The following is a 57,671-nucleotide window of genomic DNA, read 5'->3' as shown; positions in this document are numbered from 1 at the left end:
CTTCTGGCTTTGACCCCGGCAGATTTTGACTTTGAGAAGCGCACTGTCACCATCAACAAATCCTATCAGCGGCTGAATGGGCAGGATTTGATTACCACTCCAAAGACGGAAAAGAGCAATCGTGTCATCACTATGCCGCAGTTTCTGGCAGAGGAAATTCAGGATTACCTCAAAATGCTCTACGGAATTGGAGCAGATGACCGAATGTTTACCGTCACCAAGAGTTATCTCCATCGGGAGATGGATCGGGGTTCCAAAGAAGCCGGAGTGCCGCGCATCAGAATCCATGATATTCGTCACAGCGCGGTTTCGCTTTTGATCGACATGGGGTTCTCTGCCACAGCCATCGCAGATCGGGTGGGTCATGAAAGCATCGACATCACTTACAATTATGCGCACCTGTTTCCGTCCAAGCAAACGGAAATGGCAGATAAATTAAATATGGAAAGGGGCAATTAAAAATGTCAGCAAAGAATTTGGACAAGCACAACCGTTGGAGAAACAAGACCGTGGCCTTCCGGGTCTCCCCGGAGGAGGACGCTCAGATCGAAACGGCGGTGAAGCTCACCGGCCTGACTAAGCAGGATTATATCATCCGTCGGCTGCTCTGTCGGGATGTGGTGGTTCAGGGCAATCCGAGAGTCTATAAGGCACTGCGAGATCAGCTGGCTGCTGTGTTGGACGAGCTGCGCCGGATCGAAGCCGGGCAAGGCGTAAATGAGGAACTGTTGGACACCATTCAGATGATCACAACCATTATGAAAGGAATGCAGGAGGATATTGCCTATGATCGATGAAAAAAAGAAAATGACCACCCAGGACTCATCTGTTGGCGCAGACGATGGGCAGTCAATCTCTAAAAACTCTGACATTAGTATAACCACTTCCAAGGAAGAAATCAACGATGAAGTTGTAAATCCTCAGGAAAGCCTGGAAGAAATGTACCGCAGGATACAGCGCATGAGCGACCCGGCTTACCTGCACACTGTAACCCTGGACGAGCTGATGGACAATGTGTTTGAGGTAAAGTCTGCGGTGATTGAAAACCTGCTCTATACTGGAGCATATATCCTTGCCGGAGCGCCCAAAATCGGCAAATCTTTTCTGGTGGCGCAGATTGCCCACCATGTCAGCACTGGGCAGGATTTGTGGGGCTACAAGGTTCATCAAGGAACAGTCCTCTATCTTGCTCTGGAAGATGACGAAAGCCGTTTACAGCGCAGGATGTTCCGTATGTTTGGTGTGGAGGGGACAAGCTCCCTCCACTTCGCCACAAGCGCCAAGATGATCGGCGGTGGCCTGGATGAACAGCTGGAAAAGTTTCTCCGGGAACACAGTGATACCAAGCTGATTATCGTGGATACCCTGCAAAAAGTTCGGGAAGCGGTGAGCGACAGCTACAGCTACTCCAGCGACTATGAGGTGATCGGCAAGCTGAAGCGATTTGCTGACCGATATGGTATCTGCGTCCTAATCGTTCACCACACCAGAAAGCAGCCTGCGGGAGACAAGCTTTGAAATGATTTCCGGCACCACGGGCTTGCTGGGTTGTGCGGACGGGGCGCTCCTGATGCAGAAGGAAAAGCGGACGGATAGTAAGGCAACCTTGGAGGTCGTAGGCAGAGACCAGCCAGATCAGCGGCTGTATCTGAGCAAGGACCAAGAGAGCCTGGTGTGGGACCTTGTCCATGCAGAGAATGAGCTTTGGAAGCAGCCTCCAGACCCGATACTGGAAGCCGTAGCAAAGATCGTGTCTGCTGACAACCGGGAATGGGAAGGTAGCCCCACCGAGCTGGCCCAGGCGATTCAAACGGATATGGCGGTAAACCGGCTCACCAAACATCTGAATGTGAATGCCAGCCACCTGCTGGAAGAACACCAGGTGAAGTACGAGAATAAAACCAAACACGCCGGGCGGCGTATCCGGCTGACTTACATGGTGGTGGAAGCACCTGCGTTTGAAGTAATCGAGTAAAGCGCGACGCTCGCAACGGTCGCGGGAAGGAAAAAATGGAGTGGCATTTTGCCGCCCCAGCTTCCAAGGGCCACTCTGTTTCACGGTCAGCCCAAAAACAATAGGGTGGAACGATTTGTTCCGCCCCTTAAAAGCGTTCGTAGAACGCGCAGCCACAGAATGAAATTCTGTGTTCAAAAGGGGGGGCTTGGGGGCGCTGCCCTCAACAAGCAGACGGCAGGAAATGTGAGCGTGTATGAACACTCGCATTGCTTGCCGGATTTGTGTGTGGCTATCCACACGCATTGCTTGCCGGATTTGTGTGTGGCTATCCACACGCATTGCTTGCCTGTCATATCTGAACAGAAATCAACAGGCACCGAAAATGGGGCTTGAAATCGCACTATTTAAGATATAAGTACGTGGTTGCATTATTCGCAAATGCGCTGTATAATAAAATTGTATATTTATATTCCCTGTAAGAAAAGGTGGTCGATATGGATTACATGAACGCAAAAGAAGCCGCTGATAAGTGGGGACTTTCAGTACGGCGAGTTCAAGTCCTCTGCGAACAAGGTAGAGTTGATGGTGTCGAGCGGTTGGGCAATGTTTGGCTAATTCCTAAAAGCGCAGAAAAGCCGCTGGACGGACGTACTCGTGAAGTGAAAAAGCAGAAACAGAAGCAGAAATAAAGTTGTTCAGGAGGAACGAAGATGACAAATCTCGAACGAGCAATAAAAGACGGTTATGCACATATCATTGGAGAAAAAGGCAAGCAGAAAATCACATATGTTTCTTCTGATAACCATGTAGAAAATTATAGCGATCCGGAAGAAAAGGTTCGTGCTGAATTCTGGGCTGAACTGATTTATAAATACGAATATCCAGTCAATCGAATTAAAATCGAAGTGACTGTGCCTGATCGTCTGCCGACAGATCGTGCTGATATTGTTGTTTTCCGTGATGACGAGTGTAAGCGCCCCTATGCTGTGGTTGAGTGCAAAAAAGACGGTGTTACGGATGCCGAATTTAACCAAGCGATAGAGCAGGGCGTTGGCAATGCAACTTGGGTGAAATTGCGTGCCGACTATGTTGTAATTATTGCTGGTGGCACTCGCCGTGTCTTGGATGTTACCGATAAATTTGGCGCATTGGAGCGTGAACAAAACATCCTGGCTGATTTGCCTCATGCATACGGAAAGCCCCAAGAATTTAGATTCTATAAGGGAAGCGAAAATGATATTAAGCCGGTAGATCGCGAAGATCTAATTGCTGCTATTAAAAAATGCCATCAAACGCTGTGGGGAGGTGGTCGCCTTTCCCCGCCAACCGCTTTTGGCGAATTGTGTAAATTGATTTTTGTAAAAATCAGTGATGAGCAAAAACCTCGAAAAAAAGGTGAGCCTTACCAGTTTCAGATAAAGACGCACGAACCTGCTTCTAAACTGGCTGAACGAATCAATGCTTTGTATGATGAGCAGAAAAAGAAAGACCCTGAGGTTTTTACTGATTCTATCAAAGTAGATGATCGGGTGTTGCGGACGGTGGTCTCCCATCTTGAAGCAATTAACCTGAACAAAACGGACCTTGATGTAAAAGGCGTTGCATTTGAACAGTTCATGGACGGATTTTTCAAAGGTGATTTTGGCCAGTATTTTACGCCTCGTCCGATCATTGAGTTTGCTGTAAAGATGATGGAGCCGAAACATGACTGGGATGTGCTGGATACTTCCTGTGGGTCGGGTGGGTTCTTGCTGTATGCACTGGATTATATTCGCCATCAGGCTACCGAGTATTACGAAAAAGGCAGTGCTGACCACTATCGTTATTGGCATGATTTTGCGGAGAAGCACCTCTACGGAATCGAAATCAATGACGAAATTGCACGCGTTGCAAAGATGAATATGATCGTGCATGATGACGGACACACTAATGTGATCAGCTATGATGCATTAGAAAGTATTGATAAGATTGCGGCACATAATCCTGGTTTTCAGAAAGATAAGTTTGATCTGATTTTGACCAATCCTCCTTTTGGTTCTACGGTGAACGGGGCTGAAAAACCGTATCTCAGCACCTTTGAGTTGGGTAACACCTATGACAAAAAAGGAAAAGCAAAGCCCAGAAAAAACCAGAGTTCGGAAGTCCTGTTTGTTGAACGCATTTGTGAGTTTCTCAAACCGGGTACAGGAAAAGCAGCTATCGTTTTGCCTGATGGGATTTTGACAAATAGTTCTTCCCAATATGTACGAGATTTCATTTTAGAGCGGTTCCAACTGCTGGCGGTTGTGAGCCTGCCTCAGTGCGCCTTTGCACATTTTGGCGCTGGTGTAAAGGCTTCCATTATTTTCGTTCGGAAACGTGATAACAATGAAGTTGTAAACAATGAAGAAGCCATTTTTATGGCGGCACCGGAACTGATCGGATATGATGCCACTGGACGAAAGACTGAGTCGCAGTTGGATGAAATTGTTGAGCAATATAAAAAGTTTCAGGAGGACCCTGCCCCTTTTTTCGTCTGACCCCCGGCGCAAATGAACTTTGTGTCTTTGCGGTTGAGCGGGGGGATATTAGCCAGAGAATTGATATTAACTATAATCTACCCAAATATCTTGAGCTGGATAAAAAATTACACACTATTTTTGGAACATCGTTAACGCCTCTAGGGGAACTCGCGGATGTAATTTGTGGACCTTTTGGCAGTGCTATTACTAATAAAGATTATCAAGAGTCCGGAATCCCGCTTATACGTATTACAAATATCTCGAGAGACGGATATATGGATTATAGCGATATAATCTATATTTCTGAAGAACTAGGTAACAGCCTGTCACGGACTCAAGTTTCAGCAGGGGATATTGTCATTTCTCAACGTGGTTCTTTGGGACAGTGTGCCATTGTTGATGATACTTTTCCTAAGCTTAATATTTCAGCGAATATTATTGCAATAAAGAACCCCAAAGGTGTTTCAGCTGAGTTCATCAGGAATTACATTTTATCTACTGTTGGACAAACATTATTGGAGCGAGCTTCAAGCGGCCAAGTTCAGCAAAAAATTACAACACAAGACATTGCTGATCTGCTTATTCCGACTAAATGTGATGAACAAATGTTGATCACTATTATTGATGCCGGGCATATTCAATACAAAAATAAAGTTCAGCAAGCCAATGATTTGCTTGAAGGAAAACGTGGCTATTTATTTGAACGATTAAATCTTACATTTGATAATTCTGAGAGTGTTTTGTGTTATGCACAAAAGCATTCTATGATAAGCTTGCGCATTGATGCGGATTTTTATTCTCCTCGCTTTACGCATTTTCGCAGACAAATAGAAGATTCGGTGTATCCAACTGTACAAATTGGAGAAATCTGCAAATCTATATCTTCTGGCTTTGCGGCAGGAAAGCAAGATCAAGCAGACGATTTGCCTGATAATGAAAGAGTGCCACAACTAAGACCTTTTAGCATTACTCCATATGGGCAAATCTCTTTTGCGACAAAGAAATACGTGCCTATTAGTAGATTACAAGAAAAGGATTACTGCAAAAAGGGCGAGGTTCTTTTCAATAATACGAACTCTGCAGAATGGGTTGGAAAATCAACGGTGTTTGATATTGACACTCCTTGTGCGACATCCAATCATATCACGCGAATTACGCTGAAAGAAGGGATAAATCCCTACTATATTGCAGCATTTTTCAACATGCTGAGAAGTATTGGTTACTGGAAATTGCTAAGTACCTATTTTAATAATCAAGCTGGTGTCAATACAGAAACATTAAAGGCCGTACGTATTCTACTCCCTAAAAAAACTATTCAGGACGAAATTGCCGAGGAGATTTTAAGACGTAAAAATACAGCTGAGGCATTGCGCATAGAAGCAGAGCAAGATTGGGAAGCAGCAAAGGCGGAGTTTGAAAGAAAACTTTTGGGTGAATGATATGGATGCAAATAGAGTTAGGACAGTTTATGGGTGGATAATCAATATTGCAAACAACCCAAATTGTATGACATTTCCCATTACACCATCTGATATTCAAAATATTAAGAATGGCCTAATCAAAATTTCTCATGACATTGAAAGGGAATCCCCATATTTCAGCCAAGAGCTGTTTGAGATGAAAGATCGTATGTTTGTTGGGTATGGGACGATTAATCCGGTTGTGTTCGGACAAGTCATAGAAATTTTGAAGTCACTTCAGCAAGCAGATAATACAAAGGGTATGGGAGTATGGGATCTCATACATCCAAAGATTGCTGCGGTGTCCCAAAAGCTATTTGAAGACGGTCATTATGCAAACGCCGCTGAGGATGCGTTTGTTGAGATAAATGACCGGGTAAAGAAACTTTTTATGAAACTAAATCCCACTGCGCCTAAAGTTCCAGATGGTCATACTGCGATGAACATGGTATTCTCTGATAACGCTCCTCTGTTGGAGTTTTGTGATCGCTCGACCGAGACAGGAAGCAACATACAAAAAGGCTATATGCAGATGCTGGCAGGAGCCATGTCTGCACTGAGAAATCCTAAAGCTCATGCCAATATCACCATTACTAAGGATGATGCAATGCGTCGTCTGATGTTTGCCAGTATGTTGATGTATAAAATTGATGAGGCAGTAAAGTATTCTGGAATTATGGAATAGTTCTGCAAAGAAAGAGAGAAATACAATGGTTAAGCTAAGCGGTATATTAGAATACTCGATGGGAGGCTTTCTCTGCTTACGAGGGTTTGCTTCGTTTAAGATGCTTAGCGCTATTTCTGAGCCCAATCCAGAAGTGCAAAGAGACCTTATAGCGCAGCATCAGGGCGAAATGGCAAAATTTTTGAACGGAGGAGAATATCGCTTTTTTCCTGAAGTCATCTTGTCTTTAAATTTGACCGATGGTAAAAGCGAATTCGACAAAATCGATTTGTTTCATTCGGAATTGCGCTCTGGACAAACCTGGAATAAATCTATTGGGGGATTCCAAATTAGTATTTCCCAGAATGTTACAAAGAATGTCTTAAGTGCATTTGATCCCTCACCAAGAATCGATAGAGTTAACATCGCTCATTTGAAATTTGATGAAAAAGAACACAGGATTACACGTATTGATGGAAACCATAGGCTCAGTGCGGCAGCAAGCGTTGGAGAGGATTTTGCCGTTCCGTTCTGCTTGCTTTTGTTCCAAAATCCAGAAGAAAATGGACAGTATTCGCGAGCTATATTTCATAACATCAATGCCAAACAGGTTCCATTAAATCTTGAAGAAAATTTAAAAGTTATATTGGAAAGTGACTGGGTATTTAGTGATGAAAAGCTAAAGACCGATCCCTCCTTCGGTTGGCCATACTATTTGGCGCGTAAGATTTCTCAACAAGAAAATTTTGAGGAATACCCATTTATTAGTTTATTGATTCGAGGAATCAAATATACATACTTACTTCAAGTGTGCCAGCTATTGATTGAAAATCAAACTTTACCAAAAACCGACGAAGCAGTGAATAGTTTTCGTGAGCAGTTGCCTCAAATTGAAGCTGCACTGCAAGAAGCACGGCTTCATGTGATACCGAACAATCTCGCCGTTATTGGGGCAATTTCGTTTTATAAGCTGACAAATGTGACAAAATATCAACACTTTCTGTCTTGGGCAAAAGAAAACAGCATCACAAGAGCACCTGGGCTCCACATGAATGATTTGATACAAATTTTTGACCAGATATATGAAAATATGCCAAAATCAATATTTGTGTCAATGCAGTTTAGTGTGGAAACGGAGGATACATACCAAACAATTAAAGATGTGAGGGACATTTTAAAGCGTGAAAATGGTCTTCAAATTAAATTGATAAAAGTAGATGAACATCATGATGGATATTCCAACGAGATATATCATCGGATAATTAATGGTATCAAAGAATCCTCTTTGGTGATTGCGGATCTTTCGTTCGGCAATAAAAATGTTCATCATGAAATAGGATACGCTCAGGGGCTTGCAAAGAAAGTGCTGCTACTCTATAAAACACGAGATGGAGTGCCTGCAAATTCTGAAATTGGGTCCAATATCTCGATGCACGATCAGGTGAGATTTCGAAATCAGGCTGAATTGCGCCCTATTCTTTTGAGAAAAATCCGAGAGTTCTTTGGAGTTGAGGTGGACGATTAATGCCGATGTGGTTATGTCGCGCCGGACGATACGGCGAGTTTGAGAATAAATTTCTTGAAGATGGTAAAGTTTACTGCACTTGGGACAATCTCTCTGAATCAATCATGCAGTTCCACACCAAGCAGGACTTGCAGCAATACTTTGTGGACAACAACCCAGATGTCAAGGTAAAAACAGCGATGAACTGGGCGAGCCAGGTATGGCCGTTTGCCCATGAGATGAAAAAGGGAGAGATTGTTGTCCTGCCCAGCAAGATCAAGCCTGTAATTCATTTTGGCAAGATCACAGGTAATTATGAATTCTTACCTAACAACGATAATCCTTATTATCATGCGCATCAGGTAGATTGGTTTGCCTGTGACATTCCCCGCACAGCTTTTGACCAGGACATCTTATATTCCTTTGGGGCTTTTATGACCATTTGCCGTATCAAGCAGGAAGATCGCATAAAAGCAGTCATCAATGCACATAAACAGGGAAAGAAAGCGCCCCAAATTACTCCGCAAGAGCCACAGGATGATGAAGAGGCACGAGATATTGAAAATGAAGCCTTGGGGGTTATCACAAATCTGATAATCCAGAAGACTAAGGGGCATGGTTTAGCAAAAATTGTAGATGCCATTCTTCGAGCAAAGGGATTCACTACATATGTCAGCCCGGCCGGACCGGATAAAGGTGTGGATATTCTGGCTTCTGCGGGCACACTTGGTTTTGGAAGTCCCAAAATTTGTGTTCAGGTTAAGTCCACGGACGCGCCAGTGGATCGGATTGTTTTGGATCAGTTGGGCGGGGTGATGAAAAACTTTGGTGCCGAATATGGCCTGTTAGTGTCATGGAGTGGGTTCAAATCTTCGGTCATCAATGAGACGGCTAAACAGTTCTTTGAAATCCGGCTTTGGACCCACAAAGAAATTATTGAGGAGTTTCTGCGATACTACGATCAGATGGACGATGAAATCAAAGAACTGATCCCTCTCAAAAAGATTTGGGTCGTGAGCAACGATGATCAATAATTAAAATGCTTTGATGAAGAATCCATCGTATGATATAATCAGTTTGTAAGGTGTAAATCATCCTCAATTTACTGGCAACACCATGGCAACAAAAAATCAGATAGCCACTACTATCTGAATAATGAAAATAATGCCAATACCCTGAGCTAAATTTCATAAGCAAATCTGTTTAGAAAACTTCTGACAGGAGCGAATGGGAATAATCTGAACAATTTCCGGAAACCCATTGAAACTTAAAAAGGCCTTGCTCATCTGCTTGGATGAGCAAAGTCTTTTTTTATGTCCTTATTTTTCTCCTGCCCTTTTCCAATACTCCAGCTGAGGCAGCAGCTGCCGCAGATAGGCGCGCACCTCCTCCTCTGTGTAGGTATCCTTCGGCATATTTTTCACGCACACCTCAATCAAATCCTCCATATCGCTGTACAGATACACCCCATCGGCGTAGCACCATTTGCAGTAATCCTCATTCAGAAAGCCGTCCTTTTCCCTGCTGATGCTGTCATCCGCAAGCGGCATGCCGCAGCATTGGCAAATCAGCTCTCTCGGCGAACCGAGCAATGTGTTGATGGACACATCGAACAGCTTGGATAATCGCTTTAATGTCTCGGTATTCGGAATCGTATCTCCCCTTTCCCAACGGGATACCGCCTGTCTGGTCACAAACATCCTTTCCGCCAGCTCATCCTGCGAAAGCCCTGCCTTTGTGCGCAGCTGCAATAAAATATCCTTTGTTTCCATACTTTTTGTTTCCATATCCTTCACCGCCTTTTCTCCAGTATACTCGAACCGCCGCCTTGGCGCAAGCAACGCGCAGTTGCCGCGGAGGGATTGCCCTACACCACGCCCTCCTCTCTCGTTCTGTAGTTCCGCCCTTCGCCCCATCCGATTTTCAGCTTATATTTGCCGCACCGCTGATAAATTCTGCTGCCCATGGCTTCGTCAAGCTCCATGATTTCATTCAGCCCTCTTTCCCCTGAAAAAATCGTCCGCAGGGCGCGATTATTATACCGTGCGTTGATGATTTCAAACGCAAGATTGATGTCCCCATCGGTCGGCAGTGCGCCGTTTCTGGTTTTCAGAAAATCGTCGATATACAGCACCTCTGCCGTTTTCCATTTGTTGATTTCGCGCGCATAGTTTTCATCATCCGTCTTGAGGGCTTTTAGCTTCGTGGCTTCTTCCGTCCAGATCATGTAGCGCACACCCTTGCCCTGAAGCATCAGCCGATTCGCAATGGCGGTGCAGATATGCGTTTTCCCTGCCCCGACCTGTCCGCCGATATAAAACCAACCCTCCCTTTCCTCGCAGAAGCACTCCGCCGCCGCAAGGATGGATTTCTGCCAGCTTGTTTTCGCCTTGTAGGTCTCGAAGCGATACCGCTCCGCCATGTCCTGCAAGCCGCTTCGTTTCAGCCGCCACTTGCCCCTGCGCTTCTCCATACACTCGCACTCCATGGTGTATTCATACCCATCCTTCATCAAAAACACAAACCCCTTATTGCGGCAAATCGGGCAGTCATACCCCGTCAGGTCGCCCCTTCTGCTGTTGTATAACGCCATCCGCTCCTCACAGGACAGTGCCGTCGTATTTTTCGCTGCCTGCATCAGCGCCTTCACATCTACCATACCCCTTCACTCCTTTTCCGCTCTCCTGACGGCAATATCCACTCACATTCTCCGTCTGCTTCGCTTCCTTTCTCTCCCAGTTTCGCACCACTGCCTTCCAGTCCTTCATCTCGGACTTACCAAGCCGCCAGCCGTTGGCGGTGTAATAATCCATAAACCGCTCCGGACTGATACGATAGCCCTTGCTTTCGCAGTACGCCCGTACCTCCTCCACAGAAGGGGGATGAAAGGGGTGTGGTTGTCCGTCCTGCGAAGCATTCTCATTCCCCTCTCCATTTCCCTTCTCATTCTCATTACCATTACCCTTCTCATTCTCATTACCATTACCATTACCATTCTCATTTACATTACCATTACCATTTACATTAGGTTTTGCATCCCGTAACCTATGGTTTTCCGTCTCAGAACCATCGGTTTTCCTATCGGATACCGCCTGCTCCTGTGCGGAGGGGCTTGCTTTTGGTCTGCCGCCCTTTGCGCCGTTTGCTCGTCGTTGGTTATTCGCATCTATCTGCGGCTTCGCCATCTTCAAAACCACCTCCGCCAGTGTGCCGCCTGTCTGCTCCGCTCCATTCAGCCCATATTCGCACAGAAAACGCATACATTCCGCAAATTCCGCATCCCCTAAGCCCTTGATGGAATCGTAAAAGCTGCGGTAGAAGATAAAGCTTTCTCTCTCCATTTTTCTCCCCCCTTTCGTTGCTTCTCTTTCTGTATACCATTTCTGTAGTCTCACATAGTCTCGATGTGAAGAAAAGAGCAAAAAAGGCAATAAAAAAATCCCCCTTCTTTGATAAAAGAAAGAGGATTTCTCTTGGTATTGATTGATTTCTGATTCAGTGAAAATTAAATGCCAACTGTTCTAATGCAATCTCAGGTGTATTTATTTTTTCATTCATGTAATCCAGTAAATGCCGTCCGACATATGCAGCCAATTCAACCGGCACAGCATTTCCTATCATTTGTTCTAAATCATTTTTTCCTCCCTCAAAGAAAAAATCTCTTGGAAATGTTTGTATTCTGGCTCTTTCTAAGGTTGTTAACGGACGAACCTTCGACAAATCTTCCGTAGCATCTCCGGCATGTATTTTATAAGTACCCGGAATCGGACGATTCACCCCTCTGATTGTAGGACTTGGTTCGTCAATACTGAATATTCCTCTTCTTGCATAAGAGCGAGGATGTCTGTAATAAAATTCTGTACCAAATTCATCCCCTAAATATTCTCTGATTGTCATACGATCAGACTTTTGATCATTTAATAACGCATCCTCTAAAAAACAATCCCTTCCAGCTGATTCCCCAATTAAGAAAAATCGTTTTCTTTTTTGAGGAACGCCGCACCTTGAAGCATCTAGCACCACCTGTGTTAATGCATATCCGGTATCTTTAAAGCTTTTTATTGCTTTTGGCAAGGTCTGCGATTTTAGAATTCTGTCAACGTTTTCCATGACAAACCATTTCGGTTTTACGCCGCATACCAATTCTGCATAGCGTAGCGTTAAATCCGCACGTCCTTTTGATTCATCCCTTTGCCCTGCGGATGAATAGTCCTGACATGGCGGTCCCCCGATTATAACATCTGGTTGAAATGCTGTTAAATATTCAACTGTTAAGTCATGTACATCCTTTAATTCCGCTTTATGATCAATAAAATTTTTATTATAGATATTTACAGCCTTATCCCAGTTATCAAAAGCCCGTACCAGTTGAAAGCCCGCCTTTTCAAATCCGAGCGATAAGCCTCCACATCCACAAAATAAATCTATTACTCTTGGCATCTTAATCCTCCTTAAATAAATCAGGTGAATTATAAATAATTGCATCAAATCTTCTCTCCGGACTTAATAAATATTGTCCTCCCCCAAGAATAACTTTTCTTATTTCACCCTTCGTAATTCTCGGCTTTGTTAATTCCGCACACGTCATAATCGGGTGCGTTCTTAATCCATTTGAAGCAAACGCTTTATCATTTTTTAAATTGTAGGATAATGTATCAATTATTTTTGCTCCGTTAAATCTACCTTTTTCTGCATATTCCTGAAGCATTTTGAACAGCCAAATCATTGTTCTGGTATGTCTTGTTATTGTACGGAATTCTTCATTTTCCTCCGGCATAAAAAGATTTAACATGCCAAAATTACTCCAGACAAATATATCCAGACAATGATCTGCCAATCGGGGTGATTTTCCTTCTGTTTTCCATACCGGCTCCATAATAATAGGACTCTGACATTCGTTCTTTTCAGAAACCATACGTCTGATAGCCCAATAAATTTCATCCATATACGGCAAAACTTCTCCTGCTTCCGTCCAATCCCGAACATTTCTGCCTGCATCTCCGATTACATTTCTCAGAGCTTCCGGGTTATCCTCATAGCTTTGGATAAACGAACACGCAAGATATATGATGGTATCCGGACGCACAACAATTTCTGAGCCGAACTTATCTTCACTCAAATTACATGTCGGATTATCCGGTAATGCAACCAATTTTATTTCTATACTGCTGACGCATTGCCCATCAGACAAAATAACCAAATCGTCTCTGGGAATCGCCCCAACAACATATTTTTGAAATGGTGTATATTGTGTTTCAAACGAAAAGAAAATATCGTCTCCGAGAGGGTCAATCCCATACAACTCATCAATCCCAATATATTGAAGATCCCTTTTCATATCTGGCTTCGCTTTGATATACACCGCTTTCATCCCTTTTGAATGTAAATAACATGCAAGCGAAGCCGGAAAAGATGAGTTAAATTGATTCTTTCCCCATGTATCAGCTACGGTATAATCACGATTGGAACGTTCAATTCCAAATAACCTTGGTTTATCATTCATGTTTTATCCCCTCTCTTTCACACAGATATCATATTTCCCTTTCCCGCGTCAGCAGGCAGACGTTTTCGATATGTATTGTCACTAACATAGGAACACACATCTTTTACCTCGTCTGCGATATGGGAACACATTTCTTTCGCTTTTTCTACTGCTTTTGATTTCTTCCCAAATCGTTCTTTTGCGTTTCCAATTTCATTTTTGAATCCTGTTTTATATATGAAAATGATTTTATAGGGATCTTTCTCTCCATTTTCATCGTAACCACCGACAATAACTTTTTCGATGATACTTTCAAATATTCCTCTGTCAAATCCTTCTAAAATCTGGTTTTTTGACAATGCTTTTCTAAAATCTACCAGCCTTCTTTGCAAGCTGCTTTCATTGTCATATTGTTGTTCGAGCATACCCAGCTGAGCATTTACTTCAGATAATTTCTTTTCATATCCCATATCTGTTTCTTCGTAAATGTCCTTAGCCACAACGCCCTCTAAATAACTCTCCAATAATTTCTTTCTTTTATATTGGATATTATAAGCATTTTTATTGAGTTTTTCAATTTTATCTTCTATTGAATCTTCAGATAAAGTTTTTTCAACTCTCTTAATAAATTCCTCTAGTACATCCTTATGATCTGTACATAGCATTCGATAGGATTCAATAAAAGCATCCTCAATAACCTGTTCTGGAATTCCTTTACTATCCGGGCAAAACCGTTTTCCATGTTTCGTAGATTTGACACACTGCCAAATAGTTTTTTTATACTTTGAACTACTATGCCATCTTCGTCTTGACAAGCTCGCACCGCAAAATCCACATTCAAGCATACAACTAAAAGCATATTGTCTACTGAATTTTTCTCGTTTTCCAGGTGCTACTCCCTTTTTGCGTCCTCCATTACGGCGTTCCCGTATCTCCTGAGCTCTTGCAAATTTTTCTTCTGATATAATCGGTTCATGATGATTTTTGATATAAAACCGATCTTCTTCTCCAAGATTTTCCAGCCTTCTTTTTGATATCGGATCTACTGTAAAGGTTTTTCCTAATAAAATATCACCTTTGTATTTTTCATTATTAATAATTCCCATTACACTGGAAGAAGTCCACAGATTCCCTTTAATAGTTGAAATCCCCTGTTCATTCAGTTCCCTTGCAATCATCGTACTTCCAGCACCTGCAACATATCTGTCAAATATGTATCTGACCGTTTCCGCACCCTCTTCGTTAATAGACAGCGACTTTGTTACTACATCGTAATCATATCCAAGGCAGCCCTGAAAACCAACAAGTTCTCCACGTTTCATCTTCATTTTCAAACCTTTTTTTACATATGCAGATGTATTTTCCACTTCCTGCTGTGCAACAGAACTTAAAATAGTCAGTAAAAATTCTCCATCTTTTAACGTATTAATTTTTTCGACTTCAAAATATACCGCTATATTCCTCTCTCTTAACATTCTTACATATTTTAATGTATCTAATGTATTTCGTGCGAATCTAGGAATGCTTTTTGCAATCACTAGATCAATATTGCCTGAAAGACATTCCTGAATCAGTAATTGGAATTCTTCTCTTTTATCTGTTTTCGTGCCTGTAATTGCTTTATCAGCAAAAACTCCTGCAAAAACCCATTGCTTATTACTCTTTATCAAATCTGTGTAATATCTGACCATTGAATTATAACTTTTAATCTGATCTTCATCATCAGTACTAACACGACAATATGCGGCAACTCTTAATCTATCAATCTTTCTTCCCGTAGAAGTATCCTCACCAGCACCCTTCGCCTTAATGATTTCAACTTCCATTTGACCGCTCCTTTCTTTTTGTGTTCCTACCGTAGTGTTGATATAATTTTACAACGCAACACTATAATAGTCAAGCGGTAATATTAGAAATAACACCATAATCTTTTTTTAACTTTTTCTCTACCAGCTGATACTCTGCTTCACTTATAAGTTTTAACGAGCGTAATTGTTTCAACATTGACAGCTGCATACTGTATCTCAACAATTTTGCACTATTCATTTTCCCTCTCTACTCTTTCTCATCTACTTTTATCCAAAAATCCTGCAGTAACTGTCGGGTAACAGCCTCATTGGTATTTCACCATCTTTTCAGACCGGGCAGCTTTCCCGGAAGTATCATTATCAAAAACAGTATCTTCGCCACAAAAATCCCACTTTCTGATCACAGTCAAATATTTATCGCTCATGCCTTTGCTTCCATATCATTTTGATACCATTTCCACTTTGCGTCACAATGTCGCAAAGCAATAATGCAGACAGTCCTGGCGTATCTACTGTATAGCTCCTCTGTTTCATTCGTCCTGCAGGATAAATATGAAATTTTCAAGGTACAAGCAACGCTAAATATTCTTATCAGCAGAAATGGATGCTCTTATACATTATTTAGCGAACCATTTTAAATCCCAGAATTGTTTTTATCAGTTTTGTTTCCAAGCGTCTGCGAAGCGTTTCATCCACACAATAATGAACACTTCCATATTCGTCATACATTTTTCTAATTGATAATTTTGCAATGTATCCCTCATAATGTTTCAATACTTTATTTATCGCCTGGATATCACCTTCCAATGCTCTTTCAATCACGCAAAGCGATATCAATTTTTTATTACTTGCACTTTTTTCTTCCGTTTTCATTTACATTTTCCTCCAGCATAGCCTTTAGTATTTCAAGTGATCGTGTCCGATGCTCATGTACCGTACTTCTGACAAGATTCAATTTTCTTGCTATATCAGCATCATTCATTTCCATAAAATACGACAAAAGAATAACATCCCTTTTTCTTTCCGTCAGTGCTTTCAATGCTTCTGCCAAAAGAGCATCTTTTACCACCACATCATAACCACCTGCACGAAAATAGCTTTTTTCCAATTCATACTCATTGATTATAGAAAAATTCTCTATTTCCCGTTCCGATAATTCTGAAAACAGAACTTCATGTTTTCTAAGATATGCCAAATGTCTTTCATAATCCACCACTTCACCTTTCAATGCTAATTTACATTTTCGATCAAATTGATGTCTGACTGTTTTCTCATCATAGGAAGAAGATTGCTCCATAGAGTTCACCTCCTTCCCGACCACAAGATATGAGCAAAGGTCTTTTCCCCTTTCACCCTTATCCCGATTGAGAACTTCCCATTGTTCGGGTTTAAAAGAAAAACTCTATAAAAAGTTTTCGTAATATATAAAAAACGTCCTTACGGATTGAAATCCATTGGACGTTTTTATATAAATAATCTAATATTCAAAAAGTAATCTTCTCCCTTCTTTCTATGTAATAAAAAAGCGGAAATAATAATTTTATCATCGCCGCTTATTCTTACTATTTTCAATTTTATATTTCAAAATACCAACATACTGAGAAATTAAAATTATAAAGGTAGTCAATGAAATCAAAGAAAGCATATCCTGTATTAAACCAACTGTACAACAAATTGCAAATGCAATAACTCCCATTAAAATTTTCATAGTTACCTTTTGACAATGTTCTTTTTCAGTATTGTCAAGTTCTCGATTAATACTCTCTACTGTTCACTCCGTTCACAGTAACGTAGCCAAAATTCATTCCAGATTGCCTGCGGCAATGGAATTTTGGCTTGTATGTCTCGGGATTTTGGCATATTCATGCCAAAACACCTCGCGGGACAGTGGTGTGTGAACAGTAACAATCATATTACATTCTCATAATCCAACCCGAAATGTACAATGATATAGGGTGATATGAGAATGAACCAAGATGAAAGAAGGTTTGACTTTCATGGGCTCGGGCTCGCTTTGAAACAGGCCAGATAGGAAAAGGGCTGGACGCAAGCCTATGTGGCGAAGCTGGTCGGCAAGACTGACCGCACCATTATGAACATCGAGAACAAAGGCCAGCACCCCAGCTTCAACCTGTTTTTCAAACTCGTCACTCTGTTCGACATTTCCGTAGATCAGTTTTTCTATACAGAAGGTCAGCGTGGAGAGAACAGTTGCAGAAAGCACATTGATGTGCTTTTAAGCTCGATGAATGAGAAAGAGCTTGTTGTCATGGAGGCCACAGCCGAAGGGCTCAAGAAAGCCAGAGAAACGGAGGTTCAAGAGGTATGGCTGTTTTGCGTCAGCAGTATGTACTGGTGGAAGCAATCCAAGCATGGATTGCTTCATTAAAAAAGAATCAACAATAAATCATTATTCGGAAAGACCAGCAACTTTGAGTGGCGCTGGTCTTTTATATATGAATTATAAACTTCAACTAACCTGCATATAGTAACATTCCACGGGCAAAGTATGAATTATACAATGTAACCGGGTGATGTTATATGGCGAAAGTTGAAGATTGTCCCGGTTTTGAAACCTTCGGTGCAGATGTCAAAGCCGCACGAGAGGCAAATCGTCTGACACGAAAAACATTGGCAGAATTGGTTGGGATTGAATGGCGGTATCTTGCCAACATCGAAAATGACAGCACGATTCCCAGCCTGCCTGTGATAATCTAGTTGATTAAAGTCTGCTGACTTTTCATCCCTTTCAACCCCTTACAAAAATCGGCATAATCAAGCCTATTGACCGGTATAATAACAGGTCTCCGCTGGCGCGGTTGTCATAACTCCGCAGCGTCGTTTTACTCGTGCGCCGCAGGGTTCCCCCCAAGTCTTTAGGAGGCCGTGAGGAAGTATCTTTAAGCCCCCGTGCAGTCCTCGCGCCGAATCTGCCACCATCCGCTTTGTGAAATCGTAGATCGCTCCGAAACAGCTTTGTTCATCACCTCCCTAGCTGCTCCATCTTCGCGGCGTTCCACACTCGCTCGTACACGGGTTATGTACCTGTTATGCTGTCTATGAAATTGTCAAAGTGCTGTTGAAGGTGGAAAACTTGTCCTTCTATTAACTCTGACAAAAAGAGCAAAAAACGAGCGCACCAAACGAAACTTTTTCAAAAATACTTTGCCAGCTGCTTCAGACCGCGCCGGATGCTGTCACGGACACGGCTTGGGTCTACACCCTCCGCTACTGCTATTTCGCTCACACGCATACCCAGGTAATACCGGGCATAGATTCGCTTAGCCTGCTTCTCCGGCAGAGCCATCACAGCGGCATAGAGCTGTTCCCGCAGCTGCTTTTCTTCCAGGAGCATTTCCGGCGTCTGGGGCTTCAGCAGGATCGCATTTTCAATGCCGTTGTCGCAGTCCAGGGAGTAGTGCGCCTTATAGCGATACATCCTCCGGTCATAGGCAGCCTCTACACGCTCAGCGGCTCGAATCGTCTCCAGCACATCTTCGGTTACTTCTACAAAGTGATCGTTTTTGTAAACATCGGGATATAAGTCCTTAAGATTGACTTTCTTCATTATGTACCTCCATTTCAATTCACGGGCGATTGACGAGTGAATAGAAAGGAGGCGGGGATCGGCAGCGACATACTTCGGGAGCCTTCCCGAAAAATCGACAATAAAAAGCGCCAGCTCCCTGCAATGGGAAACCGGCGCGACAAAAACACCTATTATTCTGCTTTAGTAGGAATGATAATGCCGATAGGTAGTCATACCTCCCCGGAGGAGGGGCAAGGCTTTTTTTAATTGGTGCAGCTCATGGGTACTATGAATAACGAAAATTGACATGGCGGTATCCTCCTAAATACCGCCCTCCTGATTGCATGAGCATCGATCCGAAAATCAAAAAGAAACGGCGGCTCTGATCTTTTCAAAGCCGCCGCTTCTTAGGCGCATGGAAATGTGTCTGCTGTGCGACGGCTTTTTTTCTTTTGCCGTCGCCCGGCAGAATGTTATTCAATATTCTGATACACTTTATTGCAGACTACTATAATCAATTTCTCATTATTTCAATGACGGACTGCTTCTTCCACGAGTGAATAAGTAATATAGTCATCAAAACTTCGAGTAGTAACATTACAGTAACAAATAGTAAAAAGGCTCTGGTTGGAAATACAAATCCTGTAGACATTCCTGCTTTTTCAAGAAAAGTACCGATCATATATCCTCCAGGTATTCCAATAATAATAGTCATGAAAAGTGAAATTCCAGTATTGAAAAGCCCTTCTATCATAAAAGACTGTTCTAACTGTTTGTTTGTCATACCAATAGATTTTAGGGTTCCCATTTCTTGTTTCTGCGATAATAGGTTTGTAACAGTGAGATTAATTTGATTGATTACTGCAAACACCCATAGAATAGCCGAAATGATATAGGCTAAGGTAAAACCAGCTTGGTTATCTTCTTGATGTTCTTTTGTAAAATCTTGAAGGGTCTGTAAGCTAACTTCATCGTTCCCAGCAATTAAAGAACGAATTTTATTCTCCGCTTCCTGTATGCTTTCAGGCTCAGTCTGTACTTCTATCGCATAAGTGCAATCGTAACCAACAAGTTCATGCATCATTTTTTCGGGCATCCTAAAAATATAGCCACCCATTCCATCATTACTGGAGGTGATTGCACCAATTTTGAATGTTTTTGTTATTGTTTTACCACTATTATTTTTGAAATTAAAGGTCACAGTATTCCCAATTTGAGGTTTCCAATGGTAAACATCATAGACACGATCAGGATCACTTACAATTAACTCCGTGTTTTCTGTTATATTCCCCGATACAATAGCTGTGGTTAAGGAATCCATATCTTTTTCATTGTATCCCATCAACAAGGTTTCATCAGCAACATCATTGCTTGTTGAAAATTCAGCTGGTAATATAGCGTAGGTAAACACATTACGAACACCATCCATAGTAGCAATGTTTCTATTTAGATCAGAAAAATATTCTTTGCGTAATACTGCATCTAAATTCTCACTATCATTTTCTAAATCTACACTGATTTTGAAATCCCCATGTCGTATATCCCAGTAACGAGCCATACTTTCTGCATTAAAAGAACTTTGATAACTCGCTGCAAAAAAGAAAATAATTCCGCATAGCCCCATTGAAAGTATCGTCAATACTGATTTTTTGCGATTCCTAAAAAAGCTGATTTTAGCTAAATATGCAGGTGTAATACGATGTCTTTTATGACTACGATAATTGATCGTTTCTACCTGATTTTTCAAGGCGGCTATCGGAGATACATTGGCAGCAATTCTTGCTGGCTTACGAACACTGATATATACAAGAAGTATTCCAAAAAGGCTTGCTCCACACAAAGAAACAGCAAAGGCAAATACAGACCATCCTTTTGATTGCAAGCAATAGCTGATAATCGTTCCCACTATGCTACCAATTAAAATGCCCGGAGAAGCAAGAATATAGCCTTGTTTAAGCACTATTTTATAAATCTGCTTTTTACTTGCTCCTATGGTTCGTAATTGTCCGAACTCAGCAACCTTTTGACCAACCGAAATGTAAAAAATACTGTAAATTACAAGTGCAGCAGCTAAAAAAAGAATTCCTGCAAGCACAATATATGCCGCATAATTACTAACCGAAAGCCCCGTGTTGACATAATCATAATAGCTGCTGACTGTCCAATCTTTTAACCCTGTGTTTTCCGAAATTTGGGATAATAGTTCCTCTGCTTCGTCTTTGGTAAAGGTATCGGCATTCTCAAGCCACACATATCCATTCAGTAAATCATTTCCCCTTAACTCCTGGCATTTTGCGAAAGAAACAAAAACAGGGTAAGCAGAAGCATCTTGGTCATGATATATGCCAACAATCGTATATTTTTTTACGGTCCCGTCTAAATTTAACTGGATTGTAGTATTGATTTTGGCAGGGACATTTTCACCTTCAAAAAAGGCATCTGTAACCGCAATTTCGTTTGATTGTTCTGGATATTTTCCCTCAAAATCTGGTATTAAATTGAACATCGTGTCATCATAGTAAATCAATGACAACTCTTTGGAATTTTGTTCAACTGTTTTAATGTTACACGAAAGACCTATACTTTGAACGCCTTCTTCAGACGACAAATTTTCTTTGTCTTTTTGCGTAATATCAAAGAAAATTCCCTGATGTAATCCTGAAACCTCATTTTGGTTCTGATGAATAATATTTTGAACTGTCAGCAAAGACATCATAATCATTGCAACGGCGACAACAATCGCAGAAATACAGAACAAATTTTTCTTCTTATCAAAAGCTATACTTTTTTGTGCCATATTTTTGATTACAGCACTGGTATCATTTTCAAAAGGCCAAATCATAGTTCCATACCTCCGGTTATTTTTCCATCCTCAATCCGTATGATGCGGTCTGCAAGACGGGCAATATCATCATTATGAGTAATCATAACGATTGTTTGATGAAATTCCGCACTGGTTCGTTTGAGTAAGCCAATAACATCACTGCTCGTCTTACTATCAAGGTTGCCGGTAGGCTCGTCGGCCAGTACAATAGCTGGTTTGGTAATCAGTGCGCGGGCGATTGCCACACGCTGCTGCTGGCCGCCGGAAAGATTGTTCGGCATATTATTCAGTTTATCTTCCAACCCCAGCATCATTACAACATTATCCATAAACTTCTGATCTACAATGTCTCCATCCAATTCCACAGGTAAAACGATATTTTCATAGACATTCAGCATTGGAACAAGATTATAATTTTGAAAAATAAAACCTATATTTCGACGGCGAAAGATGGTAAGCTGTTCGTCGTTCTTCTTTGCCAATTCTTCGCCCCTGACAATCACAGTTCCACTGGTAGGTGTGTCCAGTCCGCCCATCATGTGAAGAAGGGTGGACTTGCCGCTGCCAGAAGTTCCTACAATAGCCACAAACTCTCCATCCTCCACAGAAATATTAACTCCATCAAGGGCGCGAGTAATGTTCGGCTCTACACCGTAATACTTTTTCAGGTCAATCGTCTGTAAAACGCTCATATTCAAAACTCCTTTCAAGGCTTCCTTTTTATTGATAATGTCATTGTAAACCTCAAATGTCCGCGAAATGTTACAGCAGCTAAAAAATTTCATTGAAAATCGGGGTGAAATGTTACAACACTCGGACATTTCAAAAAAATCTACGGCGGGCAGCCGAAAATGGCTGTCCGCCGCGTTCTATTTTGTAGGCAGCATAATGGAAAATGCCGAACCCTTGCCCAGCTCCGAAACCACTTTGATATAGCCGCCCTGCCGCGTTACAATCTCGCGGGCCAGATACAGACCAATGCCCACGCCCTGCTGTTCGTGTACTTCTTCCTCACGATAAAAGCGTCGGAAGATGGCGGCTTGATTGCTTTCGGAAATGCCCTTGCCGGTGTCGGCTACTTTGATCTCCATATACATTTCCCACAGCACCACCGACACAGAAATTTTCCCGCCTGCCGGGGTGTACTTCACCGCATTGTCCAGCAGGTTAAAGAGGGCTTCGGATGTCCACTTGCTGTCATGGGAAACGGTCAAATCCTCCTGGCAGTCCACGGACACGGCGATTTCCTTTTTTTCTGCTGCATACACAATCCCACTCATGGCCTGCGCCACGGTATCAAAGAGGCGGCCCGGCTTCTTATCCAACTGGATCACGCCCGTTTCTAAACGGGAGGTTTTCACAAGGGCTTGAAAGAGAAAGTCCAGCTTATCCGTCTGGTTGCGGATTCCCCAGATAAAGTCGGTACGCTCCGCTTCGGGCATGGGCTTTTCCAGCAGAGTGTCCGTCGCCATTTTTAGATTGCTGACCGGCGTTTTTACCTGATGGGAAATATCCGATACAAGGGTCTGTAATTCCCGCCGTTCCTTGTCCACCCGACGACGGTTCTCCTGCATGATTTGATACAATCGGGACAACCGATGGCTAATGCGAGCAAATTGCGTTTCCTGTTCTTCTAATAGAATCGGTTCTTCATTTCCACTAATCATGCTGTCGATTGTTCTGCACAAATCAGAGGTAAAGGATACCAATCTTTTTGCAAGTATTTGTGTGTAAACCACAAACCATATAAGTGTACATAGCAACAACAATATTCCAGCCAGCAATACAGCTGTTTGTTTCGTAAAAATGAATATGGTCAGAGTAATGACTATTATAGAAACTGCCTGTCCCGCCATAATCCAACTAAATAGATGCTTTACCGAGAGGTTCTTAAACTTCATTTTTCCTCGCCTCCCGTCCATTGATAGCCCATGCCGTAAACGGTTTTGATGTATGGCACACCTCCGTCGGCTTCAATCTTGCTTCGAATCCGGCTGATGGAGGTTGTCAGGGTGTGTTCGTCTACAAACCTCTCGTCTATATCCCACAGCTTTTCCAAAAGCTGCCCACGGGTCAGCACTTGCCGGGGATTTTTACGGAACAGGTTCAGCATTTTGTACTCCATCGGGGATAAGGTCAGGGGCTTGCCGTTTAAGGAAGCCGCCTGCTCCGAGAAGTCCAGAAACAGCCGCCCGTCGTCATAAATGTCCTTAGCCGGTTTGTGGTGTTCCAGCATGGTGAACATGGCTTTGATTTTCCGCTGCAAGGCTCCGATTACAAAGGGCTTTGTAATGTAATCCACCGCACCCACCTCATAACCCCGTATCTGGTCGCTCTCCTGATCGTTGGCGGTCAGGAAAATTACGATGGTGTCCGGGTGCTGGGGCTTTATCAGTTTGCACAGCTCAAAACCGTTCCCGTCCGGCAGGTTGATGTCCAGCAGCACTAAATCAAATTCCAGCTGGCGGATGGCATCGGCTGCGCTTCTGGCATTTAAGGCAGAAGTCACGCCGTAGCCGTCTGCGGTCAGATTATAGGCTAACATTTTATTCAAAAAACTGTCGTCCTCGACAATTAAAATTTGCTTCATATATCCTCACTTCCTTTGCTTTAACAAATAGTATAACATGCAAATATCCGCGAAATGTTACAGCGGACAGATTTTTTCAAAAAATTATCCACCTATATTATAATTTGATTCAGTTAATGATACAAGGATGGCATTCAAGTCTTCTTAAAAAATCAGCATAATCAAGCCTATTGACCGGCATAATAAGGTTATTCCTTTGTGCAAATCGGCACGATAGAATATACTTGAGGTGAATGATTATGCCGATTGATGATTTGACCGCTTTGGGGCAAAAAATGCGGGAAGCCCGAAAGAATAAAGAACTGACACAACAGGAACTTTCTGATCTGAGCCATGTTTCTGTAAAGCAAATCGCCAATATCGAAAAAGGGAAAATGAATCCTTCCTATTTGATTTTGAGAGCATTGGCAAAGGTCCTGCACATCTCTTTAGATACACTTATAAATCCAGATGTTTCTCTGGAGGATGAGGGTGTCAATCAGATGAAAATGCTTTATTCCAGCTGTCCGCCAGAAATGCGTGAAACCCTGCTGCATCACACCCAGGAAACGGTGAAAGAACTGACAGAGTTGTCCGAGAAATTTGAAACGAATTGAGCCAGTGAGTGAAATTTAACGATTCTCTCACTGGTTCTTTTCATTTTCGGAGAAAAGAGGCAAGCAATGCCTGTGTTAATACACACAGGCCCGCAGAGAAGAAAATCCCTTTGTGATTTTCCTCTCCACTTGCTTGTTGAGGGCAGCGCCCCCAAGCCCCTTTGAACACAGAATTTCATTCTGTGGCTGCGCGTTCTGCGAACGCTTTTGACCAGGACCAGCTTACCGCTGGCCGTGGTCTTTTTCTTTTTCAACATCCTGTTCTACCTCCATTTTCAGCACTCGATCTACATTCGCTTTTGCAGTCAAAAGCTCCCTCATTTCTTCACGGGAGCGCCGATACTCGGAATAAGTCTTTTTCTTTTCTTCCAGCAATTTTGCGTACTCTGTCTGTAACTCTTTGACCTTTGGCAGCTTCTTGACGCCCATCTCATCAAAGGCATTCTTAGCAGCCTGGTGGAGCAGAATTTCTTCCTCATGTTCCTCCCGGAATTTCTTAGAGTAACTCGCCTTGCGGTATGCCACATAGACCTCACGGGTCTTGGCATAATTTACGATGTGAGTACGCAGAACAGCAATCTCTACCATGCGCTTTTCAGCCGCTTTGATCTGCGCCGAAAGTTCATTGTGATGTGCCGTGGCAGCCGCAGCCTTTTTTTCCAAAACCGCATACTCCAGCAGATTGTTCTCTGACAGGTAATTCATGGTCTGCGCCATTTGTTTCAGATTAAAAACTTTAGCCCATCGAGCATAGCCAGCACCTTTTCCAGCCTGCAATTTTGCCTGAATGTCCACCAGCAGATTGACCTTCGGCGGCTCTGCCTGTGTGACTGTTTTCTTTCGCGGGGTATGTGCTTTCTTCCCTAAGAGAACTGCCCGCAAATCTTCCAATCCATATCCTTCGCCCAGACTGTCCATGCGGGCGGCTTTCTCCCAACCAGAGAGCTTCAGTCGATACGATTTTCCGCGCTTTGAGACTTCGCAACCATACTCTTGCAACAGCTTCAGCAGTTCTTCAAAGTCAGCAGGACTTTGTGATAGTGCGTTGTCAATCGCCACACGAAGCAGCTCTCGGTGAGAGGGCTTTGCCTGATCGCCCAGCCATTTATTATAGCTCTTTCCGTGAAGTTTCGGATTCTCTGCAATGGACAGTCCATTCTCAATACAGATGGTGTCACTTAGCCGACGAACCGCCTTGGTGCTGCCCCAAAAATTGCGGAACTTCCGGTCATATTCTAAGTTGACCGATGACCAGATAATGTGATTATGAACGTGGGCTTTGTCTATATGAGTGCAGACCACAAAAGCATGATTCTCTTTTGTGAATCTCCTGGCAAATTCCACTCCCAGCCGGTTGGCTTCTTCCGGGGTAATCTCACCGGGGCGGAAGGACTGACGCACATGATAGGCAATCACATCATCTGTGCCACGCACTCGTCCGGTAGCGGCAATGTACTGCCGCTTTGCCAGAAGGAACTGCGCATCCGCAGTCCGGCTGTCACACGCATAGCCGGTAATGAGCCTGCCGTTATCTGTTTTCTTTGGATTGGCCACATAGTCGATGATGTCACTGATCGCCCGACTCTCTGTGCGGCCTTTGCCGACATGAAGCGGCATGATTCTTGTAGTTGCCATAAAAAGCCCTCCTCTCAAAATATTTTCTCTGAACTCTTTGTGCCTATCGTTGAAATAAACTCTCCTTATGGGTATAATATAAAGAAACTACCAATACCTCAAAGGAGGGATTTTATGATAGAACAGCTAATTGCTGAAGCAACCGAATGTGATTTCAAAGTTGCACTTGAAATAAAAAAACCCAAAAGCTGGTTAAAAAGTGTCAGTTCCTTTTCTAATGGAATCGGCGGAACTCTGTTTTTCGGAATCTCTGATGACCGGAAACCTATTGGCTTGTCCGATGTTCAAAAGGATGCTGAGGCAATCAGCCGCTTAATCAAAGAACGAATCACACCATTACCTCAGTTTATCTTAAAACCATTACAGGAAGATGGTAAAAATCTATTAGCTCTGGAGGTTTCTCCCGGCCGCAGCACCCCATATTATTACAAGGCAGACGGAGTGATGGAAGCATATATCCGTGTTGGAAATGAAAGCGTAATTGCCCCGGATTACATTGTAAATGAATTGATCTTAAAGGGAACCAATCAGTCCTTTGATACCCTAACAACAGACGCGGTAAAAAAGGATTACAGCTTTACACTTCTGGAAGCAACCTATCTGGAACGGACCGGTCTCCGCTTTGAGCCATCCGATTATGTTTCCTTTGGTTTGACTGATAAAAATGGACTCCTGACCAATGCCGGAAAACTCATGACCGATCAGCACACGGTTTATAACTCCCGTATGTTCTGTACCCGGTGGAATGGCTTTGAAAAAGGCTCTATCTTTGATGATGCATTGGACGATAAAGAATACGAAGGGAATCTGATTTATCTACTGAACAGCGGCAGTGAATTTATTCGCAATAATTCCAAAGTCCGTTTTGTCAAAAAGGCACAGTATCGTGTAGACAAGCCGGATTATGCTGAACGAGCTGTGACAGAGGCTCTTGTTAATGCGCTTATCCATCGTGATTATATTGTGCTTGGCAGCGAAATCCATATTGATATGTTTGATGATCGGGTGGAAATCACATCTCCGGGCGGTATGTTTGGCGGCGGCTCAATTCAGGAATACGATATTTACAGTATTCGTTCGATGCGACGAAACCCTGTGATTGCTGACCTGTTCCACCGCATGAAGTACATGGAACGCCGTGGAAGTGGTCTGCGCAAAATCGTCAGTGAAACTGAAAAGCTGCCTGGATACACAGAGGCATATAAGCCCGAATTTTCCTCAACAGCGACAGATTTCAGAGTTATTTTGAAAAATGTGAATTACATCATGTGCGGTGCTTCCGCACATGATACAGCACATGATGCCGCACATGATACATCTGTGATCAGCAAGCAAAACTTGCTATTGGAATTTTGTGCAGACCCTAAAAGTCGAGATGAAATGCAAGCATATATTGATGTTTCCAGCCGTTCTCACTTCAGCAAATATTACCTCAAGCCTTTATTATCTTCTGGTAAACTTGAAATGATGTTTCCAGACAAACCCAAAAGCAAAAACCAGAAATACACTACCGTTCATTCCAAATAACCAAGAAGCAGGGCACTGGGTCTCATCTCCCATTGTCCTGCTTCTTTTCATTCCAGATTTATTCACATCATTTACCCATACATCCAATCCTGGATCGCAAATTTCAAATCCTGCACCTTACCCAACAGCCAGATCGCCGCAAGCGGCAATCCCATCGGGCTAATCAAAAAAGCTATAACCAACAAAATCACACCATTCTGCGGGAAATAGGTAATAATCACAGCCGCGCCAAGCAGAGCAATTACCGTGCTTAGTAGACCAAGCACCAGACTGGATATGTAGATCAGCCCCGTGCAGAGCCAAACAAAAAGCGTCAACACCAAAATGACTGGTGCAGTTATGATCATCAGCAGACATTTCAAAAGGTATACTAATCAGCCCTAAAATACCAATAGTTAAAAATACAATACTATAATTTCTATCTTTTTTGAAAGAAGTTTTATTGTTATCAATTTTTTCAACAACGTCTCCTGACTTTAACATTTCATCAACTGGAATATCAAATTTCTCACTTATTAGAATAAGTGTATTAATATTTGGAACAGAGACTCCCATTTCCCATCTAGACACCGCCTGTCTTGTTACTCCTACCATTTCAGCAAATTGTTCCTGAGAAAGCTTGTTATCTTGCCTTATCTTAAGAACTGCCTTTGCAATGTTTTGATTACTATCTTTTACTTTCCTCCTCCTTTTGTTTGATTGTATTATACAGTTGATATACCATTTGGGCAAGCAATACAACTTTACATTTTCGCAATTAACTATTGCTTTTTGTTTTTTCATTTATATAAACTTCTTATTTCCATTTTTTCTGTAAATCGGCTTATATATGAAGCAGTCATTTTTAGAGCAAGTTTCGCAATGTCAGACAAAAACCCCTCCGGGATTTTTTCTGCCTTGCAACTTGATGGGGATTTCGTTTCCCCATACCCTCGACCGCAATCAAAGATATGCGTATTGGTTCCCATTGCCATGGTCACAGCGTGATGATTCTTCATCACTTGCTTTCACAGCAAGCTGTAATTTTTTTCTTTCCTGTGTGGAACCTATATGCAGAAAGGAGTATCTAATGACACGACCACAAAAAGAATCTGATATGAAACGGGAACACCGGGTAACAATCCGACTGACTGATACAGAATTTTCTATTATAGAAAATACGGCAGAACAGGCAGACATGACTATTTCCGAATATATGCGAAAACAAATTATGGAGGGACAGGTCAATACTAAATTTGAGATTGTTGCAGATGTCAAAGAAATAAAAAAGCTGATTGGTGAATTGGGTAAGATAGGAAGCAACCTCAATCAGATTGCCCGATATTTTAATCAAGGTGGAATTATCTCCTCAGAAATGAGAACAGAAATAAAAAAATCTCTCCGGGATATTTATGAAATGAAATATGAAGTGATGAGAATGGCAGGTGATTTCCGTGGCAGTGATTAAACATATCGCAAGCAAAAATGCTGACTATGGAGAATCTGAACGGTATCTCATCTTCCAGCATAATGAATACACCCAAAAGCCAATCCTCGATGATGAGGGACACATGATATTACGAGATGAATATTACCTGAATGGTCTAAACTGTGATCCGTTTACCTTTGCATCTGAATGTCAGGAACTAAACAGCTATTACCATAAAAATAAAAAGTTCAATGAGATCAAGTCTCATCATTACATTATCAGCTTTGACCCGAAAGACAAAGAGGAATGTGGACTGACCGGTGAACGGGCACAGCAGCTGGGACTGACTTTTGCAAAGAAGAACTTTTCTGGTCATCAGGCTTTAGTCTGCACACATACAGATGGTCACAACGAAAGTGGCAATATCCATGTACATATTGTGATCAACAGCCTTCGGAAATATGACGTACCCCAAGAACCCTATATGGAATTTGACTGTGAATCAAAAGCCGGATATAAACACCACCTAAGCACAGCCTACCTTGCTCACTTAAAACAAGATGTTATGGACATGTGCCAGAAAGAAGGTCTGCATCAAGTTGATCTGCTCTCTCCTGCTGAAAGGAAAATCACGGAAAAAGAATACTGGGCACAGCGTCGTGGACAGGAAAAACTTGATAAGCTCAACCAGAAAATGCTTGAAGACGGCATCACTCCAAAAGAGACTCGCTATCAGACAGAGAAACAGTTTCTCCAGGATGCTATTGATGATGCTGCAAGCACCGCCAAGTCACCAGAAGAGTTTGCACAAATCCTCGATAAAAAATATCATATCATCTTCAAGATCAGCAGAAACCGGTACAGCTATCTTCATCCAGGCAGAAAAAAATATATCACTGGACGTAATCTCGGAACACGATATGAAGAGGATTTTCTATTACAGACATTTAAGGAAAATGCAAAATCACTCTCTGATAGGAAAATGAAAATTGAAGAACCGCAAGTTACAGCTACTACAAAAGATTTACAGACAGCACTTTCCCCTGATGCTTCCGATATTCCTGTACCGTTCATTTTCATAAAATCAAATCTCCGACTTGTGATAGATTTACAGACCTGTATCAAAGCACAGCAGAGTGAAGCCTATGCTCAAAAAGTCAAACTCTCCAATTTAAAACAGATGGCTCAGACGGTTGCCTATATTCAGGAACATGGATATGACTCTCTTGAAGATTTCCATACTGCACTTGACCAGGCATCTGATCAGACCAATGCCGCCAGAAAATCTTTAAAGAATACAGAACAGCAGCTTAAAGATGTGAATGAGCAAATACATTTTACCGGACAGTACCTTACATACAAAAACGTATATGCCGACTACCGCAAGAGCCGCAATAAGGATAAATTTTACGAAGAACACCGGGCAGAGCTTTCTCTTTATGATACAGCTCTCCGAACACTGAAAGAAAAATCTGCCAGAAATAAGATTCCTTCTATGAAAGCCCTCTATGCTGAAAAAGACCGGCTTATTGAATTGCGAGATACACAACGGGAAAATTTTTCTAACCACCGGGATTATGAACGGGAGCTTCATACCGTTTCCGCTAATATTGATATAATCCTTGGGAAGAGTCACGAGCAGGAACAGTTCCAAAAGAAAGAACCTAATTTGTGATTTTTTTTATATAAGCTTCATTAGTTATGGGTAGCATTTTTTATGCTTCTCTCTACCCATAACTAATTCGCAAGCACTCTTCTCAAATCAATTTAGGGTAATGCTCCGAAATATATTCTTGCATAAATATTGGATCAACCGATATATTCATTTCTTTTCCTCTTTGATTCGCTTGATCATGTTCTTTTTCAAATAAAATTGTATCATTCGGAAGTATATTTAACAATTTTTCATATACCTCTATATCTTTTTTATCTTTTGTCCTAACACTAAAGGGATTAATACAAAATATGCCACAATAATTTTCTAATTTCCATGGATCAAATCCTTCTATTTTTCGTATATGTCCTTCAACTATATTCGTTAAGTAAATAACATCAACTGTATCAAAGTCATTGTGTTTTACATCCTTTCCACTTTTATCATAAAAACTATTTTTAAAATCTTCTGTAAAAATTCCTGTAAATGGATTATATATATATCCCCAATAATCTTGCATTTGCTGCGAAGAAACAGATATAACCAATACATTTATAGAATTTGCTTCATAATTAAATTTTGTTTGACAAGATCTTAAATATTCTATCACTTTATTATCATTTATTTTGGATATATTATAACCTGTATACATTCCGTCTGGCTTATTGATTATTTGAGGAAAAACTTCTTTTTCTAACTTATCAATATATGTTTTTTGTGTATCTTTATTTTTAAAACTGCGAAAAGGTATGTTAACTCCCAATACTTTATCATCATCTTCTTTTACTTGTTTCGGTGTTTTTATTTCAATGTTAAATTTATATCCATATTTTAAAAGCTGTATATCAACATCTGTATTTTCTTGATTTTTTAATTTCTTATCCATTTCGTAAGTATAACTATTTTTAATAGCATAAAGCCAAAAGACCATCTCGGATAACCCCTGTAAGCATTGATCCCTGTCATAGCCAGTTCTAATTCGTAATTTATCGCAAAATCTCTTTACCGCTTTATTATTTTGAAGAACTCCCGCTTTATATAATACAGATATATTTTCCCAAAAAAGACTAACTGACTCATTTGTCATATTTTCCATTATAATATGCTCATTTTGATTTTTTAAATATCCGTATATCTTATTTATTACTTCATTTTCTGTCATAATATTTATATCTCCTATTTAAAGCTTGTATATTTAAACTTCTCAAAATTCATACACCTATTATACAATCTCTCATTTCTTTTTTTCAACAAAAATGGCCCTGCCACATAAGTAGCAAGACCACTTCCGTTGAAAATTACTTCTTCTTCCTTTCCATCTCTTCTTCCACTCCCCTTTGTTGCTGTGGTTGTCCTTTTCCCTGACTGGCTATCTTTTGCTGATGCTTGCGAAGTCGTTTCAATACTGATCTCCGGGGAGCATTTTTATCTTTTTTCTTCGGAGTATTGTTCATCAGTCCATCAATCATGTTGTAGTTGGCTTCTTCTGCCATCTCTGCACTACGAAGATATTCTCCGTTGTCCATGACCTTCTGCCAGTTTGCCAGCTCTGGTTTCTTTTTCTGCTGTCCTTGTGGCTGTTGTGTCTGATTCGGCTGCATTTGTGATTGCACCTGCTGTTGTCTTTGTTGTTCCTGTTCTTTTGCTGCCTGTTGCTGCATAAAGGTCTGAATGTTCCGTCTTGCTTCTTCGTCAAAGCCATTGTAACAGTCATTCATAACTACTGCTCCATCTTCACTGAGAATCACATAGGCGGCTCTTGTCCCATACTCTTCATGTTCCATCAGAAACCATTTCTTCTCGTTCATCAAAATATAATCCTGGGCAAGCCATGTTCCTTTCTTTCCTTCGATTTCATATCCGGTTGTATCAATGGAAAGTCTGGTATCAGAGGAACTTTTGATTGTGAGAAATTCTGGAACGATAATGAATCCATCTTTATTAATATAGTAGGCTGTGGTTTTTCCCTCATCCGTGATTACCAGAACATCGCTACATCCGATGGAATGACCTTTGAAGTTCTTCGGTCGCTGTTTCTGCAGGCGTATTTTTATATCCGCCGGAGTTTCCCCCGGCTGGATTCTTCCAATGTACACCTGCTGATAGTTCTCAATGCTGACGCTCTTTCCTTCGCTTCTCAGCTTTTCATAAGAACGGAAACGAACATCACGATACTCTGGTGTTTCTTTTACCTGATATACTGCACACTGACTTGTTCTCATTCCTCGTCCTCGTCCTCCTCTTCCAATTCCGCTTTATAATCTTCCAAATCCATAAGAAAAATCTCATAGCCTTCATCACTCATGCAGAACAGCTTTCTTATAGTATTGCAGACCAGCCCGATCATATCCGCATCCCCTTTCAGAAATGGAATGATATTGTCGATGGCTTCCATCGTATCATTTCTGTTGCCTTTATCAAACATTGCGGTCACTAAACATTCGTCTGTATCAAAGTTCATTGCCAGATCCATCATAATTCTACCTCCCCCTTCTTACGTGCTTTGGATTTTTCAGTTGCCGTTTCTTTCTGCTCCTGTGCTTTTGCTCTTGCCTGAAACTCTTTCAATGACTGCAGCACGGATTTTTTCAGTTCTCCTTTTCCGCCCTTTGCAGGCTCTTTGTTTTGTTCCCAGTTTGGTTCTACTGATACAGATTCTTTCTTGACTGGTGCTTCTGGAACTTCCTGTTTCACTTCCACAGTCTGTCCTGCTTCCTGCACTTTTCCATGTTTCTCATTCAGATACTTTTCCATATCGTTGATTGCTTTCTGTACCAATGGACTTTCCTTATAATGAGGAATCATATCTATCAGTTCCCTGTCTACTCTGTCCCAACACATCAGTTCGTACTCTCCAGAATAATCTTTATCCCCGTCCTGCAGATCAAAACCAATCCCTTTGCCTCCATGCATTCGTTCTGCCGGAATACTTTCATAAATCTTAATCGCTTCTTCCAGAGTAAGATTATTATGGTATTCTCCCATGACCGGAAACTCCATGCACTCTGCGACATAAAAACTGATCGTAGCTTCTGGCTGTTCCTGTTCTGGCTGTTTGTCAAAGATAGAAAGTCGCTCTGTATCTTCCAAACGGGAAAGTAAAGAACGGGCAGTTATCACATCGCTGTCTATATCGGATTCCTCGGATACCTCAAGCAGCCAGTCCTTGATAGCTTCTGTTTTCTTATTCAAAATATCCTCCGTGAGTTTTTCCACCTGTTCTTCTCTATTTTCAATCGTATCGTTATACTCATAGGTATCAACGTCATAACTAAAATTATCCAGGTCCGAAGCGAGTTTTTTAATCTCCTGCTGATCAAGGTAAGCATCTGCTTCCTTCATATATTCTGCCAGAGTGATTCTTTCTTCTGCGATAGGATTGATGTCCACCTTAATACCTGCCATTGCTATACCATGAACATTTAATTCGTTGAAGAAACTGTCTTCACGGATATTGCCACGGTAAGAAAGCACTACATCAAGGTCAGAATCTTCCCGGTAAAGGTCTTGTCTGCTTCTGGAACCATACACTCTTGCAGCAAGCAGCTCTACCTCCTGTTCCATTCCCATATCTTCTAATACTGCCTGTGCATGATACAGGACACCTCTTTCAACTTCTGTCCTGCTCAGGCTATTTAATGCCAGTTCATTTCTTCCAATCTCAGAAGTCGCACGAAGTTCCCCCTCCTGCAATAAATCCTTAGAGTGCTGGATCGTCATTTCTTCAAATTCTTTATAATCCACTTTGACACACTCCAGGTCATCCATTCTTTCACTTTTAAGGATTTCATAAGCAGCTTCTTGAATGGATGCGTCTGGATTATCATAATCACCACCCTGGATTTCATGCAGATCAGAGTCATAAAAAATAAAAGAATATCCTTCTTCTGTTGCCTGTATGGTCAGATACCCTTTACTCCTGGTAAACTGCATTGCGATTCCTTCATAGGTTTGCATTGCTTCTTCCCTGCGAAATCCTTCAAAAATACTTGCCGGGCAGTTTTTTTCTAATTGTATCCGCTGCATCTGTTCTTCCTGAACTTCTTCCACATCTGCCATCAATTCTTCATAATCCACTACTTTTGCGTCTTCCAATGAGTACCCTTTATCTTCCAAAATATCACTGGCAGCTTCATCTACATAAATTGTCGGATTGTCATAGATTCCTCCATCATCCTCCTGATAATCTTCATTGTAAAATGTATAATCATAGCCATCTTCTGCAGTCTGGATTGTAAAGTATTGTTTTCCAATCTGATATGCAATCTGTACCTCATTCCAGTCCAGCATATTTTCCATTTTATTTACCGCTTCATATATTTCCGGATTCAGCCACCCTCCAATCTGTTCATATGCATGGGTCAGCTGATCTATTCCGTTTTCACATCGGATAAAATCCATGCTTTCCTGCATTGTTTCCGTATTCTGGATACCAAGCACTTTTTCCTGATGATTTGGCAGGCGTAAATATTCCTGCATCGCTTCATCCAGTGATTCATACCGGTTTACTTTTACTACACCCTCTGCATTTACATCTTCCATCACATAAAAATTATCAACGTAATGAATCTCTGGCATTTTCAACTTTATGCCTTCTGGCAGCTGCACCTCACTGACTGCATGGAAATTAAACCGGACATCCGTTCCAGATTCATTTTTTCCTGCCATCGTTTCTTCCCAGGTATCTTTCTGTACTGCCTGTATTTCTTCGATTGTAAGTGTCTGTCCACTCCGCAGGGTTACAACAGAATCTTTCGGGAATTCCATCAAGTCATAAAGTGTTGTTCCATTTTCCTGCAAATATTCTGATACAGCTTCTAACGCTCCTGCATCAAACCCATTCCATAAATCCTCCGCTACAAGCTGTCCATTTTCTGCTACGATAATCCCTGCCACATCGGAGCCAAATTCATCATGTTCCATTAAGAAGAACTTCTCCCCCGCATATTCCTTTTCATCAACCGTATGCCATGTCCCGTTATGTCCTTCTGCTTCATATCCTCTTGTCTCTGCCGTGATTGTCACTTCGTTTTCTCCTATCGCCTGTTCTATCCTCTGCATCCGGATCTCAGCTCTTGCCATGTCGATAAAACCATCTAAAACTGCCGGGTGGCTTTCGATCACATAATCCAGGTTCAGATTTCTACCCCGGCTGACATTTTCCGGGACTTCGATATGCTCCGCCCAGTCTTTGTTCTGTCTGGAAAATCTTCTATCATGGGAAAGTTCACGGATGGTATTTGCCATAACAAAATTCATACGTTCTTCCCCGAAGCGTTCCACGACTTCTTTTGCCGCATCCTGCTTTAAGTGCAGCCCGTCAAAATTCTCCCGGATGGCTTCTTCGATTGCTTTCTTACAGTCCAGGTTTAACTTTCTGGAATTCAGATAAGCATCCACATCCCGTTCTCCCATTGCCTGTTCCAATGTTCCTTTATAAACTGGCGGATATGCCCTGACGGAATTATGTTCCAGCATATTCATTCTCTGCTGGACAAATTCTGGAAGTTCTTGAAATCCAAAAGAATCTACATAATAGGCTGTAATCTCTGCACCCCTGTTTATCACGATCACATCACTTACCGATAAGGAATGACCACGGAAATCTTCCGGTCGGTCAATATTAAAGCGTTCAAATATATTGTCTAACGTGATCGTTGGCATCCACGGTGCTGCATAAACCATCCGGTAATCCTTTCCGTCAATGGTATAGCCCAGACTCTTTGCGGATTCTATTCCCATAAACTGATAAGTATGCTCATCTCCACTATCCATCTGATAAATGGCAAACCTTCTGCTTTCTCCATGCAGAAGAAGTGTCTCATCAATCTTTTCCGCACTGTCCTGTTCCAGTTTTTCCTGTCTGGCGGCAGCTGCTTCTCTTTCTTTATGTACTTCCCATTCTGCTTCCGTAATACCAAAAATACCGTCATGTCCCAGGATTGCATTTTCTGTTTCTGCAAGAATCTGTCCTGCCTGCTCTGGATTGTCTGGATTTCCATGTAAGAGAAAAACTTCCGCACCCTCACGATACAATTCTACTGCCCTGTTTTTTTCAAGAGGATACATGTGTTCCAGTCGGATTCCTGCTTCGTGCATTTCTGTAAAACCGATCATGCCATCTGGGAAATTGTCAATCTGTGCCTGTGTTTCATTCATAAGGCTTCTCGTATTTCACTTCCCGGTCTGCGGATTGCAGTCATCATACGGTTCACCAGTCCAAGCACTTCGTCTTTGTCATCCATCTTATATGCAAAATTCACAATAAGATTTCTCTGGGAATCTGTGAAGTTTCCCGTATTGGCAGCTTCTGCCGTTTCAATCAGACGGTGGGCATACTGCATTGTTGTTTCTTCTTCAATTTCTGGTTCCTTCACTGGAAAGTTCGCCCTTGCTGCCTGGATCACTTCATACACCAGTTTTGAACCGGCTTCATCATAAGATTCTCTCATGTCCCATACCAGGTCATTCAGTCTGTCCACCTGTCCGGGAAAGGTTTCTGCATATTCACTTACAAATGCCTTTTCTTCTTCTGAAAAAATATGTCTCGGAAACTCTGCTTTTTGCACGATCATCTCTGCCTGCTCTTTCGGAGAAAGGTCAGAAAAAGAAGTAACTCCTGTGTCAGCATCATACTCCACATCATAAAAATCAATCGGATAGTTCTCTCCGTGCCCACTGCTGTCATACAGTGGTGTGACGGCAGCACCTTTTTCTTCCAGAAAACTTTCCAGAGGTTTCTCATTCTCCTCTATCTCACCACTTTCCAGAAGGCTGACATATTCTCCCACATTCTGTTCTAACTGTTCCCTGCTCATATTTTCGATCAGATCATAAGTAAACTCGGAACCCATGCTGCCCGAAAGATGCAGGATCAAATCTTCCTTATGGAAGGTATCCCGGATTGGTCTTTCCATTTCCAACTCGTGCATCTGTGCCTCGATATTCTCAATGACTTCTGAAGATGTTTTTCGGATGGTATCCATAGACGCTTTCAACGCCTTCATATCCCTGCTCTCGCACCAGCTGGCGATATAGGTAAACGAATATTCTGAAGTATCCAGACCAAAATGGTTGCAGACTATGTAAGCGATACTTTCTGCTTCCACTTCCTTTGTTGTCCGGTCTTTTAAAATCCCTTCCGCATCCATTACCTCCCGGTCATGCAGCAATGCGTGGCTCACCTCATGGACTCCTGTTTTCATGGTCTGGACATTACTCATATCTTCCTTTATCGCAATATATTTTTCTGTCTGGTGATAATAGCCTTTTGCTTCCCCTTCCACATTCATCATGCGGATCGGTACAGGAGAAATATTCTGCAATGCCTGCATGAACGTATCATAAAACTGTACACTTCCGGTAAGCTCCGGCACCTCCAGTTCTGCGATCGGTTCCCCCTCTGTCTGGCTGACATCAAACACTGTCGTTATGCGGAATCTCGGTATCACCATCTCCACAATCTCTGTTTCCGGCTGTCCATCATCCCCGATCACAGGCTCTTTTGTTACCGGGTCGATCTTTTCAATCTCCTGTTTCTCCCGGATCGGTGCTGGTGCAATGATCTGGATTCCTTTCTCTCCACGTTTTACATGGCGGTTAAACTTCTTCTGCCATGCCTGATACCCTGCCACCAGTGTTGCTTCCGGTTTCTGCATGGTGATCAACAGCGTGTTATTAAAGCTGTAATTATGGAACTTTGACATGGTATTCAGATATTCGGTATATCGCTCCGATGTAAAGATTTCCTTTACTCCCTGCTCCAGCCGTTCCGATATTTCTTTTAACTGTTTTTCTATATTATTTGCCATAAACAAACCCTCCATTTTATGTCCCCGCCAGAGAAAACTCTGACGGGAAATCTTTTATAACTCCTGTTCGTGTTTTTTCTTTGCAGCTTTCTGTACAGGTGGCTGTTCCGCTGTATTCTGCTGTGCCTTCTCCTGCTTTAAACGTTCCAGAATAGATGGCTTATGGATTCTGTCTGCGGTTTCCGGAAGTTCTTTTTCTTCTACGGCATCCCTGCTGTCTGTGCTACTTCCTTCTCTGCCAATATCCTCATCTGCCATAATCGTCTCATTGCCCTTTTCATCCATGTTCAGCAACGCATTTAACTCGGATAACCGTTCCATCTTTTCATTCAGCTCTGCTTCTTTCGGGAATGGTTTCTTTACCTCTTCCTGTGCAGTCGCAAGCTGCTGTTGTACGGTTTCCAATTTCTGCTCACTTTCCGTCAGCCTCCTGTCAATGGAAGAAAGGGTGTTATGGATACGCTGCATATTTCCTACCGGGTCTTTTCCGATCTCCAGCTTATAAGAACATTTCCCTTTGACCGTCAGTTCAAATGCATTGGAGAACATATTGTAGGAAGCAGATAACGTAAACCCATGATATTCCCCGACCTTTCCGCCGGTGCTAACGGTTTTTAGTCCTGCACAGGCAGCGATCAACGCTTCGCCTGCTTCTTTCTTATCTTCATAAAGGACATTCCCTACCGTCATGGCAAATGTGTCATTATCCTGTAAATCCACGCTTTTTACTACCTGCGAATCCACCTGCATCCCGGCAATCCGTTCTTTCAATGCACTGATCTGTACCGGGAAATTCTTTGCAATATCGGATTCCAGACGGTAAATCTGACTGGTATGGTTTGCCTTTAAGAGTTTCAGCTTACTCACCCGCACATCCAGATCCATTTTTTCCTTAATATACGGATTTCCTGTAGCAAGTGCCTTGATCTCTGCATAGGACAGTGCCGTATCATCCACATCTTCACAAGCTCTGACCGGGGATTTACTGGTCATGATCTGACTGATGAACTTCTGCTTATTCTCCAAAATCTGCCACATATACGCATCAAAAGTGTTCTCCGTCACATATCGGAATATCTTTACTTTGTCATTCTGGTTTCCCTGTCTTAAAATACGTCCTTCCTGCTGTTCCAGATCAGACGGCTTCCACGGACAGTCAAGGTGATGGAGGGCAATGAGCCTGTCCTGTACGTTGGTACCAGCACCGAGTTTTGGAGTGGAACCCATAAGGATTCTCACCTGCCCGGCCCGTACCTTTGCAAACAGTTCCGCTTTCTTTGCCTCCGTGTTGTATTCATGGATAAACGCAATCTCTTCTTTCGGGATTCCTCTGGCAGCCAGTTTGTTCCGGACATCATCATATACATTGAAAGTCCCATCCCCTTTTGGAGTAGACAAGTCACAGAAGATCAGCTGAGTTGTCCGGTCTGCTTTTCCCTCGTCCCATACCTGAAAAGCATTTTCCACACAAGTATTCACCTTGCTTTTTTCGGCATCCGGGAGAAGTTCATTTAATAGCCTCTGATCCAATGCACATTTTCTTCCGTCGTTGGTGATCTTGAGCATATTGTCCTCTGTAGGATTCACCATTCCTGCCCTTACTGATTCTGCACGTTCTGAAAATGCTGCTACCATATCCTGCTGTTCTTCACTTGGTTTTAATACTTCATTGATAAACTCTGCTTCCGGTACGGGAAGGTTCAGCATATCCGAAGTCTGAATATCTGCAGCTTCCTTAAAAATGGAGATCAGCTCTGGAAGATTGAAAAAACGGGCAAACCGTGTTTTTGCACGATAGCCCGTTCCTTCCGGTGATAATTCGATTGCGGTTACTGTCTCCCCGAACGTTGCCGCCCAGGAATCAAAGTGTCCCATACCCATACGCATGAGTGTGTCATACTGGAGATAACGCATGATAGTGTAAAGCTCCGTCATACTATTTGACACGGGGGTACCTGTCGCAAAGGTGATTCCCCTGCCGCCGGTCAGTTCATCCATGTACCGGCATTTCATAAACATATCCGAACTTTTCTGTGCATCCGTCTGTGAGATTCCCGCCACATTCCGCATTTTTGTATACAAAAAAAGGTTCTTAAAACTATGGCTTTCATCCACAAACAGCCGGTCTACGCCTAACTGCTCAAAAGTTACTACATCATCCTTTCTGGTCTGGTCATTAAGTTTCTTCATCCTCGTCTGCAGACTCTTTTTTGTTTTTTCCAACTGCTTGATGGTATAATTCTGCCCTGCCTGATGTGCTGCTTCTTCAATGGAAAACGTAATATCTGCAATCTGATCTTCCAGCATGGCAATCTGCCGTTCTTTTGAAAGAGGGATTTTTTCAAACTGCGTATGTCCGATGATCACGGCATCATAATCCCCTGTCGCAATACGGGAACAGAAACGTTTTCGGTTCGCCGGCTCAAAGTCTTTCTTCGTTGCCACCAAGATATTTGCCCCAGGATAAAGTCGTAAGAAATCACTGCCCCACTGCTCGGTCAGATGGTTTGGCACAACATAAAGATTCTTCTGTGAGAGTCCCAGCCGTTTTGATTCCATACCGGCTGCGATCATCTGGAACGTCTTTCCAGCTCCTACGCAATGAGCCAGTAACGTATTATTTCCATACAGCACATGAGCCACTGCGTTTTTCTGATGCGGCATCAGGGTGATCTCCGGATTCATGCCAACAAACTGAATATGGCTTCCATCATATTCCCGTGGACGGATGCTGTTAAATCGTTCATTATAGATCTTACAGAGATCTTCCCGTCGGTGCAGGTCTTTAAATATCCACTCCTTAAATTCCTCTTTGATCAGTTCCTGCTTCTGCTGTGCCAGCATCGTTTCCTTCCGGTTTAATTCCCGGTGTTCTCCATCGGCATCCTGTACCGTGTCATAAATCTTGGTATCCCGGAGGTTTAAGGCATCTTCCAAAAGGCGGTAGGCATTGGCTCTCTGTGTTCCGTATGTGGAAGTAACAAGAGCATTTCCGTAGCTGTCCACATTCTTTCCCATAACATTCCACTGTCCGGTCACTTCGGCATACTGGACTTTGACCTTGCTCCCTATATAATATCTTGGTGTATGGAATGTCTCTGCCATAAACCGTGTAATGTAATCCTCGGAAATCCAGGTTGCCCCAAGTCTTGCCTCAATCTCTGACGCATCCAGATCTTTTGGCTGTACCTGCTCCAAATACTGCACATTCACCTGATATTCCGGGTGATCTTCTGCAAACTGTTTGGCGGTCTGAAGTTTTTCCCTCACATTTCCAGAAAGATATTCGTCTGATGGCTCCCATTTTTCACCGATCGGGTTCTTAAAGATTACCCCTGCCAGTTCTTCGGTAAGCTCCTCTTCTGTTTTCCCGGAAAGCTGTGACATATAGGAAAGGTCAACACCTGCCCTCTCACCAATGGAAACAGCAAGAGCTTCACTGGCAGTATCCACAGAAGTCACCGTTTCTGCCCGGCGGATCGTCCGCTTGCTGAAAATATCCGCTTTCCGTTTCAGTTCTCCCTTATCATCCAGAAATTCCAGAGAAGTCAAAAGACAATAGCTGCTGTCCTGACTAAATGCCCGCTTATTGGCATTGCTGCTGAGAAGACCATATTTTGCTGTAAAGGTATCGTATTCTTCATTGAGTTTTCCCTGCAGCTTTGTGATCTGTTCATCGCTTCCCTCTTCCATCTGGCACTGGATCAGTTCATTCGTAATATCACGAATCTTCACCATCCCTTTGACACGTTCCGCTGTCATTGCCGGAAGCTCCATGCGGTTCATCACAGAGTTTTCCCGGTAATAAACTTCATCATCTACCACAGTAAAACTAAAATTCTTTACCTCCGGGTCTGCCGGGATAAAGACAACATCCTCCTCCAGCTCTGTATCCGAAAGTTCCAGTTCCTTGATCGTGCCATGGATATTCCTAATCGCTTCTTTTAACTGTTCTTCTAAGGTAATGCCTTCTTTTGGTTTTACGGTCACTTCCTGCTTTCCGTACTGGGTACTTTCTGTAGTAAAATCACCAAGCACCATTTCCGGATGCTCTGCAAAATAAGCATTAACCGAATAGCCTTCCGGTATTTCCTTTAGATTTAACCATTCCGGTTCCTCAATGGATGCCCTGTCCCTTTTCTGGAAAAACAAAATATCAGAAACAACACTGGTATTGGCATTTCTCTGAAACGCATTATTCGGTAATCGGATAGCTCCAAGCAGTTCTGCCCGGTTTGCGATATACTGTCTCACTGCCGGATTCTGCTTATCCAGCGTTCCACTGGAAGTTACCACAGCAACTACGCCGCCCGGACGGATCAGATCAAGGGATTTTGCAATAAAATAATCATGGATCATAAAATGATGCCGGTCATATCTTCGGTCACTGACCTGATACGCTCCAAACGGAACATTGCCTATCACACAGTCGAAAAAGCTGTCCGGATAACTGGTTTCCTCAAATCCCTGCACGACAATCTTATTTTTCTGGTAAAGCTGTTTTGCAATCCTTCCCGAAACCGGGTCGAGTTCTACACCGTACATATTGGCTTTGCTCATACTCTCAGGGATTAGTCCCATAAAGTTACCGACACCACAGGACGGTTCCAAAATATTTCCCTGTTTCAGTCCCATATTTTCCAGTGCTTCATACATACTTCGGATCACGGTTGGGGACGTATAAAAAGCATTTAAGGTCGATGCCCTTGCTGCACTGTATTCTTCTGGTGATAAGGTATTCTTTAACTCCAGATACTCATTCGCCCAGCTGCTGTTATTTTCCTCAAATGCCTGTGGGATACCACCCCAGCCAACATAACGGGATAAGATTTCCTGTTCTTCGGGTGTTGCCAGACGTTCTTCTTTCTCCAAAGTCTGTAACAAATGGATGGCTTCCATATTTGCCTTATACTTTGCCTTCGGACCGCCTGCCCCAAGGTCATTATCCTGAATCCGAAAATTATGCGGTTCTGTTACAATCTTTTCTACTTCCGGTTTTAAATATGGCTGGAATTCTCCCTCATATCCAAACAGTTCATTTTCTCCGGGAATATAATTGCGTCCGGTTTCCAGACACCGGAACACATCGGCAGTCGGTGCATTGCTGACTGCATAAAAATCATCATACGAATACTTTGGGAAATCTTCTGTATGGTAGGTTGATAAATGCAGTTCTGTATTGGAACGGGTCTGTGCAACCAGATCTTTTCCTTCTATTCCTTCCGGCAATACCCCTACTGCTTCAAAATGATACCCCTGATACTCAAAAACACCTTCATCCCAGGACTCCACCAATTCTTCTGCTGTTTTAGCTGTTACCTCTTCTTCTGGTTCTTTCTGTTCCTGTCCCTCAGAAGTTTCTATTATTTCCTGCTCCTGACTCTCTGAAATAGATTCTTCAGCAGTAACCTCTTCCTCTTCTATTTCCTCTACATCTGACATATCTACTACGGTCGGTTCTGTCACTGCCTTCGTATCTAAGAAATCAAACATGGTCATCTGGCGCCCGGATGGTTCCACAAAAGACGGTTCTACTTCCGGTGTCGGGAAAATCGTATAGGTTCCTTCTGCATACTGGTGAAGTTCTGAAAGAAGTTCTGTTTTCTGCTGGTAGTTTGTCCCATATGCCTCAAAATCTAATGGCAGAACTGCCAATGCTGCATCCATCTTCTGTAACAGTTCTTCTGTCTGCTCTGGATTCTCTAAAACTGCCACCATTTCTTTCCCTGGTTTTTCCCAGAAGAAATCATCCGTAAATGGTCTGTCCATCTCTTCCGGAAGACGGTCATAAAAGCGGAGTACCTTGTTCGCCATCTGTTCCCGTTCATATTCCGGCATACGAGCATAATCTTCTGCCTGCAGGAACTGGTCATTCTTGATCAGATAAGCTACTCTGTTTGCAACTTTATTCCAGGATAATAAAATTGACGTATATGGATTCCCATAAGCACCTCTTGCAAGAAACAATCCTTTTCCATCATAGTTTGCATGTGAATCATCGGCACCAGACAGTGCATGACTGCTTCCACCAATCCCATACTGTTCCTTGATAAAACCTGTCCTCGCTCTTTCATCCTCATGCAGCAGATAAAAGGAATACGTCCTGAGCCTGCCCTGTGAATACGCTCCACCTCCTGCAAGATAAGCATCAATCTCATCCTGTGTAATGAACATCGGATGTTCTTTCCAGGCAAACCCATCCCTTGCCTGATAAGGGATGATCTCATCCGCAAACTTCTGAAACTGCTTTGAGATATTTACAGGATTATAATGATGGAAACGCATAATGGAATGATTTTCCTCATAGGCTTCTGCCAGTGCATCCAGTCTTTCATTTAGTTCCGAAAGCCACTGGGAATCTTCCAATTTTTCTTCCAGATAATCCGTGATTTCCGGATAGATACTGTGAAGATGTGGCAGATCTGCTTCATCAAAGACAATCTCTGCCACCCCTTCTGCCATATCCCCTTTCATATAAGCAAGTGCCTGTGCGTGTTCCTTCAATGCGTTGTCCCTTGCCGCATCCAATACCGACTGCGGGGCATATTCTCCCTGATTTAAAAGCTGATGGATACGTCCGCTGACATCTTCCCATGATAAAAATGCCTTATCTAAAATCTGGTCTGTGACCGTATGCCCCACTGCGATCTGCATCCCGGTTTCATCAAACCAGACTGAATATTCCTTTCCATCAATCTGAAAGCCTTTTCCACCTTTACGGTATTCACGCTTTACAAACTCCGTATATTCCTCCGGTGTCTGTTCGCTCATGAAATTATAGATGATCCGGAGCTGGCTTGCTTTCCGGTTTCCTCCTGTCCGTAAGATCTCATCAACAACTTCCTCTGGAATCGGGATTTCTCCTGCATAAAGGGCAGCTGCCCTTTCCTCGATGTTCCGCCTTTGTTCATCTGCAGTTGGATATTCAGGCAAAGATAAAGCAGAGGCGATCTCTTCCTCTGCTTTACTAAATCCATCTTCTCTTGTATCTTCGACTAACTGTATACCAATTCCGTCAAGATGCTCTCTTCCGCTGTTGCCATCAGTGCGTTCATGTGTGCTGTCCATGCCATCGGATCTGCTTCCTTGTCCGGTGCCGGATTCTTCTCCAGTAATTTCTCCATCTGGCTGTCCATTCTCTCCTGTGCTGCTTTCTCGATCTGTTCCAGATGGCTGTTCAGCTTCCCGGTCAGGAACAGGCTCTGATAAAGGCTGTTCCTGTGTTCCTTCAGAAATGTCCTCCGCAGCATCCCGTATTTCCCGATCGTCACTTCTTCCTCTTCGACGGTCAGATTCGGAAACAGGTAATCTCCCTTGCGATGATATGTCAGTTCCATAATCGGTTCCTCCTTCATTTTCAATATTTTCTTGTTTTTTCGTTTCTGCATCCCGGTTTTTAGTTTCGTGCATTAACGTGGTAAAGTTATTATAATTCCTTTCATTGGAATTTTCAACCTCTTTTCTCGCTTCTTCCAGAGAAATTTTATGTACGGTCTTTCCAATATCAATCAGAATACTCTCACTGAGCTGGCTTGCCGTATTTCCAAGAAAGGTGAGAACTGACAGACGGTTATAATCTGTGATATGCATGAAGTCCTCTTCTTCCAGAAGTTCCATCGGATCAAGCCCGCATCGCCTGGAAAGCAGATAGTAAACACTGTCTGTTGCCAGCTGACGGAAATCACTGCGAATCGTCACCTCGTCCAGATCTTCCAGATAAGTACCTTCTACAGCATATTCCAATCCGTCCAGGTATTCCTCCAGATTATCACTGACCATTTCCCTTGCGACTGCCATCAATGCATCCTGCAAAGTTGCTGTATCCTTTTCTTCCAGAGCATAGACCTCTGCCAGATGGGTGAGGATCTCTTCTCTCTGGTGTTCCTGCATCTGCCAAAGATACGGGCTTCTGCCCCCGGCTACCATGTGGGTATCCGAAATATCAAACACATAACGGAGTCTGGTATGCTGTCCTGTTTCATCAAGCAGGGCGATTCCCCTTGCACCACGGTTCACCCATCGGAACATCTTTTCATTCCATAATTCCAGTGATGCACAGGCCGTTGCTTCCGGATGCTGTGCATGGATCAGAAGCTGGTCTGAAAAAGAATAACGATATAACCTTGATGCTGTGTCCATATAATCCATCCAGTCTCTGGGGGAACCGCTCACTGATACAGCATGTTCCTGTGCCAGATCCCGGATGTCCTGTAATTTAGACATATCGCTTTACCTCCTTGTCTTATTTCTTTTTCTTCTTTGGGAATTCCAGATGGAATCTCGGCTTGCCATCCTCCAGTGTGAGTAACAGATCTGCATCAAATTTCATATCTTTCTTTTTAGAATACAGACCATTTACATGGGTACAAGCCTTATCAAGAAGTTCTCTTGCCATCTTTTTATCCAGATTTTTCGCCATGCTTCCTAAGAAACGGTTTTCTTTCCAAAGAACAAAATCACACTGACGGCTTGAACAGTAAAAATTCTGTTTCCCCTCAAAAACATCACAACCACAGACCGGACATTTGCCGATCACTTCCCTCGCAGTCTGGAATCTTCTGCGTTCCTCTTCCGGTATCTCCCTGCATACCTCTAAAATCTTACGGACAAGAGAAGTAATCTCTCCCATGAACTGAGTATCTGTAATCTGTCCCTTTTCCATCATCAACAGCCGGTTCTCCCATTCCGCAGTCATTACTGCTGATTTCAGATACTCTGGCATGACCTTTACCAATTCCTTTCCCTCGGTACTTGGTAATATCTGCTTACCCTTTCTCTGTGCATAACCGGAAGAAACCAATTTTTCAATGATACTTGCCCTTGTTGCCGGAGTCCCCAGCCCTTTCTTTTCTGTTTCAGAATCAAACTCCTTATTACCGGCTGTTTCCATTGCAGCGAGGAGCGTATCTTCATTGAATGGTTTCGGCGGAGAGGTATAATGTGTGGTTTTATCCGCTTTTACTGGAAAAAGCCTCATTCCTTCTTCATACCCAGCAGGAATCGAAGTCTCTTTTTCCTTTCCCTCCACTGGTTCCGCTTTGACATACAGATGTTTAAATGCCTTTTCTACTTCCTTAAATCCCATCTGTACTGGAATCTTCCCTCTGGCTTTAAAATCATGTTCCTGGCACTTTACCGTAATATCTGTCTGCTCATACAGATATTCTTCTCCGGTTGCCTGTACCAGCTGCTGACAGATCAGCATCATCAGATTCTTTTTATCTGCTGGTAAATCAGCAATTCCTTTCTCCACGGCTTCTTTCGTCGGAAGAATCGCATGGTGATCAGATACCTTTGCATTGTTGATTACCCTTTTTATGCCATGCCCCAACTGTCCATAATCTACAAATGGAAGTAATACTGGCATTTTTCCTACCAGTTCCTCTACCGAATCTTTCATATCCTCCGTTACAAACTGGCTGTCTGTTCTTGGATAAGTAACCAGCTTTTCTTCATATAATTCCTGTAACATATCCAGTGTGCGTTTCGCTGTATATCCAAAGTAACGGTTGGCTTCTCTCTGCAGACTTGTCAGATCATAAAGTCTTGGCGGAAATGCTTTTTTATCTTCCTTCTTCATCTGTGTGACCACAGCGGTCGAACCATTACATAACGCTGCCAGCAGATCCGCAGCTTCTTCATTTGCAATGTTCTCGGAAACTACTGTAAGTTTTCCATCTGTCAGTGCTACCTTATAAAACGCTTCTTTTTGGAAATGCTCGATCCTCTCCTGCCGTTCTGCAAGCATGGCAAGGGTTGGGGTCTGTACCCTGCCCACAACCAATCGTTTAAAATATCTCGTGGTGTATGCTCTGGTTCCATTCATTCCGATCAGCCAGTCAGCCTGTGCCCTGCACACCGCAGCCATACAGAGATTCTTGTATTCTTCCTCACTTTTCATTGTCTGGAAGCCTTTCTGAATGGCGGCATCTTCCATCGAGCTGATCCACAGACGTTTCACTGGTTTCCTGCATCCGGCAAGGTCATATACTCTCTGAAAAATCAGTTCTCCTTCTCTTCCTGCATCACAGCCATTTACCAGATATTCCACATCGCTTCGGTTCATCAGACCTTTTAAGACATCAAACTGCTTCTTTTTATCCTTGGAAACTTTCAGCTTCCATACCTCTGGAAGGATTGGCAGATCATCAAACTGCCATTTTTCATATTTCGGGTCATATTTCTCTGGCTGTGCATACTCTGCCAGATGTCCTAAACACCAGCTGACGATACCGCTTTCTCCCTCCAGATAACCGTCTTCTCGCCTATAAGCGGACAGATTTTTCGCATAACTTTGTGCTACACTTGGCTTCTCTGCGATCACTAAAAATTTAGACATAATCCTTTCCTTTCTACCAAAAAAGGCAGCCAAGATTTCTGGCTGCCCCTGTCCTTATTACTGTTTCCATCTCTTAAAAACGCTTATTCTTCTTTTTCATCGTCCTCTTCATTTACATAAGGACCGTCTGAAAATTCAAGCTGTTCACTTACATAATCTTCGTCCTTACTGCGTCCATGTTTCTTATAGACTGCGATTCCTGCAAAGCCTAAGATTGCTACAACTACGATAGCTGCAAGACCTTTCACATTCATTCCGCTTTTCTCTTCTTTCTTCACTTCGGTTTCCTCCTCTGCTGCTGGTGTAGTCTCCGGTGTGGTTTCCGGGATCACTACGGTTGATTCTTCAGTTTCCTTGTCTTTTTCTGTTTCATCCAGAAATTCTGCCAGATCGTTCTCATCGACCAGAGACATCATATACACGTTCTCTGTATTACTGGAACGGTCAATGACCATGTAAAAAGTATTCCCCTTTTTCGTCTGGATAGTAAGGAACTGTTTTGTATCATCATTTTCCTTATCATCTACAAGCTGGGCATTTCCCGGTGTAGAAAAAGCAGAATTATTACTTTCTCCGGTAACTCTTCCCGTATCCTCTGCTTTCTCCGTATCTTTACTCTTTTCTGTTGTTGTCTCTTCCACCACCGCTGTCGTTGTCTCTTCTGCCGGTGGATTTGCATTTGCATAAACAGTAGCAAGGGATGTTCCCGAAATCATTGTTACCGCCATAGCAATCATCAGAAGTTTCTTTACCACTTTATTCCTCATCGTCTAAAACCTCTCTTTCTGCCACCTGCCCCACAGGTGGTCTGTTATCGCTTTCTTTTTGGGGTGTCTCCTTGGTATCTTCCACTGTGATACCGCCGTCCTCATTCATCTGAATCATAACGGTTCCTTTCTGAATCCCGTCAAGCAGTACCAGCAGCTCCCGGCTGTCCAGTTTCATAGAACGAAATGATTTGATAATCTCCATATCTTCCATCTGTTGTTTTAAAGTATTCTGCCGTTTCAAATGTTCCTGAAGCTCTGCAATCTTATCCTCTGTTTTCTGAATATCATCCAGAATCTTTTTCAATTTCATGTTCATCTGCCTGTCACCTCCTCTAATGCAGACGACCAAATGCCATAAAGTGTTCCTGCCAGTAGGCACTTGCGATACTTGTATATTGCACCGGCTTACCACAATGAATCATCATGTTATTGCCGACATAGATTCCAACATGACTCGCTCCACTTGTGTTATAGGTTCCCTGGAAGAAGATCAAGTCTCCCGGTTTTGCTTCCGATGGAGATACCTGCGAACAGTGAGAACGAAGTCCATCGGCAGTACATCTTCCAATATTCCATCCATTTCCACAATTATTGATAACCCAGCTTACAAATCCGGAACAATCAAATCCACTTGGGGAATAACCACCCCAGACATAAGGAACTCCCAGATATTTCTCTGCTTCCCGGATCATCTTTGCAAACTGTGGATCAGATAAAGCATCTGTCGGTATGGTATAACCAAATCCACCACTTCCGGTGGGTATGCTGTTTAAGTCAAACAGGTAATCACGATTTCCATAATATTTGTTATACGCATCGTATCTTTCCTGTTCTTCTTCCGTCATGCGGCTTCTCAATACGGTATCCAGATTGCGATTTGTCATCGTCACATCCAGACGGTTTACTTCCTTCGTTGTCGTAACCTGCACTTCCTGGCTTCCATTGCTGTCTGCTATGTATGCCTCCCATGTCTGGTGCCCGTGTGCGGAAGCTGCTGCATGGTTATCATAATAAACATCAAACTGAACACCATATCTTGCAAAAGCTCCGGTATCTTCTACTACATATTCCACACCATTCATAATGACATGGGTTCCCATCGGTACAAAAGGATTTGATGCATCTACTGCGATCGTATGATTGGCTGTCGGCATCGCACCGCTGGCTGTCGGTCCTCCACTCCACTGCCCACAGCAGATGGAGCAGTTACAATACCCACTGGTGACAACCTGTCCCAGTGATTCTCCTACCCGGACTGTCTTTGTTTCGGTAACTGTCTCCCTGGTAGAATCTGTCGTAATACCATACTGCTGACGGAAAATGGACTCTATCTCCTCTGCCACTTCATCATAAGTAAAACCACCGTATTTTACTGTCAGATAAGAGATCAGCTGATATGGATTATGGCCAATCTCATCAATCTGGTACCGGTATTCATCGTAATCCGGATGCGTGGATTCCATCTGATTGATCTGCGTATTTAAGGCTTCTTCTAATGCCCGGTATGCATTTTCAGCGGCATAAATGTCCTCATCTGTACTGGAATAACTGGTGGAAATAATGGCAGACGAAGCTCCCTGCAGGGATGCACTGCAGCTGGTAAAACTTGCTGCAATCAAGACAAAGATCAATCCAAAGATAGCAACTGTAGCAAAAATCCCACGGTTTTGTGCCGCAATCATTTTGACCGCATCTTTCGCCTTTTCTGTAAATTTCTGTGCTGAAGTAATCATGGCATCCTTTGCCTTTTTACTCTGCTTTGCTGCCTGATACTGTTTCTGATAGCGTTTCTTCTGGAACAGTTTTTGCAATGCAGATTTTCTTTTCTGCTCCGCTTCCTTCTTCACCATATTTTTTGCTTCATTTCCATAAACAGATTCAAACATCAGCCTGCTTTTTTCTGCTTCATCAAGAACGCTTTCTTTCAGTCTTTTTGACTGTTCCCTCCTTTGCTTTAAGCGTTCCCTTGTATAAATGGATTTTCTTGCAAGGCTCTCTCCTGCAAGCTCTGCCCGGTGTGCCCCTTCTACCGCAGCATTATCCTCTTCTGCCTCATGGGTTTTCCAATGAGCCGCCGTAGCCGCAGCATCTTTCACGGCAGATGCAGAACTTCGGATACCGATACCGGCTCCATGTACCATGCCATCACTTTCATCGCCAAACGATAATCTGGAACTCTTTTTCCGCTGTTCTTTCAGCACATGTTCCCGCTTCGATTTGCCTTTGATCTCCTCCGAAAATCCATCCAGAGACTCTTCTGCCACTTCTGAAGTTTCCCTGTACCGGGCAGCTTCTCTCTTTGCCGTCTTGCTTTCTTCGGAAGCCTCCTTTTCCTTCCGTCTTTCTTTTGACGCATAATCTCTGACCATCTTTTTCTTACGGAGATCCCGGCTGTCTGCAACCGTTTCCAGATAAGCCCGTTCTCCCCTTGGCTGTCCACGGATGCTCTCACTGCGAAATGCGGATTTCGTTGCAGCTGTGCTTTCATCGGCTACTTGTTCCCCATCCAGTTTTCCATCTATATCTTGTTCTGACTCCTCATCCAGTACAGATTCTCTACTATATATGGTTTTTTGGGAACTTTGCTCCGGATGTTCTGTTTCCCTTTTTTCATTGATATGCTCACGCCTTCTCTTACTGAAATCCAGTTCATCCTTTTTTTCACTACGGGAAACCTCTGTATCCATGTCCCGTCCAGTGATCCTTTTTTCTTCTTTATTCCGAAGATTCTCTTCTCTAAGACCATCACGGCTCATCTTCTGGACGGTTTTATCTCTCGCCTTATACTCATGCTCCTGCAAATCTCACCATCCCCTTTGCCTTTATCCCGGCAGAAAAATTGCCGGAAACAATTTCCCGGCTCATCCCCTGCTTTTGTTCTATTTTGTTTTTTATATTTTTTTAATCGTCTCTTTCTCCGATACCAAGTTTTTTACGCTTCTCTACCTCATCCGGCTTAGAAGTCATCAACGCATACAGCATCAGAGAATTATCAAATTTATCCTTAAACGGGATAATGGTACTGCCATAAAAGACCAGTCCCTCACCTTCTCCACTGTTGGTAACATAAGAAAGCTGATGTGGTGAAATGTTCAGCTGCTTTGCAAGAATCTGCCTGTCACCGGATGCCTGGTTTAACATCAGGATAAAGTCAGAATTTTCAAAGATATTTTCTATCTCACGGCTGGCAAGCAGGTCTTTTACATTCTGTGTGATACCCGTCGGAATACCGCCCCATTTACGGAATCGCTTCCAGATCTCCACGCTGTACGAAGCTGTCTGCTCTTCTTTTAAAAGCAGATGAAATTCATCAATGTAATATCTGGTACTCTTATTCGCTGAACGGTTAATCGTTACCCTGTTCCATACCTGATCCTGTACGATCAGCATACCAAGTTTTTTCAGCTGTTTTCCTAAGTCTTTGATGTCGAAACATACCATGCGGTTATTCAGTTCCACGTTGGTTCTGTGGTTGAATACTTTCAGAGAACCGTTAACGTAGATTTCCAATGCAGTCGCAAGACGCTGTGCCTCCTGCTCCTTCTGCTCACGGAGAAGATTATATAAATCCTCTAAGATCGGCATCTTTTCCGGTACTGGGTCAGAAAGAAAGTCCTGATACACCAGACGTACACAACGGTCAATAACTGTTTTTTCTACCGGCTCCAATCCATTCTTCCCACCAACTACCAGCTCACAAAGAGACAGGATAAAGTCAGACTTTAAGGAAAGTGGGTCATCATCATCTGCGTAATCCAGATTGATGTCCATCGGATTGATATAATCATGGCTGGTCGGTGAAATGCGGATAACCTGTCCATGAAATGCCCGGAACAACGGATAATACTCTCCTTCTGGATCGCACACGATAATGTCATCTTTTGTCACGATAAATGCGTTGGTGATCTCACGCTTTGCCGCAAATGACTTACCGGCACCCGGTGTACCCAAAATCAAACCATTCGGGTTTTTCAGTTTCTTTCTGTCTGCCATGATCAGATTATTGGACAGGGCATTTAAACCATAGTAAATGGATTCCCCGCCCATAAACAATTCCTGTGTGGTAAATGGAACAAAGATTGCCGTAGATGTTGTGGTAAGTGCCCTTTTGATCGGCACAAGATTCATAGCAAGCGGCAGGCAGCTCATAAGCCCCTGCTCCTGCTGATAATCCAGACGCTTCAATGCACAGTTATATTTCTGTGCAATACCGGCAGTCTGGAATACGACATTTTCAAGCTCCTGCTTTGTCTCTGCCGTATTTAAAAACAGTGCCGTTACAAGGAACATCCTCTCATTCCTGGACTGTAAATCTTCCAGAAGTCTCTTGGCTTCTCCACCATATGTATTTAAGTCTGATGGGATAATGTCCATGTCATATCCGGCACGAACTGCCTTTTTCTGCTCCTCAATCTTCATCCGGTTAATATCGGTCACCTTGCTCTTTACCAGCTTGATCGCTTTCATCTGGTCAATGGACTGGATATGGAAATTCACCATAAGGTTACTGTCCATCTCCAAAAACTCTGCCAGCATCTTGTCCGTAAGCTCTGGTGCAAGAATCTGAAGATAAGAAACGGCTCCTATCGTTCCACCCATCTGAAAGTCTTTTCCATTCTTAAATACGAAGCTGGTCGGTGCGATATAATCCTTTGTGCTAAGACCTGTCCGAAGTACCTCATCATAAGAAAAATGGAAAGGGACTTTACTATCCTGATTGAATGTCTCGTACATGATCTGCAGCCTTTCGGCTCCATTCAACGGATACGCTGTTACACCAAGGATCTTGAAGTTATTCATAATATCCGACTCGATACGTTCCAGCTTCGGTCGTGCTTCCCGGATATTCTCTGCTTCAATACCAAACGTAATATACTTGGTACGCATCAGACCATTATTTCCTTTCGCCAGCTGATTATTAAGCATCTGTGCAAACTCCATACGCAGATCATCAAACTCATCCTCCTGCGGATTGATATGGATAACCTTTTCATACTCCGCCATGTTGCTGTGCTGATTGATAAAGGAAAGCTGAAAATGAATCGTGCTGTCAAAATAATTTAAGAAGTCACACCAGTTTTCAAAGATCGCATTTTTATCCTCATTCTGAGCTAACTGGTAGTTGATGTCATAAAAACGGATGGTCTTGGAATAAAATTTATCCTGCACCCTGCAGATACCATCTCTCCCCATCTCATGATAAGGAATGGACTGCTGTGCTGTAATCCGTTTATCTTTGGCAGCATTTGCCACTTTCTTTTCTGTGGTACTACCTTTTCCTCCCGAAACCTTCTTCCCTTCTGTCTGCTGTCTCGGCGGTGCTGTAGCTGAACTGCTCTTTTTCTTCTTTGCACTTTTCTTTGCTTCACGCATTGCCTGTTTCTCTGCTTTTGCCGCAAGCTTCGCTTCTTTTTTCGCATTTTTCTTATCTGCTTTTTCATGCTCTTTATGAAGTTTCGCTTCATATTTCTGTGCCCTTTTCAAAGCCTTCTTTTCCCTGCGGGTCAGCTTTCTGTTTGGTCGGCGTACCCCTCTCTGTCTTTCCAATGCTTCATAGCCTGTTACCATTGGCTCACTGTGCAGTCTGCCGCTTACCGGCTTACTGCTGTCCGCCGGTTCTGAAATATCTTCTCCACCATCCTCTTCATCCAGCCAGTAATCATTTGGATAACGTTCTTCTTCCAATCTCTGCGGTGGCTGTCTATCGTTTTTTCTTTTTAACACTCTTCTGTCCTCCCTTCTTTTTTCTGACCATGATAAATTTCTTCTCATACAGATTTTCCATCTGATACTTCCGTACCGGAGGACGGATAAATTTCACGGTGATCATATTTTTCAAAACCTTTTCTAACGGAAGTCCATCCTTTTCATACATGGCAAATAAAAATGCCGGAAGCATCAAAAGGCACATCCCTGTCGCTGCATTACTGGAACCGATGATCCCTCTGGTAAGGAAATAAAATGGTACTCCCACTGCCGCCGCAATCCCAAAACAGATCAGCTGCCGTTTGGTCAGGTTGAAGATGATCTTATTTTTGACCTTGGTTAAGTCTTTAGGTACTGATACAAATGCCATTGCCAATTCCCCCTTTCTTAGTGAGCGTTGAAGATACTACGGGCAAAGTTTCCTGTTTTCATCAAACTGAAACAAAGGATCACCGTGTATGCCATCACGCCGAACAATGCAGAATGTATGTTATCGGACATCTGGATATTCGCTACTAAGACTGCGTAAATTCCTACGCAGACCATCATAAAGAATCCCTGAAATGCCAGTGCAAACAATCCACGAAGATAGTTGTTTCCAATCTGCCCCCATTCCCGGTTAGACATGGTTGCAAATGGAATAGCTCCAACGGACGAATAGAGATAGATTTCAATCATACGCCCATACAAAATCACTGTAATAAAGACTGAGATAACCTTCATACACAGGCTCACAAGCATCGTTTCCAGTGCCAGTATGACAAGTTCACCGATTTCCATAGATTCCATTGCCGTTTCCATCGTGGTAATCATCGTATCTATATTGATCGCTGTATCGGAACTGATGACACCAGCGGCCCGGCTCACTACTGACTGCCCGACATCAAATACCGCCATGGTAATCGTAAATGTATGGCTGACGATCCAGACTGCCACCCACATCTTGAAAAAATATTTAAAGAACATCCATGTATCAATGTCATGCATATTGTTCTTCTCTGTTAACATGGAAATCAGCTCATAACAAAGCACAAAGGTAATAATCATACCGGCAATCGGTACAATGACCGAATCGGAAAGATTTTGTATCATGCTGAAAATGTTCCCATTCCAGCCCTGCGGTGTCTGCCCAACCTGAGCAGCAATCTGACCGGTCTTTTCATTGACATCGGTATACATTGTTGTCAGGTTGGAACTTACCATGCCTGTCAGAAGATTCCTCATCCATTCTTCAATCGCTTCAAATATCCGATCCATGAGTCATCTCCCTCCTAAGTTTCTCAGCTAAACAAACCGGAAAGTAACGGTACAAGCTGGGTGCCGATCAAAACAACACCGCCTCCCGCCATCAGCTGTTTTATCCCCAATTAGGTGTAAAACTCTGCTCGATGGCGGGCGGCGGCGTACAAAAAATCTATATGGTATTTTTTAAGAGAACCGTCCCGGCGGGACAGGTCAGGCAGTGACCTGTTCCACCTCCGGGATGGGTTTGAGATTAAAATGAATTTCGATAGAAATGTGTCTTGTTTTATTTTCGTCAATGCGCTCATGCACGACGATTTCTTTGATTAAGCGGTTGAGGGTGGCTGCGTCCAGCTCTGTGATGTTGGCGTATTCCTGAATGGCTTCCACCCATTGTTTTGCGTCATTGGCAAGCTGGACTTCATCGGACAGCCGCTTTCTGCCCTCGGACACTTTTGTTTTAAGCTCCGTCTGCTCGGTCTGTGTCTTTTCCAGCATGGTGTTGAAATTCTGCTCACTGATACGCCCTGCAATCATATCCTCATAAAGCCGCATGACCATTTTGTCCAGAACCTCAATCCGTTCCTCGTCCCTTGTAAGGGAGCGTTCCATTGCTTCCCGCTGTTCCCGCTGCTCGGCTTCACAGGTATTGGTCAGGCGGTCA

General features: G+C 42.8%; 42 protein-coding genes and 5 pseudogenes (1 of these 47 running past the window's edge). 15 read left to right on the top strand and 32 right to left on the bottom strand.

What is annotated here, in order from left to right:
- From GPK49_RS06665 to GPK49_RS06625, 9 genes and pseudogenes are all read left to right on the top strand, one after another.
- Positions 1 to 459, top strand: the 3' end of a protein-coding gene (locus GPK49_RS06665; RefSeq protein WP_215677082.1) for a site-specific integrase. 615 nt of this gene lie to the left of the window's left edge; the window shows 459 of its 1,074 coding nt (coding positions 616–1,074); its start codon lies beyond the left edge, outside the window; it ends in the stop codon at positions 457 to 459.
- A 2-nt stretch (positions 460 to 461) separates the two neighbouring features.
- Positions 462 to 797 carry a plasmid mobilization protein gene (locus tag GPK49_RS06660; RefSeq protein ID WP_161929735.1) on the top strand — a complete coding sequence of 112 codons (336 nt, stop codon included), beginning with the start codon at positions 462 to 464 and terminating at the stop codon, positions 795 to 797.
- Positions 787 to 1,975, top strand: a pseudogene (locus tag GPK49_RS06655) (AAA family ATPase). The gene GPK49_RS06660 and the pseudogene GPK49_RS06655 overlap by 11 nt, the downstream one beginning before the upstream one ends.
- A 476-nt stretch (positions 1,976 to 2,451) precedes the next feature.
- Positions 2,452 to 2,646 (top strand): helix-turn-helix domain-containing protein, encoded by a 195-nt coding sequence (locus GPK49_RS06650; protein ID WP_108979415.1) that lies wholly within the window; start codon positions 2,452 to 2,454, stop codon positions 2,644 to 2,646.
- 21 nt (positions 2,647 to 2,667) lie between these two features.
- Positions 2,668 to 4,476: a restriction endonuclease subunit M gene (locus GPK49_RS06645; protein WP_215677081.1), complete on the top strand. Its 1,809-nt coding sequence runs from the start codon at positions 2,668 to 2,670 to the stop codon at positions 4,474 to 4,476.
- A 257-nt stretch (positions 4,477 to 4,733) separates the two neighbouring features.
- Complete coding sequence (locus tag GPK49_RS06640; protein WP_215677080.1) at positions 4,734 to 5,897, top strand: restriction endonuclease subunit S; 1,164 nt, start codon at positions 4,734 to 4,736, stop codon at positions 5,895 to 5,897.
- A 1-nt stretch (position 5,898) separates the two neighbouring features.
- On the top strand, positions 5,899 to 6,603 hold the full coding sequence (locus GPK49_RS06635; protein ID WP_215677079.1) for a TIGR02391 family protein: 705 nt from the start codon (positions 5,899 to 5,901) through the stop codon (positions 6,601 to 6,603).
- Positions 6,604 to 6,628: 25 nt separating this feature from the next.
- On the top strand, positions 6,629 to 8,107 hold the full coding sequence (locus GPK49_RS06630; protein WP_215677078.1) for a hypothetical protein: 1,479 nt from the start codon (positions 6,629 to 6,631) through the stop codon (positions 8,105 to 8,107).
- Positions 8,107 to 9,120: a restriction endonuclease gene (locus GPK49_RS06625; protein ID WP_215677077.1), complete on the top strand. Its 1,014-nt coding sequence runs from the start codon at positions 8,107 to 8,109 to the stop codon at positions 9,118 to 9,120. Before GPK49_RS06630 ends, GPK49_RS06625 begins: the two co-directional genes overlap by 1 nt.
- A 285-nt stretch (positions 9,121 to 9,405) precedes the next feature.
- Here GPK49_RS06625 and GPK49_RS06620 read toward each other — a convergent pair whose 3' ends face one another.
- The 9 genes from GPK49_RS06620 to GPK49_RS06585 all read right to left on the bottom strand — a co-directional run bounded on the left by GPK49_RS06620 (position 9,406) and on the right by GPK49_RS06585 (position 16,673).
- On the bottom strand, positions 9,406 to 9,873 hold the full coding sequence (locus tag GPK49_RS06620) for a zinc ribbon domain-containing protein (protein WP_318283862.1): 468 nt from the start codon (positions 9,871 to 9,873) through the stop codon (positions 9,406 to 9,408).
- Between the two features lie 80 nt (positions 9,874 to 9,953).
- Positions 9,954 to 10,745: an ATP-binding protein gene (locus tag GPK49_RS06615; protein WP_215677076.1), complete on the bottom strand. Its 792-nt coding sequence runs from the start codon at positions 10,743 to 10,745 to the stop codon at positions 9,954 to 9,956.
- Positions 10,687 to 11,427, bottom strand: a complete 741-nt coding sequence (locus GPK49_RS06610; protein ID WP_215677075.1) for a DUF6291 domain-containing protein — start codon at positions 11,425 to 11,427, stop codon at positions 10,687 to 10,689. Before GPK49_RS06610 ends, GPK49_RS06615 begins: the two co-directional genes overlap by 59 nt.
- Positions 11,428 to 11,581: 154 nt before the next feature.
- On the bottom strand, positions 11,582 to 12,526 hold the full coding sequence (locus GPK49_RS06605) for a DNA cytosine methyltransferase (RefSeq protein WP_215677074.1): 945 nt from the start codon (positions 12,524 to 12,526) through the stop codon (positions 11,582 to 11,584).
- A gap of 1 nt (position 12,527) precedes the next feature.
- A complete protein-coding gene (locus tag GPK49_RS06600; RefSeq protein WP_215677073.1) occupies positions 12,528 to 13,589 on the bottom strand; it encodes a HindVP family restriction endonuclease in 1,062 nt (353 codons plus the stop codon).
- A 17-nt stretch (positions 13,590 to 13,606) separates the two neighbouring features.
- Positions 13,607 to 15,394: a recombinase family protein gene (locus tag GPK49_RS06595; protein WP_215677072.1), complete on the bottom strand. Its 1,788-nt coding sequence runs from the start codon at positions 15,392 to 15,394 to the stop codon at positions 13,607 to 13,609.
- A gap of 70 nt (positions 15,395 to 15,464) precedes the next feature.
- Complete coding sequence (locus GPK49_RS12955; RefSeq protein WP_004613393.1) at positions 15,465 to 15,614, bottom strand: SHOCT domain-containing protein; 150 nt, start codon at positions 15,612 to 15,614, stop codon at positions 15,465 to 15,467.
- Between the two features lie 383 nt (positions 15,615 to 15,997).
- Positions 15,998 to 16,249, bottom strand: a complete 252-nt coding sequence (locus GPK49_RS06590) for a helix-turn-helix domain-containing protein (RefSeq protein ID WP_004613390.1) — start codon at positions 16,247 to 16,249, stop codon at positions 15,998 to 16,000.
- Entirely contained in the window at positions 16,221 to 16,673 is a 453-nt protein-coding gene (locus tag GPK49_RS06585) for a sigma factor-like helix-turn-helix DNA-binding protein (protein WP_055214139.1), read from the bottom strand. The genes GPK49_RS06590 and GPK49_RS06585 overlap by 29 nt, the downstream gene beginning before the upstream one ends.
- A gap of 663 nt (positions 16,674 to 17,336) precedes the next feature.
- Between GPK49_RS06585 and GPK49_RS06580 the strand changes: the two are divergent.
- A pseudogene (locus tag GPK49_RS06580) lies at positions 17,337 to 17,699 on the top strand (helix-turn-helix domain-containing protein); the annotation flags it as partial.
- A gap of 218 nt (positions 17,700 to 17,917) precedes the next feature.
- Positions 17,918 to 18,091, top strand: a pseudogene (locus tag GPK49_RS06575) (helix-turn-helix domain-containing protein); the annotation flags it as partial.
- Positions 18,092 to 18,530: 439 nt separating this feature from the next.
- On the opposite strand, the gene GPK49_RS06565 reads toward GPK49_RS06575, so the two are convergent.
- The 5 genes from GPK49_RS06565 to GPK49_RS06545 form a co-directional block, all read right to left on the bottom strand.
- Positions 18,531 to 18,944, bottom strand: coding sequence for a sigma factor-like helix-turn-helix DNA-binding protein (locus GPK49_RS06565; protein ID WP_055214144.1), 414 nt, complete (start codon positions 18,942 to 18,944; stop codon positions 18,531 to 18,533).
- 475 nt (positions 18,945 to 19,419) lie between these two features.
- Complete coding sequence (locus GPK49_RS06560) at positions 19,420 to 21,747, bottom strand: ABC transporter permease (protein WP_209290161.1); 2,328 nt, start codon at positions 21,745 to 21,747, stop codon at positions 19,420 to 19,422.
- Positions 21,744 to 22,421 carry an ABC transporter ATP-binding protein gene (locus GPK49_RS06555; protein WP_209290162.1) on the bottom strand — a complete coding sequence of 226 codons (678 nt, stop codon included), beginning with the start codon at positions 22,419 to 22,421 and terminating at the stop codon, positions 21,744 to 21,746. Before GPK49_RS06555 ends, GPK49_RS06560 begins: the two co-directional genes overlap by 4 nt.
- 177 nt (positions 22,422 to 22,598) lie before the next feature.
- Entirely contained in the window at positions 22,599 to 23,630 is a 1,032-nt protein-coding gene (locus tag GPK49_RS06550) for a sensor histidine kinase (RefSeq protein WP_209290163.1), read from the bottom strand.
- Positions 23,627 to 24,319, bottom strand: a complete 693-nt coding sequence (locus GPK49_RS06545) for a response regulator transcription factor (RefSeq protein WP_209290164.1) — start codon at positions 24,317 to 24,319, stop codon at positions 23,627 to 23,629. The genes GPK49_RS06550 and GPK49_RS06545 overlap by 4 nt, the downstream gene beginning before the upstream one ends.
- A gap of 239 nt (positions 24,320 to 24,558) precedes the next feature.
- Between GPK49_RS06545 and GPK49_RS06540 the strand changes: the two genes are divergently transcribed.
- Entirely contained in the window at positions 24,559 to 24,915 is a 357-nt protein-coding gene (locus GPK49_RS06540) for a helix-turn-helix domain-containing protein (RefSeq protein ID WP_055214154.1), read from the top strand.
- Between the two features lie 222 nt (positions 24,916 to 25,137).
- On the opposite strand, the gene GPK49_RS06535 is transcribed toward GPK49_RS06540, so the two are convergent.
- On the bottom strand, positions 25,138 to 26,550 hold the full coding sequence (locus tag GPK49_RS06535; protein ID WP_209290165.1) for a relaxase/mobilization nuclease domain-containing protein: 1,413 nt from the start codon (positions 26,548 to 26,550) through the stop codon (positions 25,138 to 25,140).
- A gap of 114 nt (positions 26,551 to 26,664) precedes the next feature.
- Between GPK49_RS06535 and GPK49_RS06530 the strand changes: the two genes are divergently transcribed.
- On the top strand, positions 26,665 to 28,077 hold the full coding sequence (locus GPK49_RS06530) for an ATP-binding protein (RefSeq protein ID WP_055214156.1): 1,413 nt from the start codon (positions 26,665 to 26,667) through the stop codon (positions 28,075 to 28,077).
- Positions 28,078 to 28,148: 71 nt separating this feature from the next.
- Here the strand turns inward: GPK49_RS06530 and GPK49_RS12945 are convergent, their stop codons facing one another.
- On the bottom strand, positions 28,149 to 28,424 hold the full coding sequence (locus GPK49_RS12945) for a CD1845 family protein (RefSeq protein ID WP_055214158.1): 276 nt from the start codon (positions 28,422 to 28,424) through the stop codon (positions 28,149 to 28,151).
- 142 nt (positions 28,425 to 28,566) lie between these two features.
- Positions 28,567 to 28,860: pseudogene (locus tag GPK49_RS12940) on the bottom strand (helix-turn-helix domain-containing protein); the annotation flags it as partial.
- Positions 28,861 to 29,146: 286 nt separating this feature from the next.
- Here GPK49_RS12940 and GPK49_RS06520 point away from each other — a divergent pair.
- Together GPK49_RS06520 and GPK49_RS06515 are read left to right on the top strand one after the other, a co-directional pair.
- Entirely contained in the window at positions 29,147 to 29,524 is a 378-nt protein-coding gene (locus GPK49_RS06520) for a DUF6290 family protein (RefSeq protein ID WP_119201011.1), read from the top strand.
- On the top strand, positions 29,511 to 31,160 hold the full coding sequence (locus GPK49_RS06515; protein WP_209290166.1) for a relaxase/mobilization nuclease domain-containing protein: 1,650 nt from the start codon (positions 29,511 to 29,513) through the stop codon (positions 31,158 to 31,160). The genes GPK49_RS06520 and GPK49_RS06515 overlap by 14 nt, the downstream gene beginning before the upstream one ends.
- Before the next feature lie 82 nt (positions 31,161 to 31,242).
- Here the strand turns inward: GPK49_RS06515 and GPK49_RS06510 are convergent, their stop codons facing one another.
- From GPK49_RS06510 to GPK49_RS12925, 15 genes and pseudogenes are all read right to left on the bottom strand, one after another.
- The gene (locus GPK49_RS06510; RefSeq protein WP_055214070.1) at positions 31,243 to 32,301 is read right to left on the bottom strand and encodes a hypothetical protein; all 1,059 of its coding nucleotides are present in this window, start codon (positions 32,299 to 32,301) and stop codon (positions 31,243 to 31,245) included.
- A 136-nt stretch (positions 32,302 to 32,437) separates the two neighbouring features.
- Positions 32,438 to 33,361, bottom strand: a complete 924-nt coding sequence (locus GPK49_RS06505) for a YodL domain-containing protein (protein ID WP_209290167.1) — start codon at positions 33,359 to 33,361, stop codon at positions 32,438 to 32,440.
- On the bottom strand, positions 33,358 to 33,615 hold the full coding sequence (locus tag GPK49_RS06500) for a transposon-transfer assisting family protein (RefSeq protein ID WP_209290168.1): 258 nt from the start codon (positions 33,613 to 33,615) through the stop codon (positions 33,358 to 33,360). The genes GPK49_RS06505 and GPK49_RS06500 overlap by 4 nt, the downstream gene beginning before the upstream one ends.
- On the bottom strand, positions 33,612 to 37,298 hold the full coding sequence (locus tag GPK49_RS06495; protein WP_444876944.1) for an LPD16 domain-containing protein: 3,687 nt from the start codon (positions 37,296 to 37,298) through the stop codon (positions 33,612 to 33,614). The genes GPK49_RS06500 and GPK49_RS06495 overlap by 4 nt, the downstream gene beginning before the upstream one ends.
- Positions 37,295 to 38,950 (bottom strand): ArdC family protein, encoded by a 1,656-nt coding sequence (locus tag GPK49_RS13160; RefSeq protein WP_444876943.1) that lies wholly within the window; start codon positions 38,948 to 38,950, stop codon positions 37,295 to 37,297. The genes GPK49_RS06495 and GPK49_RS13160 overlap by 4 nt, the downstream gene beginning before the upstream one ends.
- A gap of 54 nt (positions 38,951 to 39,004) precedes the next feature.
- Positions 39,005 to 47,173 carry a DEAD/DEAH box helicase family protein gene (locus tag GPK49_RS13155; protein ID WP_215677071.1) on the bottom strand — a complete coding sequence of 2,723 codons (8,169 nt, stop codon included), beginning with the start codon at positions 47,171 to 47,173 and terminating at the stop codon, positions 39,005 to 39,007.
- Positions 47,174 to 47,192: 19 nt separating this feature from the next.
- Positions 47,193 to 49,289, bottom strand: coding sequence for a DNA topoisomerase 3 (locus tag GPK49_RS06485; RefSeq protein ID WP_209290171.1), 2,097 nt, complete (start codon positions 49,287 to 49,289; stop codon positions 47,193 to 47,195).
- An 83-nt stretch (positions 49,290 to 49,372) separates the two neighbouring features.
- Positions 49,373 to 50,056, bottom strand: coding sequence for a CD1107 family mobile element protein (locus GPK49_RS06480; protein WP_118486040.1), 684 nt, complete (start codon positions 50,054 to 50,056; stop codon positions 49,373 to 49,375).
- Complete coding sequence (locus tag GPK49_RS06475) at positions 50,046 to 50,375, bottom strand: DUF4315 family protein (protein WP_055056585.1); 330 nt, start codon at positions 50,373 to 50,375, stop codon at positions 50,046 to 50,048. The genes GPK49_RS06480 and GPK49_RS06475 overlap by 11 nt, the downstream gene beginning before the upstream one ends.
- 16 nt (positions 50,376 to 50,391) lie before the next feature.
- Entirely contained in the window at positions 50,392 to 52,860 is a 2,469-nt protein-coding gene (locus GPK49_RS06470; RefSeq protein WP_215677070.1) for a CD1108 family mobile element protein, read from the bottom strand.
- Positions 52,861 to 52,960: 100 nt separating this feature from the next.
- The gene (locus GPK49_RS06465; RefSeq protein WP_330380303.1) at positions 52,961 to 55,432 is read right to left on the bottom strand and encodes a VirB4-like conjugal transfer ATPase, CD1110 family; all 2,472 of its coding nucleotides are present in this window, start codon (positions 55,430 to 55,432) and stop codon (positions 52,961 to 52,963) included.
- A 328-nt stretch (positions 55,433 to 55,760) separates the two neighbouring features.
- Positions 55,761 to 56,135, bottom strand: a complete 375-nt coding sequence (locus GPK49_RS06460; RefSeq protein WP_055052947.1) for a PrgI family protein — start codon at positions 56,133 to 56,135, stop codon at positions 55,761 to 55,763.
- A gap of 17 nt (positions 56,136 to 56,152) precedes the next feature.
- A complete protein-coding gene (locus GPK49_RS06455) occupies positions 56,153 to 57,022 on the bottom strand; it encodes a VirB6/TrbL-like conjugal transfer protein, CD1112 family (RefSeq protein WP_055056582.1) in 870 nt (289 codons plus the stop codon).
- Positions 57,023 to 57,045: 23 nt separating this feature from the next.
- A pseudogene (locus tag GPK49_RS06450) lies at positions 57,046 to 57,129 on the bottom strand (Maff2 family mobile element protein); the annotation flags it as partial.
- A 91-nt stretch (positions 57,130 to 57,220) separates the two neighbouring features.
- Positions 57,221 to 57,671 (bottom strand): DUF4368 domain-containing protein (locus GPK49_RS12925; protein ID WP_318283861.1); only part of this gene is annotated, 451 nt, incomplete at its 5' end.

This window comes from Clostridium sp. MCC345 (genome assembly GCF_018785345.1).
In the GTDB taxonomy this organism is placed as follows: Bacteria; Bacillota; Clostridia; order Lachnospirales; family Anaerotignaceae; genus Anaerotignum_A; species Anaerotignum_A faecicola.
The sequence above is the reverse complement of the archived record's forward strand: the minus strand, read 5'-3'. Positions and strand labels throughout refer to the sequence as shown.

Bases quoted from the DNA above. Each gene is read 5' to 3' on its own strand.
- GPK49_RS06520 (WP_119201011.1), top strand. From the start codon at position 29,147: ATGACACGACCACAAAAAGAATCTGATATGAAACGGGAACACCGGGTA.
- GPK49_RS06590 (WP_004613390.1), bottom strand. From the start codon at position 16,249: ATGAAAACGGAAGAAAAAAGTGCAAGTAATAAAAAATTGATATCGCTT.
- GPK49_RS06605 (WP_215677074.1), bottom strand. From the start codon at position 12,526: ATGCCAAGAGTAATAGATTTATTTTGTGGATGTGGAGGCTTATCGCTC.
- GPK49_RS06545 (WP_209290164.1), bottom strand. From the start codon at position 24,319: ATGAAGCAAATTTTAATTGTCGAGGACGACAGTTTTTTGAATAAAATG.
- GPK49_RS06550 (WP_209290163.1), bottom strand. From the start codon at position 23,630: ATGAAGTTTAAGAACCTCTCGGTAAAGCATCTATTTAGTTGGATTATG.
- GPK49_RS06620 (WP_318283862.1), bottom strand. From the start codon at position 9,873: ATGGAAACAAAAAGTATGGAAACAAAGGATATTTTATTGCAGCTGCGC.
- GPK49_RS06485 (WP_209290171.1), bottom strand. From the start codon at position 49,289: ATGTCTAAATTTTTAGTGATCGCAGAGAAGCCAAGTGTAGCACAAAGT.
- GPK49_RS06600 (WP_215677073.1), bottom strand. From the start codon at position 13,589: ATGAATGATAAACCAAGGTTATTTGGAATTGAACGTTCCAATCGTGAT.
- GPK49_RS06505 (WP_209290167.1), bottom strand. From the start codon at position 33,361: ATGAGAACAAGTCAGTGTGCAGTATATCAGGTAAAAGAAACACCAGAG.
- GPK49_RS06500 (WP_209290168.1), bottom strand. From the start codon at position 33,615: ATGATGGATCTGGCAATGAACTTTGATACAGACGAATGTTTAGTGACC.
- GPK49_RS06455 (WP_055056582.1), bottom strand. From the start codon at position 57,022: ATGGATCGGATATTTGAAGCGATTGAAGAATGGATGAGGAATCTTCTG.
- GPK49_RS06640 (WP_215677080.1), top strand. From the start codon at position 4,734: ATGGATTATAGCGATATAATCTATATTTCTGAAGAACTAGGTAACAGC.
- GPK49_RS06585 (WP_055214139.1), bottom strand. From the start codon at position 16,673: ATGGAGCAATCTTCTTCCTATGATGAGAAAACAGTCAGACATCAATTT.
- GPK49_RS06595 (WP_215677072.1), bottom strand. From the start codon at position 15,394: ATGGAAGTTGAAATCATTAAGGCGAAGGGTGCTGGTGAGGATACTTCT.
- GPK49_RS06650 (WP_108979415.1), top strand. From the start codon at position 2,452: ATGGATTACATGAACGCAAAAGAAGCCGCTGATAAGTGGGGACTTTCA.
- GPK49_RS06535 (WP_209290165.1), bottom strand. From the start codon at position 26,550: ATGGCAACTACAAGAATCATGCCGCTTCATGTCGGCAAAGGCCGCACA.
- GPK49_RS06460 (WP_055052947.1), bottom strand. From the start codon at position 56,135: ATGGCATTTGTATCAGTACCTAAAGACTTAACCAAGGTCAAAAATAAG.
- GPK49_RS06660 (WP_161929735.1), top strand. From the start codon at position 462: ATGTCAGCAAAGAATTTGGACAAGCACAACCGTTGGAGAAACAAGACC.
- GPK49_RS06615 (WP_215677076.1), bottom strand. From the start codon at position 10,745: ATGGTAGATGTGAAGGCGCTGATGCAGGCAGCGAAAAATACGACGGCA.
- GPK49_RS06645 (WP_215677081.1), top strand. From the start codon at position 2,668: ATGACAAATCTCGAACGAGCAATAAAAGACGGTTATGCACATATCATT.
- GPK49_RS06625 (WP_215677077.1), top strand. From the start codon at position 8,107: ATGCCGATGTGGTTATGTCGCGCCGGACGATACGGCGAGTTTGAGAAT.
- GPK49_RS06555 (WP_209290162.1), bottom strand. From the start codon at position 22,421: ATGAGCGTTTTACAGACGATTGACCTGAAAAAGTATTACGGTGTAGAG.
- GPK49_RS06465 (WP_330380303.1), bottom strand. From the start codon at position 55,432: ATGCGTGAAGCAAAGAAAAGTGCAAAGAAGAAAAAGAGCAGTTCAGCT.
- GPK49_RS13160 (WP_444876943.1), bottom strand. From the start codon at position 38,950: ATGGCAAATAATATAGAAAAACAGTTAAAAGAAATATCGGAACGGCTG.
- GPK49_RS06565 (WP_055214144.1), bottom strand. From the start codon at position 18,944: ATGAAGAAAGTCAATCTTAAGGACTTATATCCCGATGTTTACAAAAAC.
- GPK49_RS06480 (WP_118486040.1), bottom strand. From the start codon at position 50,056: ATGAGGAATAAAGTGGTAAAGAAACTTCTGATGATTGCTATGGCGGTA.
- GPK49_RS06630 (WP_215677078.1), top strand. From the start codon at position 6,629: ATGGTTAAGCTAAGCGGTATATTAGAATACTCGATGGGAGGCTTTCTC.
- GPK49_RS06495 (WP_444876944.1), bottom strand. From the start codon at position 37,298: ATGAATGAAACACAGGCACAGATTGACAATTTCCCAGATGGCATGATC.
- GPK49_RS06635 (WP_215677079.1), top strand. From the start codon at position 5,899: ATGGATGCAAATAGAGTTAGGACAGTTTATGGGTGGATAATCAATATT.
- GPK49_RS06540 (WP_055214154.1), top strand. From the start codon at position 24,559: ATGCCGATTGATGATTTGACCGCTTTGGGGCAAAAAATGCGGGAAGCC.
- GPK49_RS06510 (WP_055214070.1), bottom strand. From the start codon at position 32,301: ATGACAGAAAATGAAGTAATAAATAAGATATACGGATATTTAAAAAAT.
- GPK49_RS06530 (WP_055214156.1), top strand. From the start codon at position 26,665: ATGATAGAACAGCTAATTGCTGAAGCAACCGAATGTGATTTCAAAGTT.
- GPK49_RS12955 (WP_004613393.1), bottom strand. From the start codon at position 15,614: ATGAATAGTGCAAAATTGTTGAGATACAGTATGCAGCTGTCAATGTTG.
- GPK49_RS12945 (WP_055214158.1), bottom strand. From the start codon at position 28,424: ATGATCATAACTGCACCAGTCATTTTGGTGTTGACGCTTTTTGTTTGG.
- GPK49_RS06475 (WP_055056585.1), bottom strand. From the start codon at position 50,375: ATGAACATGAAATTGAAAAAGATTCTGGATGATATTCAGAAAACAGAG.
- GPK49_RS06560 (WP_209290161.1), bottom strand. From the start codon at position 21,747: ATGATTTGGCCTTTTGAAAATGATACCAGTGCTGTAATCAAAAATATG.
- GPK49_RS06610 (WP_215677075.1), bottom strand. From the start codon at position 11,427: ATGGAGAGAGAAAGCTTTATCTTCTACCGCAGCTTTTACGATTCCATC.
- GPK49_RS13155 (WP_215677071.1), bottom strand. From the start codon at position 47,173: ATGTCTAAATTACAGGACATCCGGGATCTGGCACAGGAACATGCTGTA.